The following is a 57,671-nucleotide window of genomic DNA, read 5'->3' on the forward strand; positions in this document are numbered from 1 at the left end:
CCCTCAAGATGAGATTTCCCAACTAGTAAGACCCCTTGAAGACGACGAGGTTGATAGGTTCGGGGTGGAAGCACAGCAATGTGTGGAGCTGACGAATACTAATCGGTCGAGGGCTTATCCTAAAACACCCCCAAAAAGTGAAGTTAAGCGTTGCTGCTTATTCCGATTACTTTTCGGGGACCCCGCAAGAAACTTAAGGAGAACATTATTTCGCATCCAGTTTTCAAGGCACAAGCTTTGAATGTATTCCCTGATAGCTCAGTTGGTAGAGCACTCGACTGTTAATCGAGTTGTCACAGGTTCGAGTCCTGTTCGGGGAGCCATTTGCTCTCATAGCTCAGTAGGTAGAGTGCATCCATGGTAAGGATGAGGTCACCGGTTCGATCCCGGTTGAGAGCTCCAGAAGAATTTTGCAAGGCCCGTTGGTCAAGGGGTTAAGACACCTCCCTTTCACGGAGGTAACAGGGGTTCGAATCCCCTACGGGTCACCATTATCTTTCTTATGTTGGTGGAAACAAATTGCCTGTGGAGGCTTAGCTCAGCTGGGAGAGCATCTGCCTTACAAGCAGAGGGTCGGGGGTTCGATCCCCTCAGCCTCCACCATTACAGCTTTGGGGATTAGCCAAGCGGTAAGGCAACGGACTTTGACTCCGTCATTCCAAGGTTCGAATCCTTGATCCCCAGCCATTTTAATAAGAGCCATTAGCTCAGTTGGTAGAGCACCTGACTTTTAATCAGGGTGTCGAAGGTTCGAGTCCTTCATGGCTCACTTTTCCTTAATAAGTTTCACCCATGCGCGTATGGCGGAATTGGCAGACGCACCAGACTTAGGATCTGGCGGGCGACCGTGGGGGTTCAAGTCCCTCTACGCGCACCATACTTAAATCCAAACCTTCAGGAGATGTCCTGAAGGTTTTTTTATGCTACATTGTAGCCATATAACTTTATTTTATAAGCAAAGGAGAAGTCATAATGAATGAGACAATAACCTTGTTGAAGCAGCATAGCTCAATTCGTAAATTCACGAAGGATCCGGTTACGGGAGAACAACTGGAGGCGATATTAACAGCGGCTCAACAAGCTTCTACTTCAAGCAACATGCAGGCTTATTCCGTTATTGGTATTACGGACAAGGAATTGCGGAGCGAACTGGCCAAGCTGGCTGGCAACCAGGCATATGTCGAGGAGAGCCCCGTATTCCTCGTCTGGTGTGCGGATCTGTACCGCTGGGAGCAAGCCGCCAAACGGCATTATGATGGAGAGATGCCAAGCAGCACGGAAAACTTCATTATTGCTACCGTAGATGCGACATTAGCGGCTCAGAATGCGGCTGTCGCCGCGGAGTCTCTTGGACTTGGTATCGTGTATATCGGCGGCATACGCAATCATCCGGATAGGGTAGCGGAGCTCCTGGGGCTTCCTCAGTATGTATACCCCGTGTTTGGGATGTGCATTGGCGTTCCGGATCAGTCGCCGCTTGACCGGCCGCGCTTGCCTCTGCGCGCAGTCTATTTCGAGAATAGTTACAAACCCGATACCATAGACTCTGCTATTGATGATTATGATGAAACATTGAGCACATATATGAAGGCTAGATCGAACGGAAAAGTAAGTACGACTTGGTCGCTTGCTATGGCGGGCAAGGCTGGTCCAGTACGCATGCATATGAGATCCTTTCTACAGAAGCAGGGGTTTAAGCTCGAATAATACGGATTGTCGGATCGGGTCGCAGCGTGGGTTTATATGTCATGTGGGCAAGTATCACATTTCTGTCATTGACATCGAACCTGAGAACGATTATCATTATACCTAGTTAATTGATAATTGTTATCACGGAACGCGCTGCAGGCGCATAATTTGAAAACGATCTGCCTTACGGCATCGGAAGGAGCGTGCAGGTCAAATGATTCGTCTTGCGACTTTGAATCTGGACATTGCTTATGATGATCGACTCATCGTTCAAAATTTAAATATTGCCATCCCTCAAGGTGAAATTACAGCCCTTGTCGGCTCTAACGGATCTGGTAAATCGACCATCCTGAAGACAATGGCACGGTTAATGCATCCATCTGGAGGCAGTGTACTCTTGGACGGCAGATCGATTCACAAGCAGTCTACGAAAGAAGTGGCAAAACAGCTTGCGATTTTGCCGCAGAATCCGACAGCTCCGGACGGCCTTACGGTTGCCGAGCTTGTATCGTATGGCCGTTTCCCTTATCAGAAGGGCTTTGGTTCTTTGACGAAGGAAGACCGTCGTATTATCCAATGGGCGATTGAAGCGACTGGCATGGGTGAATTCACAGAGCGGCCTGTGGATCAATTGTCGGGTGGCCAACGCCAGCGTGCATGGATTGCAATGGCACTTGCTCAAGAGACGGATATTTTGTTCCTAGACGAACCAACAACCTTCCTGGACATGGCCCATCAGCTGGAAGTTCTTCATTTGCTGCAGAAGCTTAATGAGCTGAACAATCGTACAGTCGTGATGGTCGTCCATGATTTGAACCATGCTTCCCGCTACGCGCATCATATGGTAGCGATTAAGAAGGGTACGGTTGTAGGGGAAGGAACTCCGGCTGAAGTCATGACACCGGATATTCTGCGTGAAGTATTTAATATCGAAGCAGATATCGTTCCAGATCCTCGTACAGGAGTACCGCTTTGCCTTCCTTACGCTTTGGCTGGCGAAGCGGCTGCGGTTAAAGTGTTGCCTGACTCGAAACCTGAACGTATTTTGACTGCTGCAGGAGCATAATCATACCGAAAAGCCGTGCTGAATAGCGCGGCTTTTCCTTTCAAAAAAATTCTTTAAAAAACTTTTATAAAAGAGTTGCATTTTGTTTTCGAAGGTGATATATTATTACTTGTCGCCGCGATGATAAACAACGCAAGCGACATCGAAAGTAACATGCGGAAGTGGCTCAGCGGTAGAGCATCGCCTTGCCAAGGCGAGGGTCGCGGGTTCGATTCCCGTCTTCCGCTCCATAATGTGCGGCCTTAGCTCAGCTGGATAGAGCGTTTGACTACGAATCAAAAGGTCAGGAGTTCGAATCTCTTAGGCCGCGCCATTTCTTACTAATACTTACTTCATACTTGTCGGGATGTAGCTCAGCTTGGTAGAGCACCTGGTTTGGGACCAGGGGGTCGCATGTTCAAATCGTGTCATCCCGACCATTTAATACGCGGGTGTAGTTCAATGGTAGAACTTTAGCCTTCCAAGCTAATAGCGTGGGTTCGATTCCCATCACCCGCTCCACTTCTCAAACAATCTCCTTCTCCGGAAGGAGTTTTTATATTTTATGCCCTTATATTGGCAGCCCCCTTGGGGACTGCCTTTCGTGCGTTCTGCAAAAGAAAGTGGGGGCTTCGGGCTTCAACCGAGCGTCATTTTGTAGTATGATGATAGGAAGTTGAAAATGCGTTAAAGTACAGGAGGATCAGTATGTCGGACCAAGTAACATCGACTTTATCGGCACAACACCGGCCGCAGGCTAACAATTTGCTGCGCAGAGACGTCCGTTTCCTAGGCAACATACTTGGGGAAGTGCTCGTCCATCAAGGCGGCCGCGAACTGCTGGATATCGTCGAGCAAATTCGTGAAACAAGTAAAGCGTTACGCGCAGAATTTGTGCCCGAGCTTTTTGAACAGTTTAAGACGACAATTGCATCATTAAGCCCCGAAATTCGCCATCAAGTGATTCGTGCATTTGCGATCTACTTCCAATTGGTCAACATTGCAGAGCAAAACCATCGTATTCGCCGTAAACGCGACTACGAGCGTTCGGCCGGGGAAAGTGTACAACGAGGTTCCATTGAGAGCGCGATTTCCGATCTGAAAGAGCGCAATATAGACATTGAAGGCGTTCAAGAAATCTTGAGCAATATTTCTCTTGAGCTCGTGATGACTGCGCATCCAACGGAAGCGACTCGTCGTGCCGTACTTGATATTCATAAGCGGATTGCCGAAGATGTAATGGAGCTTGATAATCCGACTCTGACTTACCGTGAACGCGAGATCCTTCGGGACAAGCTGCTCAACGAAGTGCTTATTCTGTGGCAGACTGATGAGCTTCGCGACCGTAAGCCAACTGTTATTGATGAAGTGCGCAACGGGTTGTATTATTTCGACGAGACCTTGTTTGAAGTGCTTCCTAACGTATATGAAGAATTAGAACGGAATCTTACTAAATATTATCCGGGCGAGTCCTGGCATGTACCAAGTTATCTGCGCTTTGGCTCATGGATCGGCGGAGACCGCGACGGCAACCCGTCGGTAACCGCGAAGATAACATGGGAGACGCTGACGCTTAACCGCCAGCTTGCTATTAAGAAATATGAAGAGAAGTTAAATGAGCTTGTTGGTATTTTGAGCTTCAGCACGAACTTGGTTGAAGTATCGGAAGAGCTGATTAACTCCATTAAGAAAGACCGTGAGCATGTTGAGCTGAAGTGCATCGACTTGTGGCGCAATGCGAAGGAGCCTTACCGCATTAAGCTCGGCTTTATGCTTGAGAAGCTGGCTAATACTCGCGACGAGTCGATGAAAGGCTCGCCAATGCGTTATAACAGCGCAAGCGAGCTGCTCGAAGATCTGCATATTATCGACCGCAGCTTGCGTGGGCATTTTGCAGATTATGTAGCGGATACGCATATCGGCAAGCTGGTTCGTCAAGTTGAGCTGTTTGGCTTCCATATGCTTGCGCTTGATATCCGTCAGCACAGCCAAGAGCATGAGAATGCGATGGCTGAAGTATTGGCGAAAATGAATGTCGTGTCCGACTACGCTTCCCTGTCGGAAGAAGAGAAGATTGAATTGCTCGGCAAATTGCTGGAGGATCCTCGTCCGCTTACTTCTTCGCACCTCGATTATTCGCCGTCGACACGCGAATGTCTGGACGTATATCATACGGTATACAAAGCCCAGCAGGAGTTTGGACCGGATTGTATTTCGACTTATCTGATTAGTATGACGCAAGGCGCAAGCGACATGCTGGAGGTTATGGTATTCGCGAAAGAGGTTGGCCTGTTCCGCAAGGAAGCGGACGGAAGCGTTCGTTGCACGCTTCAATCGGTGCCTCTCTTCGAAACCATTGACGACCTTCATGCTGCTCCTGGCATCATGAAGCTGCTCTTCGAACTGCCGATTTATCGTCAGGCTGTAGCAGCAAGAGGCGACCTGCATGAGATCATGCTTGGTTACTCGGATAGCAATAAAGACGGCGGCGCGGTAACAGCAAACTGGGAGCTGCGCGTAGCTCTTAACGATATTACGGCAACTGCCGGCGAACACGGCGTGAAGCTGAAGTTTTTCCATGGACGCGGCGGTGCGCTTGGCCGTGGCGGCATGCCGCTTAACCGCAGTATCCTGGCTCAACCGCCTCATACGGTTGGCGGCGGAATTAAGATTACCGAGCAAGGCGAAGTATTGTCCTCGCGTTACTCGATGCAAGGCATTGCTTATCGCAGCCTTGAGCAAGCAACATGGGCGCTTATAACGGCTGCGCGTCTAGCTAAATATCCGCAGGCTCAGGATGATGCAGTGCTGAAAGAGTGGGAAGAGATTTCCCGTTCCATCTCGGAAACGGCTCTGAACAAATACCAGGATTTAATCTTCCGTGATCCGGACTTCCTGACTTACTTCAAAGAGTCGACTCCGCTTCCCGAGGTTGGCGAGCTGAACATCGGTTCCCGTCCATCGAAACGGAAAAACAGCGACCGCTTTGAAGATCTGCGCGCGATTCCTTGGGTATTCGCATGGACGCAAAGCCGTTACTTGCTGCCTGCATGGTATGCGGCAGGTACAGCGCTTAAGCAATACACGGGCGATGATGAGCAGCGTCTTGAAACACTGAAGACAATGTACGAGAAATTCCCGTTCTTCCGCTCGCTTATCGACAATCTGCAGATGGCACTGGCTAAAGCAGATCTGACGATTGCGAAGGAGTATGCGGATATGATCGCCGACAGCACGATTCGCGACCGCATCTTTACGCAGATCGAGAACGAATATAAGCTGACTTCGAACATGATTCTAAGAATTACGGGTCAGGATGAGATCCTGGATAACGTACCAGTTATCCAAGAGTCGATTCGTCTGCGTAACCCGTACGTGGATCCGCTCAGCTACATGCAGGTTCAATTGCTGACAGAGCTGAGAGAACTGCGCGCGAAGGAAGAAGACGATCCTGAGCTGCTACGCGAAGTACTTCTTACCATTAACGGCATTGCGGCTGGTCTGAGAAACACGGGCTAACAGCAAGGGCAATCCATAAAACCGGGCAATTCGACTTTTAACAAGTTGGATTGCCCGTTTTTTTGTTTATATATGAGAAAGATTGCTTTTCGCCTATTATTTATCCTCCTTTTAAATACGCTTAAGTTTGATTTAAGGTACAACCTTCATGATAGTAATCAAGCAAGCGACATCAATTGAAAAAACAATTGCATGAACAAAGGAGCGATAATAATGAATAATAACGAATTTGAAAATAACCATGTTGATGTAAACGATACAGATAAGACGGAATCCAAAGCAGAACATAAGCCATACACCTATACTTATGGTCCTAACCGTTCTGCAGTTGGCCTTCGTGAAGCCTACGAGCATCAATTGCAGCTGATGGAAGGCACAGATGGTTCGAATGGCGGATCCGGGCGCGGCGGCAAGAAGCAGGGTAAAAAATCGCAGGCTAAAGCGATGGTAGCGGCTTTTCTTGTTGGTGCAGTCGTAATCAGCGGCTTCATGTATGCTTCGGACCGGACGAATCTGTTTACCGCCAATCAACAGCCTTCCATAGCAACAACATTGGCAAGTAATACGGCGCAGCAGAATGCAGGTGTCAAAACCGCCTCGGCAAGCGTAGATGCTTCTATCGCGGATGTATACAAAGCAGCCTCCCCTGCGGTCGTGAAGATTGAGAACTATGCAGAACCGGTTCAAAGCAGCGGAAGAGGCTTCGGCGGAAGAGGCGGCTGGCAGGGATTTGGTGAAGTGCCGCAGGCAAGCGGAAAATCCGGTTCGCTGGACAGCTCGCAGCTGCAGTTAAGCGGTACGGGGACAGGGTTCTTTTTTGAATCGTCCGGCTACATTCTGACCAATGACCATGTTGTTGCGGGTGCAGCGCAGGTGAAGGTGCAAGTTGAAGGCTACGATGAGCCGTTTGTTGCCGAGGTTGTAGGGGAGAATGCGGATCAGGACTTGGCCGTACTTAAAATTACCGGAACAAAAGCATTCCCGACCCTAGCGATTGGCGATTCGGATCAAACGGCTATCGGGGACTGGGTGATTGCCATCGGCAACCCGTACGGCTTTGACCATACGATGACAGTTGGGGTTCTTAGCGCGAAGGAACGTCCCATTACAATCAGCGAAGAGGATGGCAGCGAGCATCAATATGAACATCTGCTGCAGACGGATGCTTCCATTAACCCCGGCAACTCCGGCGGACCGCTCTTGAATGCCAAAGGTGAAGTAATCGGAATCAACACAGCCGTAAATGCGGAGGCGCAAGGCATTGGCTTCGCTATACCGACAAGCACCATCCAGGAAACACTAAAACAACTGCTTGGTCGTACGGTTTAATGGACTTGTATTAATTATAGAAGGTTTGTGAGCGAAGAGGCAGGCATGCTTCTTCGCTTTTGCTATTAATGGGGAGACGAATAAAGGCGGAAAACTCGCCAAATTCATTTTGCTTTTGTAGTAAAAGAACCGATATAATAGACCAGATGCGAATGGAGGATTTTTGTACAATGAAAACTTCATCTGGCTATTGGACAGGCGTAATCATGGTTATTATCGCTGCGGCATGCTACGGAATGATGTCGCCGGTTCTAAAGCTTGCTTATAAGCAGGAGTATACCTTTCAACAAATTACCGTGCATCAGGTCGGCTTGGGGGCTGCGCTCCTATGGATTCTGATTCTGCTTCGGCCGGGTACCTGGAGCAAGCTGGCCTTCAGCTTCAAGCATTGGGGGGCATTAGCGTTTACCGGCATTTTTGGCCTTAGCATGACGACGGTATTTTATAATCAAACGCTGGAGAAGCTGGATGCTTCTTTCTCAATTGTCTTGCTTTTTCAGTTCATGTGGATTACGATTTTTCTAGAAAGTTTGCGGAACCGGAAATGGCCGACCAGATGGCAATGGGCAGCTATTGTCATAAGCATGGCAGGAACGGTATTGGCTGCCGGATTGCTTCAAAATAAGCTTATGGATATGGACTGGGCAGGCGTAGGATTTGGACTAGCCTCGGCGTTGTCTTACAGCCTGTTTCTGTTTTTGGCCGGAAGAGTGGCACCTGGTTATGATCCCGTATATAAATCGGCTATTATGATGTCATGTGGATTTATCGTTATTCTAGCCTTGTATGGCTATAAGGCATTTGAGGGCGGACAGGATCAGCAATGGGGACTTCTGGGATGGGGGTTCGCGCTTGGGCTGATCGGACAAGTTATGCCGACTGTCTTCTTTAATGCCGGTATTCCGCGGGTCGGAAGCGGGTTGGCTTCCATGCTTGGAGCGATGGAGCTGCCCTTTGCGGTTGTCAGCGCCTGGCTTATTCTCGGAGAGTCGATATCGCTTAGCGATATAATCGGCATCGTGCTCATTCTTGGGGGAGTTGTGCTGGCTGAATACGGCTCCCGACGAAGACAGCAAACGGTTCAAACGTGAGAGGACGCTTACGAAGTAAGAATTATCACGAAGAGCACGTGATTGGAGCATGCTTACGAAGTAAGAATTATCACGAAAGGCATGTGATTGGAGCATGCTTACGAAGTAAGAATTATCACGAAAGAGCACGTGATTGGACCATGCTTACGAAGTAAGAATTATCACGAAAGGCATGTGATAATTCTTTGTAGGAGGATGAATAGTGAATGTATTGGAAGCCCGCCTCGCCCGGTTAGCGTTGAAAGGCGACCAGCGGGCATTTGCTGAGCTTGTAGGGCTGTATCAGGACAAGCTGTTCCATATGGCCTACCGAATGTTATATAACCGCCAGGAGGCGGAGGACGTCGTTCAGGAAACCTTTCTGCGTGTCTATAAAAATCTGGAGCGATATGATGAGTCGCTTAAATTTTCGACGTGGATCTACCGGATCGCGACTAATCTGTGCATCGACCGGCTGAGGAAGCGCAAGCCCTCCTACTCGCTGGACGCCGAGTCCACGGATCATGAAGGACTGGACGGCTATTCCATGATCCCAAGCGATGACCGTACGCCAGAGTCGGAGCTGCTGCTGTCGGAGACCCAGCGCATTATTCATGATTCCATTGATTCGCTGCCTCCGAAGTACAAGACGATTATGATGCTCCGCTATATTCAGGAGATGTCTCTGCAAGAAATCAGCGATGTGCTCGATATGCCGGTGACGACGATCAAGACACGCGTCCACCGCGGCAGGGAGTTTCTGCGGAAAAAACTGGAGCACAAGCTATAACGCAAAAAAAGTGAAACATCTGATGCGAGCTGTACGTACTTTATAAATGTGAAGAGCTTATGCGCGAGCAAACGAATGAAAGGACTGGCTGCTATGAACTGCAACGTCGCGGTTGTATGGATGCATGACTATTTGGACGGCGATCTGCCGCGCGAAGATGCGCGAGAATTACAAACTCATCTGCACTCATGTCCCGCTTGCCTAGCCCGCTTTGAACAGCTGGAGAAGACGGAAGCGATGATGCTGGGTACAATTGAGCACACCGTTTCTATTCCGGATTATGATAAATCAGCTTTAACTGACCGTATTATGGCGCAGCTGCCGAAACCGGCAATAACCAAAGAGCGTCGCGGCTTGCTTCGGTACATTTACAAGTATCCGGGCCTTACTGCTGCCGCGTTGTTCGTTCTTGTTATGCTTGGCAGCTTCACTTCGATATGGGAGCAGGATTCCAAGCTGATTGTATCCGGTGAAGATCTGCAGCAGGTAGTCATTAATGGAAACACGGTTACGGTTCCCGAAGGTGCCCACGTGAAGGGTAATTTGGTTGTCGAGAATGGAACGGCTGATGTGAAGGGTGAAGTGGATGGCAATGTTACGGTCATCGACGGAAGCCTGAATCTGGCATCAACCGGGTACATTACCGGACAAAGCCGAACCATTGATCAGGCGCTTGACTGGTTCTGGTACAAAGTGACGGAAACGTTCAGCGGATTGGCTTCTTAGGACGAACTGCCTCTCTTGCAGAGAGGCAGTTATTTTTTTTCTAAAAAAAAGGGTTTCCAAGAGCAATTCTAGAAAATAATAAAGTTGAATCCAAATAAACGTAAACGTTTTGCGGGTGAAATATAAGCGCAGTATAGAGAAGTTATATACAATCTTATATTTTAAAGATGAGTGTCGTCGGCAGTTTGGGGGTTGATCTATGAATTACTTCAACGATTTGACTTGGAATGGCTGGATTAAGGACATCATTGATGTCGGCATTGTTAGTTATATCATCTATAAATTGATTTTGCTTGTGAGGGGTACAAGAGCCGTCCAGCTACTGAAAGGGATACTGGTACTGGTCGGTACCTGGGCAATCAGCACCTGGTTTAACTTGTATACGCTGAAATGGCTGATGAACCAGATGTTTACGTTTGGCGTCGTGTCCGTACTTATTATTTTTCAACCGGAGCTTCGGCGCGCGCTCGAGCAATTGGGGCGCGGCAAGCTGTTTGCTCGTACATCATCGCTGGAGAAGGATATTGTGGCTGAACAGGTCGAGAGCGTCATGAAAGCCGTTCAGCATATGTCTCAGCGAAGCGTCGGGGCACTGATCGTCTTTGAACGTAATACAGGAGTCAGCGAGCTCATTGAATCCGGGATCCAGATGGAGTCGCGGATTACATCCGAGCTGCTCATAAATATTTTCACGCCGAATACGCCGCTCCATGACGGAGCCGTAATAATCCGGGGCAATCAGATAATGGCTGCCGGCTGTTATCTGCCGCTCTCTGAAAATCCGTTTATCAGCAAGGAGCTTGGGACTCGTCACCGTGCCGCTATCGGGGTGAGCGAGGTCAGCGACGCCGTTGCGGTTATCGTATCGGAAGAGACGGGACAAGTCTCCCTCGCGATTAACGGAATGATCGTTCGCGATATTAAGGAAGAATCGCTTATTTCCAAGCTGTTCGAGGAGCTGACGCCAAAGCAGACGAGCAGCAAGGAGCGGGCAACCGTGTCTTCGTTCTCGTTCTCGTTCTGGAAGCGGAAAGGGGGCCGCGATGGATAAGTGGTTAAGTCATCCGACGATGCTCAGAATTCTCTCTGTCGCCATTGCTTTGCTTCTGTGGGCGGTTGTCCATTTCGATCCGGAATCGACGCCGGCCACCGTTACTTCTAATTTGGATACCAAAGTCATTGAGGCCGCATCGGTTATCCCGACGGGACTTGATGAAACGAAATATGCACTCGTAAATGTCGAACCTACCGTAGTCCGGCTTGTCGTGGAAGGGCGCCGTGCCAGTCTGCTGACCTTGAAGGACGAAGATTATGTTGTACATCTGGATCTAAGCCATGTGACCGCAGGCGAGCATGTGGTGCCGTTGACCTATGATTTGCCCAAGGGCATTAGTCTGATTGAAATGTCTCCCCGTTCCGCTACTGTAGATGTAGTGGAGATCGAGACGAAGACCTTCGATCTTGGGGTCGCAACGGAAGGGACGCCAGCGAATGGTTATATCGCAGGTGCGCCAACGGTGAAATCCGGCACAATCGTGAACATCACGCTGCCGAAGGACGAGATGGCTCTTGTCGGAGCGGTGCGAACAACCGTCGATATTGAAGGCGCGGAGAAGACCGTCGTCAATAAAAAAGCGCAGGTTGTCGTTTACGATACGGAAGGCGAAGCAATGGAGCATGCCATCATCCGGCCTTCTACAGTAGAAGTCGAGGTTCCGGTTACGCCGCCGATGAAGACGATGCCGCTGCAGATCAGCTTCACGGGAAGTCTGCCGGATGGTCTCAGCATAAGCTCGGTGAAGGCGGATATTGATAAGGTCGCCGTATACGGCGACCAGAAGCTGCTGGATTCCATGGAAACCTATACTGGCGGCGTTACGGTTGATTTATCGAAGATTAAGGAAACGGGTACGGTAAAAGCCAAAGTATCGGCAGTAGGCGATGTGAAGATGGTCGAGCCGTCAGAAATCGATGTAGCCGTTACGGTAGTTCCTTCCCAGACGTTAACGCTGGACCGAAGCGTGATCTTGAATGACCTGCCGGAAGGCTTGAAGGCTGCCTTCAAGGATCCTGCGGATGGTCATATCTCGGTTACCGTCCATGGATCGTCCAATATGCTGGCGGCGCTTCAGGACGAAGATGTGCGCCTGATCGCGGACTTGAGCGAAGCGAAGATTGGTCAGACAACGTTTCCGATTCTTGTGAAGCTCCCAAGGTTTATCGACCTGGCCGATAAGTCGCAGAAGTTCACGGTTACGCTGGATATTACGGATAAAAATGCAACAGGCGGCGGGAACAACACGGATGAAGGCAGCGGGAACGGGGATGTTCCCGCTGGCGGTCAGCCGGAGGGCTCGCCTAGTCATTCGCCGCCGCCGGCAACGTCGGATCCGGGCTCAAATACCGGTGCCGGCAACGGTAACGGCTCCGGAGACAATACGGGCACGGATAATGGTTCGAACACCGATCCCGATCCCGGTTCAGGCACAGGCAACGAGACAGAACCGGATACCAGCCCGTGAAGCTTGTATTTGGAAGCGGGAGATTGAAAAGTAGTTTAAATGAGGCCTCCGATCGAGTAGGATTAGGAATAGGCTATTGCAGCAGCAGATTTAACGACAAAAGGGGCATGAGAAAATATGGGGAAATATTTTGGTACGGACGGAGTGCGAGGAGTAGCCAATCAGGAGCTTACTCCGGAGCTTGCTTATAAAATCGGCCGCTGCGGCGGTTATGTGTTAACAGGTCAGGCGGATAAGCCTAAGGTGGTTATCGGCCTGGATACGCGGATCTCGGGTCCGATGCTGGAAGCAGCGCTTATCGCAGGTCTTTTGTCGATTGGCGCGAGCGTTATTCGTCTTGGCGTCGTATCGACTCCAGCGGTTGCGTATATCACGCGCGAGCTTAAAGCGGATGCGGGCGTCATGATCTCGGCTTCTCATAATCCGGTTCAAGATAACGGCATTAAGTTCTTTGGCGGCGACGGCTTCAAGCTGTCCGATGAGACAGAGCTTGAGATCGAGCGCCTGATTGATGCGGAAGTGGATGAGCTGCCTCGTCCAATCGGCGGCGAGATTGGAACGGTAACGAATGACGACAACGCGAAATATCGTTTCCTCGATTATTTGAAAACAACGATTAAAGGCGATTTCGCAGGCTTGAAGATCGTTCTTGACTGTGCGCATGGCTCGGCTTACGAGCTGGCGCCCAAAGTATTCCGCGAGCTTGGAGCGGAGATTATTACCGTTGGCGCGGAGCCGGACGGCCGCAACATTAATGCGGGCGTTGGTTCAACGCATCCGGAATATTTGCGCGAGCAGGTATTGGCGCACGGCGCGGATTTGGGACTTTCGTTCGACGGCGATGCTGACCGTCTGATCGCTATTGACGATAAGGGCGAGGAAGTCGACGGCGACTATATCCTGTGCATTTGCGGCGATGCGATGAAGCGGGCCGGCAAGCTGAAGAACGACACCATCGTTACGACGGTCATGGCGAATATTGGCTTCTTCAAAGCGACGCAGCGTCTTGGTCTGCAAACCGCGCAAACAGCGGTAGGCGACCGCTACGTGATGGAAGAAATGCGCCGCGGCGGCTATAACCTGGGCGGCGAGCAGTCCGGCCATGTTATTTTCCTCGATTACAATACAACCGGCGACGGCATCCTGACGGCTCTGCAGCTGGTAGACACGCTTGTGGCATCAGGCCAGAAGCTGAGCGAGCTGAAGAACCTGATGAGCAAATATCCGCAGGTGCTGGTCAACGTTCGCGTAGAGGACAAGGGCCTGTACGCAGGAAACGCTGCAATCGCAAGTGCCGTTGAGCAAGTCGAGCAGGAGCTTGGCGATAACGGCCGCGTGCTTGTTCGTCCTTCCGGCACGGAATCGCTTATCCGCGTAATGGCCGAAGGCCCGGAAAAGGACCAGATCGAAAATTATGTGGCTCGAATCGTTGACGTGGTGAAAAAGCAATTAGGCTAAGCGTTAGCAGCCTTAAGCAGGCATAGGTCTAGTGTTGCCGACAAGTATAAAGTCTCCACGATTCCGTGGAGACTTTACATTTGCGGCTAGGCTAATGAATATATAGGTAATGTAAGGGAATTCATTTATTTGTAAATATGGGGCAAATGTAAGGCAGGGCTTGGGCAATTCGGACGAGAAGGCGTATATTAATAGGAGAAAATGCGGGCGTTGTTCGTCCTGCGCCTAAAGTTCAGGTTGCGAAACCAGTCGAAAGTGAATATGATAGGAAGTATGATTCCAGCAGGAAAGCGAGGATAGAGGTTACATTCATGTTTTATAAGCGCCAGAGCTTCAAGGGGATGACGTTCTTCCAATCAGGGTTGCGATGATGGAAGGAGCATACATGAAGCTGACGAGGTGGGGGTGTTCGAAATGTTCGGCGGGGACCTCCCGGTTACTGTAAGCCAACCGAAAGCCGTAACGCAAAAAGATTGGGTGACTGATCTCACAAACGTTCGGCAGGCTGCAATTATTGATATTATCATTTCGAGTTAGTAAACATGCTCCCGTATGTCTATGGTGCCGCCTGAGAGGTCGGCACGGGCAATAGGGGAAATAACGCCTGTGCCGCATATAGGCTGGCAGCCGTAGTCATAGTTGGGAGACAACTATCGATTATCGGAGGTTTTTATATATGTGTGGTATTGTTGGATATATTGGTAAACGCGATTCTCAGGATATTTTGATCGAAGGGTTGAAGAAGCTGGAATACCGGGGTTATGACTCCGCTGGTATTGCAGTATTCACAACGAACGGACTGGAGATCAAGAAATCCAAAGGCCGTCTGGCTGTGCTGGAGGATAAACTGCGCGATGAGCCGCTGGCCGGATCGGTTGGTATCGGTCATACGCGTTGGGCTACTCATGGCAAGCCATCGGACGTTAACTCGCATCCTCATACAGATAACTCGGCGAAGTTCTCGGTCGTGCATAACGGCATTGTCGAAAACTACCTGGATCTGAAAGATGAGCTGATTGCGAAGGGCCATCGTTTTGTGTCGGAGACTGACACGGAGGTTATCTCGCACCTGGTTGCTGACGAATACGACGGCAACGTTGTCGAAGCGGTACAACGTGCTGTAAAACGCATGCGCGGCGCATTTGCGCTTGGCGTGCTGACTGAATTCGAACCAGAGCGTCTGGTTGCGGTTCGTTTTGCAAGCCCGCTTGTAATCGGTATCGGCGAAGGCGAGAACTTTATCGGGTCGGATATTCCGGCAATTTTGGAGCATACTCGAAATGTATATATCTTGAACGACGGCGAAATGGCTGTATTGACACGCGATGGTGTCGAACTCATGACGACTGAGGGCGAATTTATTTCCAAGGAAATATACCATGTCGATTGGGATCTCGTCACAGCAGAGAAAGCCGGATTTGATCATTTTATGCTGAAAGAAATTTATGAGCAGCCAAAGGCTTACCGAGACACCATGCTGGGCCGCATCGCGGAAGATGGCAAGTCCGTAAACCTGCAAGAGCTGACCATGACAGCGGATTACGTGAAGTCGATCCGTAAAGTGCACATCGTTGCTTGCGGTACCGCTTATCATGCCGGCATGGTTGGCAAAACGGTTATTGAATCGCTCGCGCGCATTCCGGTTGAGACGGATGTAGCTTCCGAATACCGTTACCGTTCGCCAATCATTACGCCTGACACGCTCGTGATCGTTGTAAGCCAATCCGGCGAAACAGCGGATACGCTGGCAGCGCTTCGTGAAGCAAAACGTAACGGTGCGCGCGTTCTGGCGATTACTAACGTTGTGGGGAGCTCGGTTGCCCGCGAAGCGGATGACGTGCTCGTTACTTTGGCGGGTCCCGAGATTGCGGTAGCATCGACAAAGGCTTACACGTCGCAGCTGGTTGTATTCTATCTGTTTGGCTTGCACTTGGCAGGCATCCTGGGCACGAAAGACGAAGCAACGGTTGCTGGCCTGATCACCGCGATGAACGAGCTTCCTGAGCAAGTAGAGAGCATCCTCGATAATGCTCCCGTGCTGAAGCAAGTAGCGGAGTCGATCTCGCATCATAAGAGCCTGTTCTTCATCGGCCGCGGAGTGGACTATGCAGTTGCGCAAGAAGGATCGCTGAAGCTGAAAGAAATCTCGTACATTCACTCCGAAGCTTATGCTGCAGGCGAGCTGAAGCACGGTACGCTGGCGCTGATCGAAGAAGGCATTCCGGTTATCGCATTGGTAACCCAAGAAGAGCTGTACGAGAAAACGCTGAGCAATATCAAGGAAGTAAAAGCGCGCGGCGCTCATGTACTGGGCCTCGCTAATGCCGGCAACGAAGTTGAGGTTGGCAAATCGGTTGACGAATTGTTCGCGATTCCGAAGACCTTGCCGCTTCTGACGCCAGCTCTGTCCGTTGTACCGCTTCAACTGATCTCCTATTACGCATCTCTGGCCCTTGGCCATGACGTTGATAAGCCGCGTAACCTGGCTAAATCCGTAACGGTCGAGTAAGGGATTCATTCTAGTCGTATTAAGTAAGATATTAAATAAAAGAACAACTCCCTAGTACATAGTACTAGGGAGTTGTTCTTTATCATCTGTTTTATCAGTCCAAGCAAGCTGCGGATTGGCATAGCGGGAATTACTCTGATATAGCAGACAGCTCGTGATTAATATACAAGCTTAAATGCTTCTTCACCGTTAAAACATGGGACTCCTCGGCGAATATTTGTCTCAACAGGATACCGCCCTCAATAGAAGACATGATAAACGTTGCTGCTTCATGAGGCTCTGCCTCGGCGCGAAATTCTTTGTTTTCGATTCCGCGTTTAACGATGTCTTCAAGCTGCAGAAGCAGAATGCGCATTTGCTGCTGTACTTGCTCTAGCAGCCTGGGAGATTGACCGTCATCGGCTTCGACGCCCGCGTTCATAATCGTACATCCTCCAGCCAGGGGAGAATTATCGCCAAACGAGAAATAGGCTTCGATAAAGGCGAGTAATCGATCCTTTTCGGAGGTTTTTGATTGAAGCTCGCTTTCAATTCGCTCCCACATGATCTTGCAGCATTGATCAAAAGCCAGCAGGATGATTTCTTCCTTATCTTTGAAGTGGTTATAGATCCCGCCCTTTTGCAATCCGCTTACTTCGACGATTTCGGCAAGCGAAGTGGATGTAAACCCTCGTTGGTTCATCAGCTTTGCGACCTGTTCAATAATATGTTTTTTGGTAACTTCACCTTTTTTCATCTGTGTCTCCTCTTAGCATCCATGCGATTGTCTATTTTTATTATACATCTAATAAAATAAAATGCCGCATGTAACAAAGAAGCACTTTCCAAGGGAAAAGTGCTTCTTTGTTACATGGTTGCATGCGATTGGCGCCTAATCAATTAAGGGGGAGATACATCCTTATTTTAGATTAATCTCGCTCATGTCGATGGAAACGAGCAGCGGTTCCGGTACCTTTTGTCCATCCGGACCCACTGGATATACCCGGCGTTTTGTCGGCACAATAATGCCATTCACCTCTTGATAGTCGGAGGCGTAATTGGCGCCTGTCGCACCAGCGCTTACATCGACCGTGTAATCGTGCCGGCGCAGCAAGCCGTCTTCTCCGAAATAAGAAATCTGTTCGCGACTGTGAGTGGCGATGTTCTCAGGGAACGTTACTTTGAGGCGGCGCCAGGTTTCGCCATTTTCCTGAACAGGGGACAGCTCTTCAGTCACGAAGCCAGGCTGCGTATACAAGAAAGGCTGATTAAGATACAGCCACATCGCATAGCTCGCGAAGTACACCAGATGGAGCTGATCCCATTGCGTCTCTAATACATGACCATCAAAAGCGGCGCGCGGATTGTCGCGGCTTTGCAGCGTTTCGTCAGTGCTTACGCTCTCGATCGAAACCCGATTCGGCGTGTAGAAGCTGCGTTGATCTGGAGCAGCGAAACGATTGAAAATAACGGATTGATCGCGCGTGCTCAGCTCCAGATTATAATCATCCAAGAGACCGGGAACTCCTTTGAGTGGCCAAAGCACCCCTCCGGCGTTTACGCGGGCCGTCAATTTCGTAAATGTCTTCCAGCGCTCCAAGCCGCCGTGGGCATCTACCGCAAGCTTTAATAATTCGTTCATCTATCTATCGTCTCCTTATCGTTTTTATTTTGAGGAATTAAAAACCGACCGTTCGGTTTTATTATAACCGAGAAAAAAGCATTGTCAATTTATTTTTTGTTTCCTGCCGGCGCTGCCAAGCGGATGACGAGCTTTAACCCTGAAGAGCAGAGCGTTCTTGAACGCCTTGTCCTCAAGGTTAAGAATGGCTTATTCGTCAGTCATGATTGCGGCTGTGCAAATCCAATACGCGTTGCTTCGTTTTTAAGGATCTAAATTCATTTGGCGTAAGTCCCGTCGTGTTCTTGAAGACGCGGAAGAAATATTTCTCGTCGGAGATACCGGCTTTTTCGGCGACTTCGTAAATTTTCGGCTGATGGTTAAGGAGAAGCTTCTTGGATTCTTCCACGCGAATCTTTTGAAGGTATTGAATGAAGCTGACACCGGTCATCTTTTTGAACAGGCTGCTGAAATAGGCGGGATTCATGAAGACGAGACTAGCGGCCTTGTTGAGATCGATATCCTCGGCATAATGCTCCTCCAGATAACGCGTGACAAAGCCTACGTCATGCTCGTACTGCGGACTATTCAATGCCTGTTTGAGATGAGTATCATCCTTGGGCAGCTCTTGAATCGCCTTGTTATGACTTGATATAATTTATTCTTCTTCACGGGCTTAAATAAATAAGCGCTGACGCCGTAGGCGATCGCTTCCTGCGCGTAGCTGACTCGTCGAGTCCGCTAATGATAATGGTTCGGGAGGAGCTCCCACTCTCGAATTTGCTTAAGCAGCTTGAGTCCGTCAAGAAAAGGCATCATGATATCCGTAATGATGAGATCGGAAGAGATCGGCAGGTCCATTTTGGATACAATTTTTAACGATACCTCTTCTAATATTGTCATCATCTTCAATGATTAGCAGGCTGAACACGAGAATTTCCTCCTATAATATCGGGAAAACGGATGGAAACAACCGTACCTGATAATCCGCTATCGATTTCAAGCCCGTAATTCTTGCCGTAATTGAACCGAATTCTCTGTTGGATGTTCAAGAGTCCAACGCCTCCGCTTTCCGAGGGCCGGAATATCGATACCTCATCCACGTCTTCTTTCAGTCTTCGTTGAACAATGGCAAGCCGCTCCTTGTCCATCCCCGTTCCATTATCCGCTATTTGGCACACGTAAACGCCATCGCTCTCCGAAATGGTAATAGAGAAAGCCGTCAATTAGATAACCATGTGTACGGGAAAATAATCGAGATACTTGGAGCAAGGCTGTAATATAACGTTTGGGAATATTTCATGGTGTAATAAATAGGAAGGCGGCAGGGGATTTGTTAATCCCTTGCCGCCTTTCTATTTATGCCCCCGAAATGCGAGGCATCGGCATTGGTTCTTTCCCAAGCTCCGCCCAGATGTACTTGAGCAGCAGCTCCGACTTGAGCCCCGCATAGTCGGGATTGTCCCACAGGTTGCTCAGCTCGCTTGGGTCTTCCTGCAAATCGAAGATTTCGCCGTAGGTTTGGTTGTAATACACGGTGATTTTGTAACGTTGATCCACATACGTCTTCTGGTGAATGGTCGTTGGCTCATGACGGAATTCGCAGATGGCATGATCTCTGGCGGAAGAAGCCGCGCCTTTCCAGACCTGGCTTTGATCTACGCCGGTCATCGCAGGCGGGACGGGAATCCCGCTAAGCGACAGGAACGTTGGCGCCAGGTCAACAAGCGACTGGATGGCATCGGACGTGACTCCTGCAGGCACATGTCCCGGATAGCTCACGATGAATGGCAGACGAATCAGGTCCTCGTAATGGAAGCCGCCTTTGGCCTGCAGACCGTGCTGGCCGAAGAAGTGGCCATGATCCGTTGTAAAGACGACAACGGTATTGTCCGCGATTCCAAGATCGCCCAGATTATCCAGAATTTTGCCGATATATTTATCCATCAGGCTGATCATGCCGTAATAGACGGCAACCAGCTTCTTCTTGTCGTCATCGGCAAGCTTCTTCCTCTCGCCATATTCGTAGTAATGGTGCGAGCGGTAGCCATGAATGCCTTTGCCGGTTTCGCTCCAAGGAGAGAAGTCCGGGTTATCCTCCTGCGTCAAGCCAAAATGAGGCGGGTTCTGGTCATGCTCGCCCGGTACAAGAGACGGAATCGTGAGAGTGTCGGGATCGTACATCGTATCCCATGGCTCCGGCGCCAAATACTCCGGGTGAGGATCGAAGAAGCTCGACCAGAGGAAGAACGGCTTGTCGTCTTCGCTGTACTGCTCCATAAGGGCGTTCGTGCGCTCCGCAATCCAGGTGTTGTAATGGTATTCCTCGGGAATGGGCCATTTGTAGGTGATGGAGGGATCCATATGGCCGGTAGGCGGAAGGAAGTAGTCCCGCCAATTCATGCAGCCCTTTTCCTCCATCCATAGGGCATAATGCTGGCCGACATGAGCTTCGTTCGCGTGGTTGCGCGTGAGCTCCACATGCTCGAAACCGTAGAAGGGACCATGGAAGTGCTTCCATTTCTCCAAATCCTGAAGAATCGGATACGCCTCCACAGACGGGTATTGCTCCGTTGTAGCAAGCGGCTGAAAATGAGCTTTGCCCACAAGCGCCGTTTTATAGCCGGCAGCACTAAAGTCTTCCCCCACGCAGTGACGGTCTTCGAGGAGCTTGGTTCCGAGCGTCCAGGCGCCATGCTGGCTCGGATATTGTCCCGTAATGATCGAAGCGCGGCTAGGCGTGCAGGTCGGGTTCGGGCAATAGGCTCTCGTAAAGGTTGTGCCTGAGCGGACGAGCCGATCCAGATTAGGCGTGCTTAATTCATTATTGAAATAACCCAGCGTGTTCCAGTGCTGCTGATCACTCGTAATTAACAATATGTTTGGTTTTTTCAAGGGGTAATCGCCTCCATGTCAATCATTGTAATAGATAAGAGGCGGTCGTAAAATAGCATCATGTATGGTCGATTTACCAATTTGTCGGGTTGAGGGGCGGATGGAGATGAATACGTATGCTTCGGGCGGCAGCGAGACCGCCGAGTATTTGTATTACGCGTTGAATGAGCTGGATAAGCAGTGCTCCATTTGGCCCGTGCGCGGGGGCTCGACGGTCACGAAGCGGGGCTACTATGCAGGACCAAAGCGGATCGAGAGCTATAGCCTGCACATCGTGAAGGAAGGCACGGTCCGGGTGGAGTGGGATGGCGCGAATAGCGTGACATTATCGGGAGGGGATATGTTCTGCTTATTTCCCAAACGTACTTATACGTACTACGCGATTGAAGGAGCGGCTCCGCCCAAGATGAACTGGATTGTTATTGACGGTCCTTGCGCAGCGGAGATGTTGAATCTAACCGGAATAAGCGGCGAGAAACCGTTCCTGGAGGGCATATGGACGCAGGAAGCGGAGCGCGTGCTGGAAGGCCTGCTTGGTCTAATGCGCGGCGGAGAGACGGGGAATGCCAACATACGGTCCCTGGAAATGCAAAGTCATCTCTATCGCCTCTTAGCGGCGTTATGCCGTACTGCTCCGCAGACGCATGCCATGGACACGGCGGACTGGGTGAAGCAAAGCATGTCCTATATCCGGCAGCACGCTTCGGAGGGCATTACGGTTCAGCAAGCGGCCAGGGCAGCGGGGATGAACCGGACGTATTATTCCGTTGCCTTCGCGGAGAAGGCGGGAATGCCGCCAAGCGAATTCATCACGGGGGTACGGATGGACGCCGCCAAGCGGCTTCTGGAAGAGACGGATGCCTCCATTACGGAGGTGGCCTATACGACGGGTTATTCGTCCTTATATGCCTTTACAAGAACCTTTAAGAATCGGTTTTCCCTGACGCCAACGGCCTATCGGGAAGCGGTCTGGAAGGGGATTTAGCCGAAGCTGCCCTCTTTGCTCTACTTATTCACAGGGTTATGCACATATCAAGCGTACTTTCTGTCCGATATTTATTTATTTTCGGAGTGTTATCCACTTATCCACAGGACTTGTTATCCACATGAACAGGGGAGAACGGAATCTCCGGATGACGGCAAGCAGCCCTACCATTGCCGCGGACATCGCGATGGAAAGCAGGCAAACCGCTGCAAAATGGGGGAGGCTGCTCGTAATAAACAAGCGTTCAAGATGCGTTGCTTTGGCTGCTCCGCGGACAAGCACAATGGCTATAGGATGCAGAATATAGACCCAAGCTCTCCACTCACGGAACGTTTTATTTGCTCCAAGCTTCCACTGCATGGACCATTGGAACAAGAAATAAGTGGCCGGCAGCGCGAACACGTACATGCTGTCATGTCTTGGGGTTCCCGCCGAATGAAGGAGCATGCCTTCCGCGAACATCAACCCGAGCGACACGGCAAATAAGGACGCATTGGCGAAGGGCGTTCTGGCCGAAGGCGGCCGCTTGGCTGCCCAGGCTCCAACCGCCAAATAAATGGGGGCATAGAACAAGCCGTTGCGGGTGTAATCAAACACGTTAAACATGCTCTCATAGATAGGGAATAGTGCATGGCTGCTTTGAGTGATGCCATAGTAGCTGTCTCCGAGCAGACCTATCAGATATAATAAGCCAGCCAAAGCGAGCATCGCTTTCATCGGCATTACACGATTCATGCGATAAACCATATATAGGCCAATGATTAACGCCGGCAAATACCATAGATGATAAAAGGTTCCGTCAAACACGATGTCCTTAAGCAAGGAATAAACCGTAAAAGAATCGGAAAAATAACCTGTGTATACATTAAGCGGAATATACAGCAGGATGGCAATCGCATAGAGCTTCGCTATTTTCAGCATATAGCTTCGAAGGGCGATCCGGTCCGATAATTCGTTGCCCGTCAGCTTGCGGAAAAATAAATATCCGGCCGTCATAAAAAAGACGGGAACGGCAATGCGGGTAAGCAAATTGCTAACAAGAAAATCGGCAGTAGCGCTGTAAGATAGAAGCGGGCTGGTATGGTTGGCTACGACCATGATGGCGGCCATGAATTTGAGCCAATCGAGCCCGCCGAAATTCGGTTTAGACATGAGCGCGCCTGCTTTTATCCCAATAAGCCGTAACAATAAAGCCGTCTTTGTTATTGCCAGATAAGATGTACCGGTCGCATAAGACAAGGGGAATCGTTGTAGAAGCTCCTGCCTCCGCTGCCACATAGTATACTTCAACAAATGATCGATCATCCTCGAATAAGAGATGGTCGTTATCATGCGTGTAGCTTTTGAGCGCGTCGATATACTCCTCCAGGCACCAATCGTTCCGCTCCATAATATCGGCGTGCGGATAGCCGACATAACGGAAATGCCACGGCTCGCAAGAGATTTGAGTGATCGCTTCCTTGCCTTCCTTATAGCGCTGAATGAACCCAAAGCTTGCGGCAAGCTGCTTGAACGCTTTGTAGGTCTCGGTATCCGGGAATGCGGGCGCGATATAATCCACGTCCTTGCTCAGCTTGCCGACGTCGATGGCCAGTCCGCTCTGATGCTCGCTCCGATCGGGCAATGCCACATAACACGCGGTATATTCGGCGCCTCTCTCGGCTAATGTAGAAGCGTAAATATGCTCCTGCTCCTGCTTGGTTCGATAGCCGCTCACAGCGACGATATCATTGATCCCTTGACTTGCCTCAAGCAGCTCGGCCAACTGCCGCAAACAGGTACGCTCCAAGAGCATGCCGTCCCTCAAGGTATGGATAGCCGGAATCGAGCTGAGCGGCATTAAGCTGCCGGGCGAAAGGGCCTGTCGAATAGGATTTTCGGGATTAATCAAGACCAGCTGCCCCTGATAGATCTCCGAATTAGCGAGTTTAATCGTTTTAAAGGTTATATGACGGCCCGATTGATTTCGTTTGGCCAGATTTGTTTGTCCCATGTTCTGTATTCCTCCTCCATATCGATATAGGTTCTTGCTATTCTAACGCCAAGCGAAGTGGATACTTCCTGCGACACGCTTCCGATATGGGCGGCAAGCTCCGCAAACGTAATACGCTGCGAACCTTGAGCACCTATCAAGGTGACTAGGGTGCCTTCCGCCAACGGCCCCGGAAGCTTGATCATCAGCTGGTCCATGCAGATTTTGCCCACAATGGGGGCTCGCTGCCCTTCGACCAGCACCTCCGTACCTTGCATCCGCTGCGACCAGCCATCGGCATAACCGATAGGCACCGTTCCGATCCATTCATCCTCCTCGGCCCGGTAGGAATTGTCGTAGCCGAGATATTCCCCTTTAGCGAGCTTCTTCACCTGGATCAGACGGCTATGGAGACTTAATGCCGGCTCCAGCTTTATGGAATGTACGAGCTTTTCCGGATAAAAGCCGTACATCGCGGCTCCGATGCGAACCATATCCATCGCCAAATGAGGAAACCTCAAGGCTGCAGCGCTTCCTGCACAATGATAATGCCGGATGACAAGGCCGGATGCGCGTCCCCATTCCTTCATCTGGGCGAAGCGAGCGGCTTGCTGCTCCAGAAAGGCGGTATCGGCTTGCCCGGCCGTCGCGAAATGCGTATAAAAGCCGTCGACCTCAACATCCTCTGCGTGCAGCCACAAAGCGAGCTCATCCCATTCTTCTTTCTTCCGTATACCGATCCGTCCGAGTCCCGTATCCATCTTGACATGAACCCGAAGCTTTCCCCCGGAGGCGTAAGGCTTGTAGTCGCGCATCTCGGCAAACCATTTGGCGCTTGTGACGGTTAAGGTCAGGCCGTACTTCAGCGCGAGTGGCACCTGGTCCGGCCGAATCGGCGTCAACAGGAGAATGGGCAGCTTCATTCCGGCATCGCGGAGTCTCAGCGCTTCTTCAAGATAAGCGACTGCCAAATAATCCGCTCCGGCCAACACGGCAGCCTTGGCCGATTCCAAGTCGCCATGCCCGTAGCCGTTTGCTTTCACGACGGCCATTAACTTGACCGAATACGGCAGCGATCTTCGAATGCTCAGCATATTCTCGCGAATGCGGTTCAAACTAATTTCAGCCCATGTATCTCTTAACATGACGATCACCTCATTATCTTGTATAGCGAATCGTTTGTTTGTTATCGTGACGCGCGAAGGCGTAAGCAATCAGTTTTTCGATAAGCTCTGAATAGGACGTTCCGTCGGTACGCTCCCACATAACGGGATACATGCTGAAATTCGTAAATCCGGGCAAAGCATTGATTTCGTTCAGGTACAGCCTGCCATCTTCGCCGAGGAAGAAGTCGACGCGGGCAAGACCCTCGCAGCCATGAGCTTGATAAGCCCGGATCGCCAGCTCGCGAATTCGCTGGGTCGTGCCGTCCGCCACTTTGGCGGGAATCGACATCGTAAGGCGCTTGTCCATGTATTTGGATTCGTAATCGAAGAAAGTATGCTCATGAATGAATTCGCCGGGCAACGAAGCTAGAGGTCTTTCGTTACCCAGTACGGCAACTTGAATTTCCCTGCCGTCCACCTCGCGCTCGATGACGAGCTTCCTGTCGTAGGAGAAAGCTTCACGAATGCCGATCAGGAACTCTCCCCGGTTTGTGCATCTGCTGATGCCGATACTGGAGCCGAGGGAGGCAGGCTTTACATAACACGGATACCCGATGTTGTCCTCCACTTCACGCAGAACGGCGGTCTCATCCGTTTTCCAATCCTCATGGCCGCACACCAGATAGCTCGTTTGAGGAATGCCGGCCTCGGCCGCAAGATGCTTCGACATCGCCTTGTCCAAGGTTAAGGCGGAAGACAGAACGCCGTTTCCGACATAAGGAATGTTCAGCAGCTCCAGCAAGCCTTGGATCGTGCCGTCTTCTCCGTTAGAGCCATGCAATAGCGGCAGGGCAACCTTCGGGCCGGGCAAAGCCATAACGCCGGATAAGATGTGTCCGATCGTCCTGGCTGGGTCGCGGAACGCGGGCTGCGCGATCAAGCGCTCGACCGTCAACCCTTCCTTCGCAAGAGGCCCGGGCGTGCACCACAAGCCTTCACGCGTGATATAAACGGGATAAACCTCAAACCGGCTTTCATTAATGGAAAGAAGAACGGTAAGGGCGGTTTTCAAAGACACTTCGTGTTCGACGGATTTGCCTCCGTATAGGACGTACAGCTTTGTTCTCATATGGGAATACCTCCAGGTAGAATTCTTGTCCGTTGCTCTATATCCAAGATAACTCCTCAAGCTGGTGAGGTTCGTAAGACATCCTGAAGGAAACCTTAAGATTTTCTTATTTGTGATAAACAGCAGGTGGTTATGTTGAAGTTTTCTGATACACTAGGGCACAAATACGGTTTAGATGGAGAGATTTCATGAATGATATTCAAATTCTGATCGCGGATGACGACCCGGAAATCGCTCAGCTGATCAAAATCTACCTGACAAACGAAGGATACCAAGTGCTGACCGCAAGCAACGGCCGGGAGGCAATGGATTTGATCGCCAAGGAATCCATTCAATTGATTGTCCTCGACGTCATGATGCCGGAGATGGACGGGCTGGAGGTGGTTCGCGCCGTACGCGCGGAGTACGGAATTCCGATCCTGATGCTGAGCGCCAAGGCCGAGGACATGGACAAGATCATGGGGCTTACGACAGGTGCGGACGATTATATGGTCAAGCCGTTTAACGCTCTTGAATTGATCGCGAGGGTGAAGTCGCTGCTCCGCAGGTCCATTTATTTGAATGCCCAGATTCAAGCGGCACAGGAGCAAGACCTCATCTCGATCCATGGTCTGAAAATAAGCAAGAAATCGCATACCGTTACGGTGGAGGAACGCAATATCAATTTGACGTCGACGGAGTTCGATATCTTGTATTTGCTGGCAAGCCACTCCGGGCAGGTGTTCAGTGCGGAGGCGATCTTCGAAGCGGTATGGAAGGACAGGTTCCTGGAGTCGAACAATACCGTCATGGTTCATATAAGCAAGCTTCGCGACAAATTGGAGAGCGAGCTGGGCGGCGTTAAGCTGATTCAGACCGTATGGGGAGTAGGGTATAAAATTGATCCGTAAACCGTGGAAAAGCCTTCGTTTCAAAATGCTGTATTTGTTTGGCCTAAGCGCGGGGGCGTCCGTACTGACGGTCGGCGTGCTCTATTTGATTGCCGTTGTCGCGTACAGTACCGATTATTTTCACCTCCCCTATCCAGTAAGGGACTTGCTTGATAAATTCGGCCTTCTGACTATATTTATTTCCGCCTGCATTTTTCTTTTTTTCATCTTTTTTTTCGTTCTCAGCCGCTCGACTATTCGCTATTTATTGCGAATCTCGCAAGGAATCGAACAGATTGCGGGCGGGGATTTTGATTCCCCGCTACCAGTCCGGGGGGATGACGAGCTTGGAGCCTTGGCGGAGAATATTAATAAAATGACAGTCCAGCTCAAGTTGTCCATCGAGGAGGAACGGCGAGCCGAGCGGACGAAAGCCGAGCTTGTCACGAACGTTTCCCATGATTTGCGCACGCCTTTAACGTCTATCGTCGGGTATTTGGGACTGATCGAAGAGGACCGTTACCGCGATGAGGTGGAGCTGAGACATTACGTTCAAATTGCCCATGAGAAATCGATACGTCTGAAGACGATGATTGACGATTTATTCGAATATACAAGGACGAGCGGCGGCATGGTTCTTCGGCTGTCCTCGATCAATCTCGTCGAGATGCTAGGTCAATTGGCAGGACAATTCCGATTGCAATTCGAACAGGCGGGGATGGAATGCCGCATGGATCTTCCGGATCAGCCAATCCTCATCAACGCGGATGGGGACAAGCTTGTCCGGGTGTTCGAGAATCTGATCGTTAACGCGATTCAGTACGGAAAGGAAGGCAGGCCGATCGAAATCGCCGTTTGGAGCGACAACGGGCGAGCTGCCGTCGAGATCGCCAATTACGGCGAGCCTTTGCCGGCATCGGTGATACCGTTGTTGTTTGAACGGTTTTATCGCGGCGAGAAGTCCCGTTCGCAGAATACGGGAGGCTCGGGACTTGGCCTTGCGATCGCCAAGAACATCGTGGAGCTGCATCATGGCTCGATTGCCGCGGCGAGCGCGGAAGGGAAAACCTCCTTTCAGGTGAGACTTCCGCTCGGCGGCAAAGATCCACTTGACATCAAGCAAAATTAAGGTAAACAATGGGGGGAGGGCTAGACTGGCTGAAAGAGCTTTCAGGCCCGGATGTATCGTTAGTTTATGAACAGGTTATAAAAACTACGGACGTAAGGTGGGAATGAAAGTGACTCTTCGGATTGGTATAGCGGGAACGGGTTGGTTTGGACGGATGCATGCCGAGAAGCTTGCGGCAATCGAGAATGTCAGCGTCAGCGCCTTCTGCGGGACAAGCCTTGAGAAGGCGGAGACAGCGGCAAGACCGTACAGCGATGCACGCGGTTATGAATCTATTGAGGCGATGCTGGATGCCCGCAAGCTGGATGCCGTGTATATTTGTACGCCTCCGTTTGCGCATGGCGAGATTGAATTGGCGCTTGTGGAGCGGGGAATACCATTCCTGGTTGAGAAACCAATAGGGGTGGATGAAGAGACGCCGTCCCGGATCCGGCAGGCGATTGCCGATAAAGGGCTAATCACATCGGTTGGCTACCATTTCCGTTACATGGACAGCACGAGCCGCGCGAAAGAACTGCTTGCCGGCAGCAAACCGCTGATGGCCCTCGGGCAATGGATGGGCTCGATGCCAGGCGTATATTGGTGGCGCAAGATGGAGACCTCCGGTGGACAGTTTGTTGAACAAACCACTCATATCGTGGACCTGATGCGTTATCTGCTCGGGGACGTAAACGAGGTCTATGCGGCGTATGGCAACATGCATATGGCGAGCGTAGAAGAGGGAGTTACGGTGCCGGATGTAGGTACGGTAACCTTGAAGCTGGCTAGCGGAGCGGTTGCTACGATCAGCAATACATGCGCAATTCCGGCCGGCGGCCATGCCGGCTTGCAGATCTATACCAGCACCGGCTTGCTGCAAGTTACGGGCGAGGCTCTGGTTAATATCGAAGCGGATAAGAGAACCGAGTACAAATCCTCCGCCAATCCATACGTACGGGAAAATGAAGCCTTTCTGCATGCGGTTAGAACAGGAGACAGCAGCAGAATTCTTTCCACCTACGAGGATGCATGGGAGACTCATCGCGTCACCATGGCTGCGAATGAATCCGCAAGAACAGGCCTGCCTGTGAAGCTAAGATAACTATCCGTAATCATCCATTACAGTTAACATAAGGTGCCTATTGTTATTTGACGATAGGTACCTTTTTTTGCGTTACCTATTTATGCGGTTAACTCTTCATCTGCCGAAACATAGTCGATTCTTTCCTTAATATACTGAACTGGGGTGATAATAATGGACGAAAATAATAATATCGGAATTCTAGCTCCTATGAGCGAAGACGATTTGGAATGGCTGAAAGAGCAGTGGTTACAGTGGGGTGACGAAACCATGATAACCAAAGGTAATCGAATTATTGCCGTATATCCCGGTGCAATTGATGAGGCTAGGACGCTGCTGAAGCCCACAATCCCAGCGGTGGGCTTTTACGATATCCCGATTCATGACGAAATTGAACTCGAAAAAATACTATGACTTTAAATATTTATAAGAAGGTTTCTATTAAAACTAACTTGTTAGTAAGAGGAGGTTAAAATACGTCCAGCATTATCTTTCGAACCTTTTTCTCTCTATTCCTCGGTGTGTGGGGTTTTGTATTAACCAATAGGCAACATTTTCGCAATGTAACAAATTTTACTCACGGGGATGGCCCGTATACTTATCTTGAGATTTTTATGGACAGTTACGAAAATGAAGTCTCCATGGCTATGCGGATATTCTTTGGAGTCATAATAGGATTATTAGTAGGCCAGGTAACATATGGGGTTTACTGCTGCTTTGCCTTGATTATATTTCCATAAGTTTCTGCATGGTTTTGCTAACCTATACGAGCTTCTAGCCGGATGGGTTTATTTATACCATAAGCTTAGTTTTAATAATCTTTCTTGTTAGAATGCTACAAGAGTGGCATCGACGAAGGACTTTTGCGAGACCCTAGCAGAACTTAAAAAGTACTTTTACTTCTTGAACGAATGGGAAACAATAGTTGATCAAGGGAGCAGATCGCCGCGGCTTTTGCTCCCTGTTTTATTAAACGGGCAGGTTAGTTACATGAACCTCCCTATCATTAACCCATCTTCTTAAAAATAGTTTCTAGTCTAGCCAATAGTTAACTATTAGTCCATGCTGAAGAAAAACAACTCACGTACACTGTACAATCTTTATAGGAGGTGTCATGGTTGAGTTGTCCCGATACAAAAAAACGGTGCAAAAGGAAATCCATTATTGTATGCCATCCAAAAAGAAATAAAAAGAAACGTCATCCACGATTTAAGAAGAAAGTTTGTATAAAGTGTCCCCCGCTTAAAGGACAGCAATTATTAAGTGGAATTGCTGGGGCAATTGTAGAGGCTGGACCTCAAGGAGTTGCGGGAGCACTTGGACCCCAAGGATTAACAGGACTTGTGGGTGCAATCGGCGCACTTGGACCTGAAGGACTTGCAGGAGCACTTGGACCCCAAGGAGCAGCGGGTCTTGCAGGAGCACTTGGCGCACTTGGACCCCAAGGACTTGCAGGAGCACTTGGACCTCAAGGAGCAGCAGGTCTTGCAGGAGCGATTGGTTCACTTGGACCTGAAGGACTTGCAGGAGCACTTGGACCTCAAGGAGCAGCAGGCCTTGCAGGAGCGATCGGCGCGCTTGGACCTGAAGGACTTGCAGGAGCACTTGGACCTCAAGGAGCAGCAGGCCTTGCAGGAGCGATTGGCGCGCTTGGACCGCAAGGATTAGAGGGTCTTGCAGGAGCACTTGGCGCAACTGGATTGACAGGTCCACCGGGAGAAGCGGGACCAGCGGGACCAGCGGGACCTGCGGGACCTGCGGGGCCAGCAGGACCAGCGGGTCTAACAGGAGCCACAGGTGCAACCGGAGCCACAGGTGCAACCGGAGCAGTTGCAACAACACAAAACGGGCTTTTTCTTGTTAGTGTATCACCTATTGCAAATGGTACAGATATTTCATATGTAACCTCATTTATTAATGGCCCTAATATTTCACATCCAACAGCCACAACCTTTTTATTAGCAACAGGGCACATTTATTTGGTTTCCTATACTTTCAGGGCAACTAGTTCAGTAGCTGGAAACATTACTGTTACACCAAGGCTTAATTTAGTATTTAAAAGTGATTTTTCAGGTAAAGCAAATACTGGTACTTTAGATGCTAATGCAAGTGTTTCTGGTACGTTCTTAGTTGACGCTACCGCAGGTGCTGTAACAATGGATTTTCTTTATAATGGCTCGGCCCCAGCTAATCCGACTGATGGTTCTGTTTCGATTATACAGATTCAGTAAAATATGAGAGGCTAATATTTACCTTCCCTCTAATTAAAACTAATTGGAAACTTACGACTTACACGATAGCATTGTAGAGCAAATTGAATACTTGGTCGATGAGAAAAAGGTTCAATTAAAGCTGGAATTATGTCAGTGGAGACAAAAACATCATGATACTTCCGAGCCCGAAATGCAGGAAGGAATAATGACATTTATTGTTGTAGAATCACTTCAAATGAACCACCATCGTTTTTGATTAACAGTAATGAATTTCTTGAGGTAAGTTTAAATGCTGAAAATGGGAGCATCGAGTTTACACTTATGGGTTCTGTTGATGTGGGAATGGTAAATATTCTATCATAAGATATTTTTTGGGAAGAGCACTGAATGCTAAGCACATATATTTAGCTGAGGAGTTTAAGCTAAACGGAGAACTATAGTTCAATCAATAAAGCTGCAGCAGATCCTCCCATCTGTTGCAGCTTTTGTTGAAGGGCAGGTTAGTTTAATGAATTGGTGAAATATATTAAAGGTGAGCTACTTGCAAAGTTGCAAGGAGTATGACACCTATTATTGATAGGTCATTGTTTTGAGGAGTGAAGTGAACTATGTATCATACTTCGCCGGATAAAACGGCGCTAAAAATGAAAGGGTGGCCAAAGAATACCATAGCGGCGGGGCATCGGCATTCCGTTGGTCTCCTTTCGGACGGAACGGTAATAGCTGTGGGGGATAATAAATTTAGCCAATGCAATGTAAGCGGCTGGCGAGATATGGAATCGGTAGCGGCTGGCAATGTTCATAGGGCGACGAATACAGGGAACTCGCATACAATCGGACTTGCATCTGACGGCACGGTATCAGCAGTAGGTTGGAATAAGCATAACCAATGCGATGTAAACGTTTGGCACGGTATTGTATCGATAACGGCCGGTTGGCGTCGTACCGTCGGACTGAGATCGGATGGCACTGTGGTGGCTGCAGGTAGAACTCATGAAGGGCAATGTGATGTAGGCCGTTGGCATGACATTGTGGCGATAACGGCGGGTGATTGGCACACCGTCGGGCTTCAATCGGATGGTACGGTGACAGGTGTTGGTAATAATCGGTATGGCCAATGTAATGTGAGCAACTGGTACGACATAGTGGCTATAGCAGCGGGCTACCTACATACCGGCGGTCTAATATCGGACGGTACGGTGACGGCAGCGGGATGGAATAAGCATCAGCAATGCGATGTAAGCAACTGGCGAGGTATAACGGCAATTGCGGCGGGTAGTTATCATACCATTGGTCTAAAATCGGACGGCACGGTGACGGCGGCGGGTTCGAATGAGCATGGCCAATGCAATGTATGCAGCTGGCGTGATATTGTGGCAGTAGCGGCGGGAAGCGCACATACTCTCGGCCTTAAATCGGATGGCACAATGATTGCTGTCGGTGACAATGCATATGGCCAATGCGATATAAACGGTTGGAGTGGCATCCAACTGCCCTTTGATGGGAGATATAATTCATTCAGCGAGGAACTTTAGTTCAATCATAAAAGCTGCAGCAGACCGTAGGATCAGCTGCAGCTTTATTACGTTAACGGGCAGCATTCATATAATGAAGAAATACGAGGTTTGAGAAACAAAAAGACTCCTTGGTATGATGTATGAGGGTCCCAGATGCTCGCCAGCGACCAGATCCAAATACAAACCAAGGAGACTACAAAATGAATTCTACTCAAAATGAACGCATTAATCAAATTACTTCTTCTACCTTAATTGTCGGTGTAGACATAGCTAAATTCAAACATGTCGCTCGAGCACAAGACTACCGCGGAGTCGAGTTCGGGAAGTCAATTACATTTGAGAACGACCGTGAAGGCTTCGAAATGTTCGTTAGCTGGTTCAGAAAGCTTGCGACGGAGAAAGGGTTCCAAGACGTCATCGTTGGCATGGAACCGACCGGTCACTACTGGCTGAACCTGGCCCATTTTTTAAGAGAACAGCATGTTACGTGCGCTGTGGTTAATCCGCTCCACGTGAAGAAAAGCAAAGAATTGGATGACAATTCACCAACCAAGAACGACATCAAAGATGCTAAAGTCATTGCACAGCTCGTCAAAGATGGAAGATATGCCGTACCTAACTTTCCCCAAGGCATCTATGCCGAACTAAGGGAAGCGATGAAAATTCGCGATCATCTGTCAACTGACCTGCGCGTGGTGCAAGGCCGCGTCCATAACTGGTTGGATCGGTACTTTCCAGAGTTCCTCACGGTATTTAAGGACTGGGAATGCAAGTCAGCACGCCAAATGCTCAGTCTTTGTTTGTTGCCGCATGAGCTGGTTTCTGAGTCTGAGGAAGCCTTGCTGAGTCACCTCAAAAAGGTTGCCAAGCGAGGTCTCGACATCGAGCGTATGAGAAGTCTGAAAGCAGCGGCAAGCCGTTCTCTATCGTCAATATTTCCTTTTTATACTCGTAGACATGATGTGTCTATTTGTTTATTATAGACTAATAGACGATTTAAGATAATTGTCTAACCAATTAAGGAGGAAATATCATGTCACAGACCACACAACAGTTCGCTGGAAAGACTGCTCTCATCACTGGTGGAGGCACCGTTATCGGTCGAGCTGCTACAATCGCACTGGCTGCCGAAGGATGCGCGATAACCGTCGCAGGTCGCACTGCTGCGACTCTGGAATGAGGCAGCCGGTGGTATCTCCAGGTACGCATCGCTGACGTACGCGACGAGGATGTGGTACATCGTGCGGTAGAGGTTGCTGCCGACGACACCGGACGTATCGACTTTGCTGTCAATAGTGCAGGCGTCCGACGGCGGCGATTACGCTCGTCCACTCATCGACTATGCTAATGATACCCTTGACTTGATGCTCGCGACCAAAGTACGCGGGATGTTGAAGTACGAACTTGAACTTATGAATGCTCAGGGTCCTAAGGCGCTTCACACTCAGGGAAGGATACTAGCATGCGGCAAACCAGCAATGTGGAACACTTCCAATCGGATGTTTCAACGGCGCATAGGCGCAGAAGTGCTGCGAGCTAGAGGATCTTGGAAGGGATACCGGTGTCCGTCTGGGTTAGATACAGATACGCGGTTGTTCTAACCCTCTTCCATAAGGAGCGATTCTAGTGACGCTCGACCCGCAGCAGTGGCCTGGCGAGGTGTTACAATTACTTGGCACTTATCTTTGGTTAAAGAAATTGTGGAGGAGATTGAATTGTCATCAATGCAAAATCTAATCGTTAAAAACTTAATTCGCGCTTATGAAAGACTAGGTGAACTCAGCCAGTTACTCACCTTTATTAAAACGGATCGCACACAACGCTTTGAATCCGATGTTCCCTTTGAATTATTTAATAGTGTAGTTAACTATGAACATTCTGAAGGGATTGACCCCATAGAAGAAATCAAAACCATTAAGTCATTGTACCATAATCGCGGCCAGAAATTGCGTTGGTTGACTTACTCTCACAAGCCTGATGAAGTCGTCAATCAAGCACTTGCAGCTAATGATTTGAAGCAGAGCGATGTGCTTTTCGGCTTGGGACTTGATCTGGATGGATGGCGGTTGGATTTACCGGAAATACCGGGTCTGGAGGTTCGACCTGTACGGGAACCGCAAGAGTTGGAGGACTATAGAAAGACCATCCTGGCTGGATTTAGCATTCCAGAGTCGATGGCAGACATTTATTGCAAAGTGTTTGTAGATGGCCCCAATCAGGATTCGTCCGGGATTCAACATTATATTGCTTACTTGAACGGTGTGCCTGTGACTACGCTGGGTACCTTTATCGAGGGCGATGTCGCAGGAATCTATAGCATCACAACGGTAGAATCCTACCGCTCTAGAGGACTGGCTCAAACGGTGCTAGCACATGCATTAGGTGTCGTACAACAAAAAGGCGCAAAGCTGGCGGTTATCCATGCAACCCCGATGGGACGAAAGGTTTATCAAAAGGTTGGGTTCAAAGAAGAACTGACGATCACAATTCATTCCAGCTAGCAATGGGAAACCCCCAACGATCACACAAAAGCGCCTTGCAAAATTTTGAACACGAAATGGATTTAAGGAGAATGATAGATGAAACAGATAAATGAAACCGTAACTGGAGCAGCCGTTACTTATGCCAAGGATCTCAAATGGTTTGATACGATGCCCGGAGAGCAAATGACCATCCGTATCCACAGCAATCAAGTAGGCGGAAAGATGAGTCAGTAAGTTTTAATATATCCTTCAAAAAATAAAACTTCGCACTTTTTTTCAATAAAAAATGGTTGGGATTATACAAAAGAAAGAGAGTAATGAAAATTGAGCAAGGCGATTTTCTTATTAATGAATTAAGATTGAATTATAATTGATTAAACTAAACAATCCTGTAGAGCTTAAGAAATGAGCTTTGTAAAAAAAGGAGCGCCTCGGTATGATGGGTTTGTCGATAACACATCAGGGAGGCGCTCTTACTATGAAGTTTAAGGAAATAGATGCACAAAATCAACGGGTCGAATAAATTACTACCTCGCATCTTGTAATAGGGATCGATATGGTGAAAGAAATACATGTCGCACAAGTTACAAATTTCCGCGGAATTGTGGTTTCGAAACGCCATCTCTGATTTTCCAATAGTATTGAAGGGTTTGAAAAACTGAGCCGATGGATGAGTGAATTACAGCAGAAACATCGATTGAATAGGCTCATTATTGGCATGGAACCAACCGGGCATTACTGGTTTAACCTGGCCAACTGGTTATCAGATAAAAGCGTGCATGTGGTCATGGTTAATCCAGCCACGACGAAGAGGAATAAAGAAAACCGGGATAATAGCCCGTCAAAGAATGACCCAAAAGATGCACTGACCATCGCAGATTCCGTCAGCCGAGGTTTCTACTACGAGTACACGCGTCAGTCACATGAGTTTCAGCGTTTGAAGATCTTGATGAGTGACCGAGAATTTTGGGTGACGAATAGTGTGCGGCTGCAGAATCGAATCGTACGCTGGCTGGACATTCGTTTCCCGGAATATCCTTCGGTGTTCAAAGACTGGACCTGTAAGCGTTCATTGGCGACTCTCAAAACCTTTCCTTGTCCACAGGATCTTGAGAAGTATACTGTATCGGATGTCCTTAGTGCATGGCGAGTCCATATGCAGCGTGCCGGAGGCACTACGGGAACCGAGAAGGCCGCGCAACTGATTGCACAAGCTAAACGAAGTGTTGGAGAACGGGTTGCTGTTGACGAAGCGAAAGCAGATTTAAAACGGCTCATTGAAGAGTTTGAACGTATAACATCCATGCTAGAACAGATTGAAAAGGACATCGAAGCGTTGCTTTTGGAGATCCCAATGGCGCAGCAGCTTCGCACCATAAAAGGGCTCGGGAAGATTTTCACCGCGGCCATATTAGCAGGTACAGGGGATCTAAGGCAATACGCGCACGGTCGCCAGGTTTTACGGAAGGCTTACCTAAATCTGGCCCAAAGCACGTCCGGAAAGCGCAAAGGACAGATTGTTCTTTCGAAACGAGGAGACTCTGCTTTGCGAAAATATCTCTATCTCGCTACCGTTCAGCTTGTTTGGAATAACCCTGTTTTCCGCCATTTGCATGAACATAATGTGCAGGAAAAGAAGATGAAAAAGCAGCAGTCCATCTTTAAATTAATTGGGAAACTAGCGCGAATCTTGGTTGGTATTGTTCAACGAGGAGAAAAGTTTACGCGAGAGGAAATGGTTCTGAACTGGCCTGAAGCTGCTTAAGTTTTTGAAGATACATCACGTATATTGACTCGTTCGCGGGATTTCACAAAGAAAGCACGGAGAACCGAGTTCGTTTCCCATAAGGGCTAAGACCCATCCGCTAAACGCGATCGGTCTCCACACCTTGGACAAGTATAACGAAGGATTGTAAGGGCAATGACCCGTTGAGTTATGGGAGGGTGAACGCCAAGGGATCAGTGGAGTATGTGTGCAGTAGAAACGAATTGGGGAATATTTCCTGATAGTCCTCTATTTCCGCATGCCCAGCCCGCCACCTCAACCAGGTTCATCTGTCCTCTATCCTAAGATTGATCTAATCTAAGGTGTTGAAATCCTGCGAATGAGTGAGTATATGTGAGATAAACCCTTAAAACCGAGGGACGGGAGACGTTAGTTCAGCCTTTATAGAGCAGTTCGTCACAACGGCAGCTGCTCTTTTTTATTGAAGCAAAGGACAGGATAGCGTGGAAACTATATTGAATAAATGATTAATAAATAGTCGATACGTTACTACATGTTACCGGAGGTGAATTTGATGGGATTAGGGGATTATCAGTTTATTTTGTATCCTAAAGGTAATTCAGCTATGCTAACGGAAGAAGGAATGGAGTTTGTTGGACCGTATTTTTTTAACTTTGTCCAAGCAGTAAATGAGCTCAAAAAAATAGATAATATTAAAAATGACCCAACATTGAAAAGTTGGAACTCATTCGATGATGCGTGTTATTTTCAATATAACGATGAGCAGTACAAAGTTGAAATTGAACTAAACGTTGGTACTGTATCTGAACAAGCTGAGATGATTTCTGTCAGAACTAATTATTATAAAAAAGAAGGAAGTATATCTGAAGTGTTACATATTTGCAGGGAACTATGTAACTCCTTGAACTTAAGTTGCTGGAGTATGAAACTTCGCAAGATTGTTTATTTGAACGATGCACAAGATGTAGAAACTATAATTAGCAACTTCAACAAGCTAAGAAATAAGTCATAATTCAGATATCATTGCACTCCCTCGGAGAACGTTAGTTGAATGGAGAAGTAACGGGCAAGTTCTTTCTGTTTGTCTTATAGTGTTTAATAATAAGGGGTTACCGCGAAAGGGTTAAATGGTAGTGCTATAGCACTTTTATGCCACCGAGGAAAAAAAGCAGCCGCCCTTATTTATTGGAACATGACACCAATGAACATGAAGTCTCCGTATAAAATCCAAAACGCGCCATTTGTGGTTTAGCGCGTTTTGGAGACGAAGTATGGTGTCAGGACGGAATGTTCATAGCGGTCTGAATGTTTTTCAGATCGATTTGAATTTGCTCTGGAATATGGTAGGGATGGTATAGGTCTCTCTGCGTCATGTAGTTTGCTATCTTTTCATAGGAGTCTATGGCTTCGTCGAGCTGTTTCATTAACATTTGCTTGATTTCGGGAGTGGCACATTCGGTTACGGCCATGGCGTAATTTCTAACACCGCTCTTGGCATTCATCAAAAAATCCATTGCGATCACGTCATCGGTCAGCGTATGAAGCCCTGTCATGTGTTCAAATATTGTATTCATGTTTTTATCTCCTATTGGGTCACTTTAGACAGCACTATACCGAGCTCCTGAAGATGCTGCTGTGATAATTGCACATCTTGCTGCAAAATTTGCACGAGTTCTGGGTCGCTTACCAGAGCTTGCATGGTTTTGGATTTAGTTAAGCAAACCGACTTAAACGCAGCTATTTCACGAACCTCCAGCATCTCATGTAAAGCATAATTGGAATTCATTCGGATTGTCCTCCTGTGTATCTAAACATATTTAAGGCTTTAAGATGACTTTGATGCAATCATCCGTTTTCGTATCAAATACTTCATAGCCGCGCTTGGCTTCGCTGAGCGGAATGACGTGCGTAACAATATCTCCAGGGTCCACTTTACCTGACGTAACCAACTCGTACATATACGGCATGTAGTGAATGACCGGGGCTTGTCCGGAACGGATATTAACGTTGCGCTGCATGATGTCGCCGAGCGGGAATCCGTTATAGCGTCCGCCGTATACCCCAGTGACTTGGATGGTACCGCCTTTGCGGACAGCCTGAGACGCAATGATAAATGCGCTCATGGTTCCGCCTTGCAGTTTCAGACCGCTGGCTAGAAATTCGAGATCGCTCATCTTGCCGTCCATTCCTACCGCATCAATCACGACATCGGCGCCGCCTTTGGTCATTTCTTTGAGATTATTGCCGATATTCTTATCCTGTTCGAAGTTTACGATCTCCACCTTGTTCGTTCGCTTCGCATGCTGTAAGCGATAGTCGACATAGTCGACAGCTATGACCCGCTTTGCTCCTTTCAGCCAACAGAATTTCTGAGCTAAAAGTCCGACCGGACCGCATCCGAGCACGATGACCGTATCTCCATTCTTGACACCTGCGTTATCTACGCTCCAGAAAGCCGTCGTCATCGCATCCGCAATTAAACTTAGCTTTTCATCCGGTTGTTCGCAGTTTTCGGGAATCTTGAAGTGGGTAAAATTTGCGAACGGGACTCGTAAATACTCGGCTTGCCCTCCAGGATATCCACCAGTCGTTCCGGAGTAGCCGAAGTATGCGCCCATATCCCCGTGTTCGTTTGAATTGTCACATTGGCTTTCCAGCTGATTTTTGCAAAAAAAGCATTCTCCGCATGCGATGTTAAACGGGATGATCACACGGTCGCCTTTCTTTACTTTTGTCACACCGGGGCCAACTTCTTCTACAATCCCCATAGGTTCATGCCCGATGACATAGTTCTCCTGAAGGTTAGGGATCATCCCATGAATAAGATGAAGGTCGGAACCGCAAATGGCGGTACTGGTGATCTTTATGATCATATCGTCCGCCTTCTCAATCTTCGGATCCGGTACCTCTTTGACAACCACATTTTTAATCCCTTGATACGTTACCGCCTTCATGCTTTATGTCCTCCGATATGTTCATCTGGGGTCCGATCAAACATCCCTTTACGCGACGTATCATCCGGAAACAAATTCATCTTCCCGATCATCACCGTATTTTTCGCCGAGAGCTGGTCAAGTTGGTACTGTTCATTCAGCTCGTAAGGATGGAACCATTTTTTGCGAATCATGAGCTCCGTAATTTCTTCGTGCAAAGCGATCCCCTGATTAAGATGGTTGCGCAACAGCGTTCTTACATCCGGAGAAGCCGCTTCCGTCAGAGCGATGGACGAATTTCGCACACCTTCCTTGGCGCGAAGAAGGAAGTCCATTGCAAAAGTCATATCTGCCATTTCCGGCATATTTAATGCGTTAATGGGGTCTAAATAATCGGTATTCATTTGCTTTACGTTCCCCTCAATGTGTTATAGGTGTTGGGCTATTCGGAACAGGCGCTTGGAAAGGTACTCTTGCGTAAATGGCTTGCAGCTCGGCGATCTGTTGTGTGGATTGTATGACGTCTTTCTGCATCAGCGCTTTCAACTCTTGATCAAATACTAAGCCTTGCATAAGTTTTGACTTAGCGAGGCAAAGCGTTTTAAAGTTTAACGCTTCATGCAGTTCCAACGATTCGTGCGGCGCTAGCGTTGGCGTATTCATTAAAATATTCCCACCTCCTTATTTCATCAACGTTAGATTCCTCCTACGTATCTAATCTTATACTGTGGGATCGAGATACTCCCATGTAGTCGCAGGAATATAAACAAAAGCTCAACCGCATACTTATTTTGTTTAAATTAATGATTATTGCTCAAGGGAGGAGGACTCGTTTTGCCCAATGAAGACAAAATTGATTTAGCCACTGAAAATGCAAAAAAACCAGCAGAAGGTACACTTAACTCGAGCGGCAATGCGCTGGAGCAGCATGCATCTAATGCGGTTTCTGAGGCGCAAACCGCTTTAAATCAGGCGATAAGCTCGATAAGTGAATATAATGCAGCAAATAATTCACAAGCTTTGGAGACGGCTCGGCAGCAATTGACCCAAGCAGAGGAATTTTTAGATCAGGCACAAACCTCAGCAAATGCATTACGTCTGCCGGACCAACAGTAGAATGGTTTTGGCGCTGATAAGCTTTGCAAAAATTCTCCTTCTTTACCATACATGTAAAGTCAGGTTGATTAGACGTTAACGGATATGTTTTCCGAACTTGCGCCAATACTCTCCGCAAGGGCAATTGTCCCGCAGGACATTCGTTGGAACAAACAATACGGAGATTAATCTCAGAAGGCTTCGGTTTGTGCCGAAGCTTTTTGTTTTTGCGATTTTTTGAACATTTTTTAAAAGCCGATAGTTATAACACAACACATTACTGAATCAAATGATAATGATGGTGTTGCTGTTGCTCTTGAGAAATTGGTACTGTGAACAAGCTAATAGTGATCCAACTAAACGAGGAACTTTAGTTTAACAAACAGAGGAGTAGTCTGCCGGCGGCAGCTACTCCTTTTTTTTATGTTAAAGGGAGATTAACGCAGCAAATGAGCTGGCTGTTTCAAGGTGAACGGATGGCTAAAGGGCTATAACAATAGTAAACGACATTACGTAATTGGGCTGCTGGGTTCACGTAGGCGGAAATTTCAAGAGGCGCTCAAGAGGTGATTGTCAAATAGCAAACATAAATTGCGCAAGACAATAAAAGTCCACCCAGTTCATCAGTAACCGGGTGGACTTTTATTTTAATCAGAACCTTCTCTTTGTGTTACCTCGCGCGCGATCTGACGTATTTCTTGCAAAATCGGTAGTTTTTTTTCCTCCTTCCATAGCACTGCCGCCTCCGAGATCAGCGGGGGATCGATAAGTCGTCGATAGGCAACTTCGTCCGGTCGAACTCTGCTAATGCTGCTCGCTACTAGAGACACCCCAACTCCGGCTGCCACAAGACTAATGATAGCAGACTCGGTTGCCGCCTCTTGATTAATGACGGGGCTAAATCCAGCCAAATGGCATAACGAAATGAAATCGTCGAAGATCATGCGATTTGCGCTGCGTGAGTACATTACGAACTTCTCGTTTTCTAGTTCCCGGAGCGAAAGTGATTGTCGCTCGGCTAGGGGATGATTCTTGGGGAGCGCGATTGCGGCTGGCTCCTGATAGATCGTTTCATACGCCAATCCAGACATTTTGGCGCCGGGGAACATCAAGAAGCCAATGTCCACTTCTTCGTTTAGAACCTTAAGCTCCAATTCAGGAGAAACCAACTCGAGAAGCACGATCTCAAAATCCGGGAACCGTTCTCGAAACAGGCGCACAATGGGTGGCAGAACGCTATATAAACTGTAACTCGAATAACCAATAATCAACTTGCCGCCTTCACCGCGCGCGATTTGTTGCGCTATTTCCACCCCTCGGTCAATTCGCCCAAGACCGGCCTGAACATCGGCCAGCAGCGCCTCGCCAGCGGCCGTTAGCGCGACCGTACGGGTCGTTCGCTTCAACAGTTCAACGCCTATCTCATCCTCAAGCCGCTTTATTTGATAACTGAGCGGTTGTTGGGCCATATGCAATTGCTCGGCCGCGCGTCCGAAGTGTAAGGTCTCGGCTACCTTCATAAAATAGCGCAATTGTCGCAGTTCCATGAAAACCCTCCATGTTTGATCAAGCTTCAGCGACTATTATATATAGATTTAGTGTTAATGTACATTGATATAGTGCTTATCATGCGGTAATTATCGATGTAAAGTAGTAATTGTACCGGGGCGGAACAATTTATTCTAAGCATGATTTATACGTATTTTGTCAGTCACAACGTATCGAAAGCCGGCATCATAGTAGGGCAGCTTATAATATTCGTGCGTTCCGATAAGCCTCGGGAGCTTAGATAAGTAAACCCCGATTTTTTCAATAATCTAGAAATTAAGGAGGGAGGAATTTACATGGATAGATTATCTCTTCAGGTCAAAGTAGCGTTGGTGACCGGAAGGGACACGTGGATATCGTGGTGCTGAACGCTGCGAATGTGAAACACGGCACCATTGTCGGCACGACGGATGAACAGTTCGATGAAATGTACCCTTACGCCGGCTCTGATCGCTGCCGGACAAGCGGTTATCGACGGAGAGATTGCCCAAACACCTCTGGCACGCGTCGGTACGCCGGAAGACATCGCTGACATTGTCGGCTTCTTGGTATCAGATCAAGCCCGATGGATCACCGGTCAAACAATCGGCGCCGGCGGGGGGATGTTCTGAACGCATGACCTTACTTGGATAGTAACCCCTTCGAGTAGAGAAGTGCTAAGAGTCTCTTTAAGCCGATTACCTTAAAGACTTAACTAAATGATGCTAAGGGAGAGATAATTTGCGATGAAGAAATTCCATAATAAATTAAAGGTATTAAGTCTTGCTCTAACGATGACACTTGGTATAGTCGGAACAGTATCGTTCTCGAATAGTTCGCATTCTTACGCCGCTGCTGTTGTAGGAGCGAACAAAGTTGAAAAATCCAACCAGGGTGCATCGACTAGTCATCAACTGAAGCCAAAACAGGTGGCCGCGGCGTTCTACGCCAGCTACAACGGGGATCTCGCCGCTGGCTTCGAGAAATATATTTCAAAGAAATTGGTGCTTCACGGGTTCGACGGTCCGATGGACCGCGGAGTTTGGCTCGCTAGCGACCTCGAGCTAAAAGGGGCGCTCAAAGGTTATAAACTGCAAGTTCTCGATCAAATAGCGGAAGGCAACAAAGTCGTTACGCGTTGGACCCTGGGAGGCGTCCATACCGGCACGATTCTGGGAATTCCAGCGTCCGGCCGCGAAGTCCACCTCAGCGGTATTTCCATCGACCGCATTGAGAACGGCAAATCCGTCGAGCACTGGTCGGAAGGGAACTTCGGACGATTCTTGCAGGAGCTCCAGGCTCCCCCAACCAATCAAGTAACTCAAAACATTAAAAACAATAAAGTCCAGGTATCAAGCGAAGTCTCGGCCAATCATCTACTGAAGCCAAAACAGGTAGCCGCGGCGTTCTACGCCAGCTACAACGGGGATCTCGCCGCCGGCTTCGAGAAATATATTTCAAAGAAATTGGTGCTTCACGGATTCGACGGTCCCATGGACCGCGGAGTTTGGCTCGCTAGCGACCTCGAGCTAAAAGCGGCGCTCAAAGGCTATAAATTGGAAGTGCTCGATCAAATCGTAGAGGGCAACAAAGTCGTTACGCGTTGGACCCTGGGAGGCGTCCATACCGGCACGATTTTAGGAATCCCAGCATCCGGCCGTGAAGTCCACCTCAGCGGCATTTCCATCGACCGCATTGTGAACGGCAAATCCGTCGAGCACTGGTCGGAAGGAAACTTCGGTCGTTTCCTGCAGGAAATCTCGACTCCTCTAAACAACCAACAGGATCCAAAACAAGTAGCCGCGGCGTTCTACGCTAGCTACAACGGGGATCTCGCTGCCGGCTTCGATAAGTATATCTCGAAGGACCTGGTGCTTCACGGATTCGACGGCCCCATGGACCGCGGAGTTTGGCTCGCTAGCGACCTCGAGCTAAAAGGGGCGCTCAAAGGTTATAAATTGGAAGTGCTCGATCAAATCGTAGAGGGCAACAAAGTGGTTACGCGTTGGACCCTGGGAGGCGTCCATACTGGCACGATTCTAGGAATCCCAGCATCCGGCCGTGAAGTCCACCTCAGCGGCATTTCCATCGACCGCATTGTGAACGGCAAATCCGTCGAGCACTGGTCGGAAGGGAACTTCGGCCGTTTCCTACAAGAAATCGCGACACCTCTAAACGGCAAGTAATGCTGCACTGTTGAACCATAGGTACTCGGCGGCGGGATGTTTTGAACGCAGGACCTCGGAGTAATATTCATAGGATTTTTTTGGGATAGACTATTAGGGAAAAAACTTAATATGGAGGATAATAAGATGTCTAAATTAAATATCGGGATCATTTTGGGCAGCACACGAGAGGGTCGGGTAAGCCCACAAGTCGGGGAATGGATCAAAAGCGTAGCTGATAAGCGTGGGGACGCTAACTATGAAATCGTAGATATCGCCGACTTCAAACTCCCACTTTTAGGAGAGGTAGATGCTACGGATCAAGCTACGGCTTGGAACGTTAAACTCGCGAGTTTGGACGGATTCGTATTTATTGTATCTGAATACAACCACAGCATCTCTGCGGCATTGAAAAACGCATTAGATTATGCACGTGAAGCTTGGAATAACAAAGCTGCCGGAATTGTGAGCTACGGTTCAGTAGGCGGTGCCCGCGCGGCTGAGCATCTCAGAGGAATTTTGGGGGAATTATCAGTAGCCGACGTCCGTATTCATCCTGCATTGTCGTTGTTCACCGATTTTGAGAATTTTTCGGTATTCAAGCCGGCGGATCTGCATCTTACGAATGTAAATGGTATGTTGGATCAGGTGCTTTCTTGGAGCGCAGCATTAAAATCAATTCGTCATTAAATAAAGATGATATTGCGTATAGAAACCGAGTTACTAATGGACGAAATACGATAGCTTAATAACCACATCAAGCAGGTTGCCTTGGCAGCTTGCTTTTTATTAAAGGCAAAATATTTGCTTGAATCAAATGGAAGTAAATAATTACTAAATTCAGATGACAATTTGAATACCAGGAGGAAAAATCATGAGATTTCTTGATAATAAAGTTGTACTTATAACGGGAACCGCCGGAGGACTGGGTCGCGTCGCGGCATTGACCTTCGCCCGCGAAGGAGCTAAAGTAGTCGGCAGCGATATAAACGTAGAGGCAAATAACGAGACGGTCGAACTCGTGCGAAGCGCCGGAGGCGAAATGACAGGCATCGCACCGATCGACCTCACCGATCACGAACAAGTAAAGAAGCTGGTAGAGGAAGCCGCTCAAGCATACGGCGGACTTGATGTGGTTTACAATAATGCGGCCATACAGAAATTCGGACCGATGCCGGACTTCTCGATCGAGGATTGGCGGAGGACGATTGCCGGAGAACTCGACATTCCCTTTTTCGTATCGAAATACGCCTGGCCGCACTTGGTGAAAAGAGGCGGTGGCGTCATAATAAACGTCGCTTCCATCTCCGGTATTATCGCCGGCGATGTTCCTCCGATGGTGGGGCATGCGGCGGCGAAAGGAGGCGTTATCTCCATGACCCGGCAGCTAGCTTTGGAAGGTGCACGGCATGGAATCCGCGCGGTGGCTATCAGTCCTGGACCGTTTCTCACTCCGGCTAGCGATCGCGATTTAGGAGACAATCAGGAGGCGCGGGACGCCGTTACGAAGAAGACGCTTCTTAAGCGGTTCGGACAACCCGAGGAGCTTGTAGAACTCGCTGCATTCCTCGCTTCTGATCGAGCCGCGTACATCACGGGAGTTAACTACGCCGTCGACGGCGGTGCGACTGCTTGGTAAATCATTCGAACTGAAAAATCGGCAAGCAATTGATTCGGAAAAGAAGTGGAAACGTATCTAATTGGAGGGTGATTATAAAATGGTCTCATTCCCGGCAGGTACGGACTCGCATCACATATTAATAGCCGGTGGAGATGATCAAGCCCGACTGGGGACGAAGAAAGTATTCAAGGTGTAGAGGGAATTAAAAACCGCCTAGGAATAGCATGCAGCAGCCGATATCGGCTGCTGTTTTTGTTACGCTTCCTCGAAATGATTCAATTTTCTCATTCAGACTCATGTATTAAGAATAGAGCAAATATATATAATATTTATTGGTATTTTCAAAGTACTTAACTTAGGGATTACAGGTATTATTGTAGGTGCTATTATTGGTTATGTTATAAGTTGTTTTTTGCCTCTCCTCGTGCTCTCCCACGGCGTGGAGCTGAGTCCCCGTCGGTGGAATCCGGATCGAGGGCAAACGGGAAGACGGCCGGCTGCTGCTGACGAACATCCGGCGACGCCTAGATTCGTCAGCAACGCGCCCATCGAACTACACGACGTGCAGCGCGAACTTGATGTCATTCCCGACGGATTATTTATTTATGTCACGAAGAGTATATGCAGTAAATGAAAATATAACAAGACAATCGAATTAACTGTTACAGATCCAGAAGTATACGATAATATAAATGTCCGTACTTATGGTACTGCAACTTACACAGGTAGGGTTTTAAAAGAATTTAAAGCAAGGGATATATAATCTCCTTTCAAAGTGGTGTGGCTCTCCAACCATATAATAATTGAAACATTCATTAAGCTAATGGCGATCGATAAAGACGGGACGGCAGCTCACACATGATGAGCTGCCGTTTTCTCAGTAGAGGGAGTTACGTGCAACATTTTGGATTATAAAACGTATAAGTGTTAATTCCAAAATTAGGGATTTAAAAGGAGATGAAAAATATTGAAAATTAAATCTATGTTAGGATTAATCATTTTAATATATATAACCGTCTTAGTTGGTTGCACAAATGATGATAAAGGGGCAAAGGAAAAGGAATATAGTTATCAAGATGTTATTGATGTTTTTGAATCGCAGAATCTAAAATTAGCACCATATGGGATGACTGGAAATATACAAACATTGAATGATGTTGTTCCAGAAATGAATTCAATTGAGAGTGAAGCGACTATATATGACTCAAGTCTTGAATATGTTTATTTTTATATTTTCCAAACAGAAACTGCCCGAGAAGCTGGTGTTAAGGAATTTAATGAAAAAATGAAATATGCCAAGTTTACAACAAATCCATTTTTATATGAGAAAGGAAATGTTCTCACTATATACTGGGCTAGTTCAAAGGAAAAGCCACTCTTTAATGAATTAATCAAATCAGCGATTGAGAACCTGTAAAGATAAAAGCATTCAACTACCATGAAAGAACGTATTAACTTTAATGCTCTGTGGTGCAGAAACAGATGCATGGAAGGCTAACGGGAAACTTTAGTATAACTTCTGGAAAGCAAGGTGAGCGGTGAGATGATGGAGGATACATTTGTCTGGGGAATATTCGTAGCAGAAAGTTCTACCTCAAAGCCATTTCCGAATTTCTTTCCGGTTGGAATATATACAACACGCGAATTAGCTATTAAACAAATTGAAACAATGCCCTGGGAAAATAATTACCAACTTCTTAAAATGCCAATTAATAAAGATTTTTCGTATTACCATAAAAAGAATGGAAAATTAGTTGGAATGGATGCCATCCATCATGAACATTTTCATTTTAAAGACGAGTCTCATTAACTAACCATTAAGCTATCGAGGGTATCCCGAAACCATCCCGCCAACACACCTGCATGCGTCATATCTGACAGGGTATGAGGTATGAAGTACGGGTGGATTCGGCAGAATGGAGGCTGCAGCCACCCTTACGGGAAGGTATGTCAACAGATATGCCGCGCGGCTGAAAAACAGGATACGATGAGAATGTTCAAAGATTTTTTTTTGGAACTGACAAACTTCCGAATGTACGTGTTTAAAGTTAAAACGTATGGAAAATGAAATCATTACTTCCAGAGAAAACATCTTACTGGCTTATCGAACGATGAAATCGAATAGAGGATCACGGACACCTGGACAAACCATCATGGACATCCAGAAACTGTATGAAGATGAATCATCAAGTAGTTATGGAACATTGGCATTCAAGACAGACGCGTTTTACTTAAGAGGATAAGTGGGACAATTCGCGAATAAGGTTAATCCATCGAGAGGTTCTGATTAAGTGCCCCTTGACCAATTATTCTTGAGTCCGTTGCTTATTGTGGGCGGCGCCATACGTCTTTGAAGTCAACTTTTCCCCAAACATTCATGGTGATTCCTCTTAGTGAATTTTGATGGCCGATCACTCGCATATGTTGATGAAGAAATAGCAGACAAAAGCTTTTCTTAAGTTCATGCTGAAGATTTCGAAGAACTGCAAGACGTCCCGATTGCTCAGGTACACGCAAACAATACGATATCCGAGCATCTATTGTTTTTTTCCATTCGGATGGGAGCAAATTCCGGATTAAGCTATTGCCAGCACGGTACGTTTCAATCAGTGTAATATCCGGTTGCTCACCAAGTACTTCACCAACCGATATCATATCTGCTTGTGTCATGACAGCTGTATCCACTAGTTGTTCAACCTGTAGAACCTTAATCTGGACTTGAATACCCAGTTTTTCACAGGCGATTTGTATCCAAGCGGCGTTTTCTCTATTGGAGGGATTGTCATATGTATAGAGCTGCAAAATTTCGCCCTTATAAGAAGATGCCGCTAGAAGCTCTTTTGCTTTTGTGATATTGTAATGTGCTTGTTTGCTTTCGCTCTCTTCTGTAAAGATAAATCCGCTAGCAGGCATTACCCGGCTTCCATTTAACCCGCCAATTATTTCCCAACGATCAAGCCCGAAATGAATTGCCTGTCTCAGCCGAATATCCTGAAGAGGTCCTGGCTTGATTTGATTGAAGATAACGTAGTTACTTCCATGCTCAAGTTCCTGTAGGGTAGTACGTTCATGGTTACCTGCTTCTTGATTCAAATAGGCTTCGTTGTAAAGCAATTGTACATTCTGCTCCGAAGTAGTTTCAGTAGGTAAACCCTCGTAATTTGGCCATACCCACATTTCAATGCGATCTAGATGCGGCCGTCCCTCGAAATAGTGCTCATGGGCTTCAAGGACAAGTATTGAGGAATTGTTTTTCACGATGCGGAACGGACCTGTTCCAACTGGCATGCTGGGATGTTCTCCTTCCCAACCTTTTGGAACGATATAGCAGCGATCGGTGCATATCATATTTGGAAATGCAACAATAGATTCGGTTAGTTCAAAAGTAACGCTATGCTTGCTAGATGCATATATATCCGCAATGACCAAGCTAAGCCAATCAGAAGGAGACTTTGTTAATATGCGCTTAAACGTATGGACGATATCGTGGGGAGAAAGGATATGACCGTCATGAAAGCGAACGCCTTTTCGCAGATAGAAGGTCCATTTTTTGCAGTTAGCATCAGACTCCCAATGATGAGCGAGCTTCGGAAGCAATTTTTTCTCCTTGGTTGAATACTCCACAAGTTTGTTCATCAATTGCCTGAGCCAATTTAAATCTGAACTTCGTAAAACAGTAGCAGGATCCAGAAGGCTGACCTCCCGATAGTAGGGAAACCTTAATATATCGAGTTCATCTTCATCTGTTTGAATGCCAAATTGCATGTTAATCCATCTCATAAATTCATGTTTTTGCATTTCATCTAGTGAGGCTATTAACTGCCAGGCTTCCTTTATGCTTTCCTTTCCAATCAATTCATGAACTTTTCGTTGCAACAACTCCTGTCTTGTTACGAGAAATTTGATCTCCGATTGGTTCCCCCGGCCTCTGCCTGGTTTCCATTGAATAAAAAGTTCGGCAGACAGACGTTGTAGCACGAGTTGAGTATTTCGACGGGTGCAATCCAACACTTCTGCAATCTCATCAATTGGTACAGAGAAAGCTTGAAAATCGGCATTAGCTGCATAGCGGTTATGCAGTTTTTCATAATAGTCGAGTATCTTCATAACTAACTGTCATCTCCTGCATAGTAAAAATTCCAAGACCTAACTTTCTTCAAACTAGTAAATATAATAGGATAGCAACATGAGCAAGATAAACGGTTGTTGTTCTCATTATAGTAGCGAGTATAAACTCAGACTCCTCCAAAAAAAAAGAGAAATTTATTGAGCATATTATTCACTTTTAGTCTTTTCTTATACCCGCATAATGTTAATAAATAAGGCTTTCTGTTTGGGGCAAATACCGAAGAGATTCTAAGGAACTATATCCGGGATTCTTTCTGGGTCGCAGAGATTGACACTGTAGTAGTAGGATATATAACAGAAACAGTCCATGAAAGGGACGGTTAGGCTGTCATAGAAAAAGGCGAGTGTTACCTTGAGGTCGATGAGGTTTACGTTCATCAGATTATCGGAGCGATAATATCGGGCATGCGATTTACAATCTGCCGGCTGGTCTAGTGTACAGCTTGAAATCAATAATCAAGAACTTTTTATTGATCCAAGTTACCTGTTGCTACTTTTGGTTGCCGCATTTTCTTGTGGATTTATAGCTTGTCTACAAATGTACAAGAAAAGGTTCGCTGTGTTGATTCGTACAGTCGGGACGATAGTACTGTTGGCAGCTGTTGGCTTTGGATGTTTTTGGGGGTGGTTCATTTCACTATTTTATACTGCAAGTATCGAGGAGCAGATGGTTGAGCAAGATGGCACAAAAATGCTTGCCGAAGTAAGTGCGTTTTTGGATGTGGATGTGTATTACTACGACTATAAAAACTGGTTTGTTCGAAGTGAAAAATACAGGATTCATGAGTGGTACGGAGACGGTGGATATAACCCACTTAAAAATGAATTAATGCCAGAACCGATAACAATAACGTACTACGATGAAAATGGAAATCGCATAGGCGGGAAAGACAACTAAAAAGACAGCAGGAGCGTGAAATGATTAATAAATACCATAAAATGGTAATTGAGAAGTTCTTCTTGCTAAGATGAAACTGGGACGATTAACTGAGGATGAAATCAAAGATAATAAGCGCCTTTTAAATAAGTAACCAAAGGAGAAAAAATGCTAACGCCACAACAATTAATAGATATAGAACATCTGCAAAAAGAGTGCGAGAATCATGATCCTATACAACTAAAACTTAATTGGGAAATGCTTAGAAACCGCGGATCGGATCAGTTGGATTTTTTTCATTATGAAAATGACGAGCTTGTAGCGTTTTTGGGTTTGTACGCTTTTGGTTCTACAGTCGAAGTATGCGGGATGGTTCATCCAAGGGAACGGCTAAAGGGACATTTCCATCAATTGTTCCTGCTAGGAATGGAAAAGATTAAACAAAACGGATACAAGAAAATATTATTGAACGCGCCTGCGGGATCCAGTTCAGCAAAAGCTTTCTTGAGTAATCAAGGTGCTGAGTATGAATTTTCGGAGCATCAAATGGAATGGAAAGGTAGTTCTATCGAGGAAACCGATGGTGTGCGGCTCAGGCAAGCAACATCAGAAGATTACGAAATGTGCGTGCGAATATCCGTTACGGCATTCGCAGAGAACGAAGAAGATGCGAGAGTAATGGAGAGCAAGACACTGAGGGATATCTTAATGGTTGATGTGAACGAAGGAACGGTAGGGAAAGTTAGAGTGATTCGAGACGAGGGGCAGGCGTGGATTTATGGATTTGCCATTTTACCAGAATATCAAGGCAAAGGGATAGGCAGAAAAGTGTTGCGCCAAATCATTAAAGAACAAAGCTCGGCCGGATACTCCGTACACTTGGAAGTCGAAACAAAAAACGAGCATGCTCTTGGGCTATATGAATCGGTTGGATTCAAAGTGGTACATTCACAAGATTACTATGGATATAAACCACAATGAATGTTAGGTTGACGGGAGAACGGCAGCTTAACCACGCGGTTTGTGGAGGTAATTACATGTCTAAAAAATGGTTTAAATTAGTTGCAGAAATTATTACACTCTGCTCAATTGGATATGTCGTATATATAGGCTATTTTGTTTTTTTCAATAAACCAGTTACACCGGAAGACATAATTAAACTTTATTTAAAAATGGGATATGCATATGTAACACTTGCCGTTGTTTTAATATTAAGAGCTATTCTTAGGAAAAGTAGAATTCTATAATCTATAGGTTGTTGAACAATACATAGAGTGATATTTATTTGGAGGTTAAAAGTGAAAAGAGAGAATATATTGCTGCCAATTTCAATTATCCTCCTCGGAGGATGCCTAGTTCTATCCGCTTGGATTATAACCAATGGGCTACAGTCGCCTAATCAATCCATTCATACCACTACTCAGACAAAAGCATTGATGACTTCGGATGAGGCAGCCCAATACATGGGAATTTCAAAAGAGGATTTTGATTGGCTTATTAAGAATCAAATCGAACAGAAGAAGGGGCTTCAAGTTTACGACACCTATAGGTATATTCCATATATTAGTGTTGGGAATCAAAAGTTTTATAATGAAACGGAAATAAATAAGTGGATTGATTACAATATGCTTAATCAATAGTTATCTCATTCTATGCCAGATCAGAAGCAGGCATCACCTTGTCTTCCATCGTCTGCCGGTCAGCTGCCAGATACTCCGGGTCGGAGACCAAGACGGCCGACACAACCCCCTGCCTGCTTAGAACACGAACATTATAATTAATGAGCTTGGCCTCGGTGGCATCATGCGCAAGCAGCGACCATGCCAGGCTGTGCATCTTGTCGTCGTAGAAAGGCGCAACGTCCCAGTCTTCGACGTAGAGACGATTCGACTCGTCGAGCTCTTCGTTCATTTGCTCCGTGCCGTCCTATCCTTACAAAAAAATAGGATTCTAGATACAGACGGAGATAGGCTTCTATTTTTCGCTAATCCATTACATCGGCGTTGCGCTTTTCTTCGCATAAGGGCTATTATTCTTATGAGTTATGTTACGCGAAAATAAGAAAGTATTAAGGGAGATGTCGGCTTTTGAGAGGATTAGCAATATTGCTTGGGTATACTTTGTTGGGGAATGCCATTCACAGCCTGCTGTCCGTACCGATCTCGGGGAATGTGATAGGGATGGTACTGCTGGTTGTGAGTTTATTTGCAGGATGGGTGAAGCTGGCCTGGATCGAGGAGACGGCTCAATTTTTTTTGAAGCATATGATGATTTTCTTTGCGCCTATCATCGTGGGTACCATGATGTTCTTTGGAGTTATCGGAGACCAATGGTTTGCGGCAGCCGTTACTTTGGTCGCCGCAACGATGATAGTTCTGCTCGTTACCGCAGGGGTTATGGCCTGGCAATCCGGAAAAGCGAAGGAACGGACCTATGAATGATGCCTGGTTTCAACAGCCGTTGTTTGGCATTGCGATTACCGTATTGTTCTATGTGGGAGCCCAGCTCCTTAATAGCCGCTATAGATGGTTAAACCCTTTGTTCTTGACATCGGGAGGCCTTATTTTATTGCTGCTGCTTTGCGATATTCCTTATGAAGCTTACAGTGCGGGAGGGGATATAATTACCTTTTTCCTCGGGCCAGCTACGGTTGCTCTTGCCGTACCGTTTTACAAAAACTTTCAAAAGCTAAGAGATCAGCTTGTGCCTATTGTTATAGCCGTCAGTGCCGGATTATTATGCGGATTGCTCGCGGTATGGGGGATTAGCGGTCTTCTGCATGCTTCGGAACAAATGATGCTCACCATGATGCCCAAATCGGTAACAACGCCGATTGCCATTGAAATTGCGGATTTGTTAGGCGGAACACCCGAGCTCGCTGGCGTATTCGCCGTATTGACGGGCCTCCTTGGCAGCATGATGGGACCTATCCTGCTTCGCTTGTGCAGGTTTCGCAGCGATCTCGCGATTGGAGCCGCAATGGGGACGGCAGCGCATGGCATTGGTACGGCGCGCATCATGCGGGATTCCGAGATCCAAGGCGGGATCAGCGCATTCGCCATGGGACTGTCGAGCATTCTGACACCGTTATTTTGCATACCGTTAATTTGGTGGTTGTAAGAAGAGCGTAAGAAGAACCGAGAATAAGGTACCTGTCGTTATTTATCGAGGGGTACCTTTTTTCGTTACTACTTATCTATGACTTTGGCAGAAAAAACCAATAAAAGTGGAATTTTTCCCAATAATGGATTCCTTACGCCTGTAAATTTTTGGTCATATAATTATGAATGCGGTTACAAATTAAACGCACAAATACAAGGATCATTAAAAGGGAGGCAAAGTATGAAACGAATGAAACGTGCTTTAATGGGGATCTCCACGCTGCTTGTGATGACAACAGCTCTCGCAGCCTGTGGCGGAAACTCAAACTCGAATTCGAATTCAGATTCAAACTCATCTAGCCCTAGCCCGACAGCATCTGCGGCTGCTTCCGAGGAACCGGCAAAAAGCGATGGCAAGAAAGTCACCATCAATCTCTGGAGCTTCACGGATGAAATACCGAACATGACGAAAAAGTACATCGAGACTCATCCAGACGCAAACGTAGAGTTCAAAACAACCGTAATCGCAACGACCGACGGTGCTTATCAGCCCGCGCTTGACCAGGCTTTGGCTGGTGGCGGCAGCGACGCCCCGGACATCTTCGCGGCTGAAGCGGCGTTTGTTCTCAAGTATACGCAAGGTGACGCGTCCAGCTATTCCGCTAACTATGCGGACTTGGGCCTTACCGATCAAATGGTGAAAGACGCGGGCATAGCCCAATATTCCGTTGATATCGGCAGCAAGGACGGAGAGCTGAAGGGTCTTGGTTATCAAGCAACCGGCGGCGGCTTCATCTATCGCCGTTCGATCGCCAAGGATGTATTCGGCACGGACGATCCGGCAGCCATCAAGAACGAAGTTGGCCCAGGCTGGGATAAATACTTTGCTGCAGCTGACAAGCTGAAGGCAAAAGGCTATGCGATCGTGTCCGGTGACGGCGACATCTGGCATCCGATCGAGAACAGCTCCGACAAGGGCTGGATCGTTGACGGCAAGCTTCACGTCGATCCGAAACGCGAGCAATTCCTTGATTATTCCAAGTCGCTGACAGACAACGGCTACAGCAACGGAACGCAGGACTGGCAGGAAGCTTGGTACGCGGACATGTCCGGCACCGGCGCGAAACCGGTATTTGGTTTCTTTGGTCCAGCATGGCTTATTAACTACGTTATGAACGGGCAAGTCAAAGATACAAACGGCGATTGGGCGGTTACCGAGCCAACGACAGGCTTCTTCTGGGGCGGCACTTGGCTCCTCGCGAACAAAGACGTAACGAAGGACGATGCGAAGAAACAAGCGGTTGCGGACTTCATCAAGTGGGTTACGCTTGATACTTCCGAAACAGGCCTTCAGTACTTCTGGGCTAACGGCACGATGAAGGCGGGCGAGCAAGGTACGAAGGACAGCGTTGCTTCCTCTGTTGTAATGGGCAAATCGAACGGCGAGGTTCCATTGCTCGGCGGACAAAACATGTTCGAAGCCTTTGTTCCGGCTAACGCTAACGCAACGGGCAAAAACCTGACGCAATACGATGAATCGATCAACCTGATCTGGCGCGATCAAGTGCGCGCATACGCTTCCGGCAGCAAGAGCCGCGAGGATGCGCTAAAAGACTTCAAGCAAACGGTTAAAGACCAGCTCGGTATCGAAAGCGAATAAGAGGGCGCCAAAGGGGCGGGAGCATGATCCCGCCCCTTTATATCAATTGATGGGGTGAGAGCATGCGCCGCAAGGGAGTCAACTACTCGAAATACGGCTATATTTTCAGTATTCCTTTTATACTAGCGTTTCTTATTTTCTCTTTGTATCCTACGCTTTACACCGCCTTTATCGGCTTCACGGATATGAAAGGGGTTATACCCAAACCGGTTCATATTCTGGATAATCCGTTTCAGAACTTTAAAGATCTGATCCTCGAGAACGTATCGTTCAGACAATCTCTTGTGAACACGTTTGTACTTTGGATTGCCAACTTCATCCCGCAGATCGGCCTTGCGCTCTTCCTTACGGCGTGGTTCACCAATAAACGCCTCAATATCAAGGGACAAGGCGCATTTAAGGTTCTGCTCTACATGCCGAATATTATCACGGCGAGTACAATCGCCGTGCTTTTCAGCACCTTGTTCGCTTATCCGATGGGGCCAGTGAACAGCCTGCTCCAAGCGCTCGGCTGGATCGACGCTCCCATTCAATTCCTGCAGGATAAGAACACGGCGAGGGGCATTGTTTCGTTTATTCAATTCTGGATGTGGTACGGCAACACCATGATCATTCTGATCGCGGGGGTTATGGGAATCAATCCGGCACTCTTTGAGGCTGCGGCTATTGATGGGGCAAGCGGAACCCAAACCTTCTTCCGGGTTACGCTGCCAAGTCTTCGAACGATCCTGCTGTATTCGCTTGTTACCTCCATGATCGGCGGTCTGCAGATGTTCGATATCCCGCAGCTGTTTATTACTCCGGCGGGCGGTCCGGACAATGCCACCTTAACGACCTCGGTATTTATATACGGGCAAGCGTTCAAGGGAAGCTACATGTATAACAAGGCTGCCGCAGCAAGCATGATCATGTTCCTCATTGCGGCTGTGCTGTCTGCGCTCTTGTTCTATCTGATGCGCGATCGCGGCGAGGCGAAGCTTAGAAAGCAAATGAAGCTGCAAGAGAAAGCTGCAAAAGCAGCGGCAAAGGGGGTGTGAGGGATGGCGAAAATAGAAAGTACGGCATCGGTATCCCGAGGCATTAACAAGACGATCATTTATGTCGTCTGCATCGGCCTTGCGCTGCTTAGCATCCTTCCATTCTGGGTGATGTTCGTCAATGCTACTCGTTCTACGGCGGAAATTCAAAGCGGTCTGTCGCTG

At 47.9% G+C, this 57,671-nt stretch carries 55 protein-coding genes, 11 tRNA genes, 1 rRNA gene and 2 pseudogenes (1 of these 69 running past the window's edge); 51 read left to right on the plus strand and 18 right to left on the minus strand.

The window, feature by feature from the left end:
- The 23 genes from M3194_RS27330 to glmS form a co-directional block, all read left to right on the plus strand.
- Positions 1-122: ribosomal RNA gene (locus tag M3194_RS27330) — 23S ribosomal RNA — on the plus strand; the annotation flags it as partial.
- 125 nt (positions 123-247) lie between these two features.
- Positions 248-323 (plus strand) — tRNA-Asn (locus M3194_RS27335).
- Between the two features lie 3 nt (positions 324-326).
- A tRNA-Thr gene (locus M3194_RS27340) sits at positions 327-402 on the plus strand.
- Positions 403-416: 14 nt separating this feature from the next.
- Positions 417-491 (plus strand) — tRNA-Glu (locus M3194_RS27345).
- A gap of 36 nt (positions 492-527) precedes the next feature.
- Positions 528-603: transfer RNA gene (locus M3194_RS27350), tRNA-Val, on the plus strand.
- A gap of 9 nt (positions 604-612) precedes the next feature.
- Positions 613-687, plus strand: a tRNA-Gln gene (locus tag M3194_RS27355).
- Between the two features lie 9 nt (positions 688-696).
- Positions 697-769, plus strand: a tRNA-Lys gene (locus tag M3194_RS27360).
- Between the two features lie 25 nt (positions 770-794).
- Positions 795-877, plus strand: a tRNA-Leu gene (locus M3194_RS27365).
- Between the two features lie 95 nt (positions 878-972).
- Positions 973-1,707, plus strand: coding sequence for an oxygen-insensitive NADPH nitroreductase (gene nfsA / locus M3194_RS27370; RefSeq protein WP_251657304.1), 735 nt, complete (start codon positions 973-975; stop codon positions 1,705-1,707).
- A gap of 196 nt (positions 1,708-1,903) precedes the next feature.
- On the plus strand, positions 1,904-2,755 hold the full coding sequence (locus tag M3194_RS27375) for an ABC transporter ATP-binding protein (RefSeq protein WP_251657305.1): 852 nt from the start codon (positions 1,904-1,906) through the stop codon (positions 2,753-2,755).
- 155 nt (positions 2,756-2,910) lie between these two features.
- Positions 2,911-2,985 (plus strand) — tRNA-Gly (locus M3194_RS27380).
- A gap of 6 nt (positions 2,986-2,991) precedes the next feature.
- Positions 2,992-3,068, plus strand: a tRNA-Arg gene (locus tag M3194_RS27385).
- Positions 3,069-3,097: 29 nt separating this feature from the next.
- A tRNA-Pro gene (locus tag M3194_RS27390) sits at positions 3,098-3,174 on the plus strand.
- A gap of 8 nt (positions 3,175-3,182) precedes the next feature.
- Positions 3,183-3,256: transfer RNA gene (locus M3194_RS27395), tRNA-Gly, on the plus strand.
- Between the two features lie 186 nt (positions 3,257-3,442).
- Complete coding sequence (ppc, locus tag M3194_RS27400) at positions 3,443-6,253, plus strand: phosphoenolpyruvate carboxylase (RefSeq protein WP_251657306.1); 2,811 nt, start codon at positions 3,443-3,445, stop codon at positions 6,251-6,253.
- 213 nt (positions 6,254-6,466) lie between these two features.
- The gene (locus M3194_RS27405) at positions 6,467-7,582 is read left to right on the plus strand and encodes a S1C family serine protease (protein ID WP_251657307.1); all 1,116 of its coding nucleotides are present in this window, start codon (positions 6,467-6,469) and stop codon (positions 7,580-7,582) included.
- 170 nt (positions 7,583-7,752) lie between these two features.
- Positions 7,753-8,673 carry an EamA family transporter gene (locus M3194_RS27410; RefSeq protein WP_251657308.1) on the plus strand — a complete coding sequence of 307 codons (921 nt, stop codon included), beginning with the start codon at positions 7,753-7,755 and terminating at the stop codon, positions 8,671-8,673.
- 202 nt (positions 8,674-8,875) lie between these two features.
- Positions 8,876-9,442: an RNA polymerase sigma factor SigW gene (gene sigW / locus M3194_RS27415; RefSeq protein WP_091183636.1), complete on the plus strand. Its 567-nt coding sequence runs from the start codon at positions 8,876-8,878 to the stop codon at positions 9,440-9,442.
- Between the two features lie 75 nt (positions 9,443-9,517).
- Positions 9,518-10,168 carry a zf-HC2 domain-containing protein gene (locus M3194_RS27420; RefSeq protein ID WP_311292242.1) on the plus strand — a complete coding sequence of 217 codons (651 nt, stop codon included), beginning with the start codon at positions 9,518-9,520 and terminating at the stop codon, positions 10,166-10,168.
- Between the two features lie 199 nt (positions 10,169-10,367).
- Positions 10,368-11,219, plus strand: coding sequence for a diadenylate cyclase CdaA (cdaA, locus tag M3194_RS27425; RefSeq protein WP_251657309.1), 852 nt, complete (start codon positions 10,368-10,370; stop codon positions 11,217-11,219).
- Positions 11,212-12,690, plus strand: a complete 1,479-nt coding sequence (locus M3194_RS27430) for a CdaR family protein (RefSeq protein WP_251657310.1) — start codon at positions 11,212-11,214, stop codon at positions 12,688-12,690. The genes cdaA and M3194_RS27430 overlap by 8 nt, the downstream gene beginning before the upstream one ends.
- Positions 12,691-12,807: 117 nt before the next feature.
- A complete protein-coding gene (gene glmM / locus M3194_RS27435; RefSeq protein WP_251657311.1) occupies positions 12,808-14,148 on the plus strand; it encodes a phosphoglucosamine mutase in 1,341 nt (446 codons plus the stop codon).
- Positions 14,149-14,824: 676 nt separating this feature from the next.
- A complete protein-coding gene (gene glmS, locus M3194_RS27440) occupies positions 14,825-16,657 on the plus strand; it encodes a glutamine--fructose-6-phosphate transaminase (isomerizing) (protein ID WP_251657312.1) in 1,833 nt (610 codons plus the stop codon).
- Between the two features lie 130 nt (positions 16,658-16,787).
- Here glmS and M3194_RS27445 read toward each other — a convergent pair whose 3' ends face one another.
- The 6 genes from M3194_RS27445 to M3194_RS27470 all read right to left on the minus strand — a co-directional run bounded on the left by M3194_RS27445 (position 16,788) and on the right by M3194_RS27470 (position 21,152).
- Positions 16,788-17,393 (minus strand): TetR/AcrR family transcriptional regulator, encoded by a 606-nt coding sequence (locus tag M3194_RS27445; RefSeq protein WP_251657313.1) that lies wholly within the window; start codon positions 17,391-17,393, stop codon positions 16,788-16,790.
- A gap of 162 nt (positions 17,394-17,555) precedes the next feature.
- Complete coding sequence (locus M3194_RS27450; RefSeq protein WP_251657314.1) at positions 17,556-18,278, minus strand: hypothetical protein; 723 nt, start codon at positions 18,276-18,278, stop codon at positions 17,556-17,558.
- Positions 18,279-18,474: 196 nt separating this feature from the next.
- Positions 18,475-18,849: a helix-turn-helix transcriptional regulator gene (locus M3194_RS27455; protein WP_251657315.1), complete on the minus strand. Its 375-nt coding sequence runs from the start codon at positions 18,847-18,849 to the stop codon at positions 18,475-18,477.
- A gap of 149 nt (positions 18,850-18,998) precedes the next feature.
- Positions 18,999-19,163 carry a hypothetical protein gene (locus M3194_RS27460; RefSeq protein WP_251657316.1) on the minus strand — a complete coding sequence of 55 codons (165 nt, stop codon included), beginning with the start codon at positions 19,161-19,163 and terminating at the stop codon, positions 18,999-19,001.
- Between the two features lie 2 nt (positions 19,164-19,165).
- Positions 19,166-19,438 carry a sensor histidine kinase gene (locus M3194_RS27465; RefSeq protein WP_251657317.1) on the minus strand — a complete coding sequence of 91 codons (273 nt, stop codon included), beginning with the start codon at positions 19,436-19,438 and terminating at the stop codon, positions 19,166-19,168.
- A gap of 178 nt (positions 19,439-19,616) precedes the next feature.
- On the minus strand, positions 19,617-21,152 hold the full coding sequence (locus M3194_RS27470; protein WP_251657318.1) for a sulfatase family protein: 1,536 nt from the start codon (positions 21,150-21,152) through the stop codon (positions 19,617-19,619).
- 106 nt (positions 21,153-21,258) lie between these two features.
- Between M3194_RS27470 and M3194_RS27475 the strand changes: the two genes are divergently transcribed.
- Positions 21,259-22,137, plus strand: a complete 879-nt coding sequence (locus M3194_RS27475; RefSeq protein WP_251657319.1) for an AraC family transcriptional regulator — start codon at positions 21,259-21,261, stop codon at positions 22,135-22,137.
- A 75-nt stretch (positions 22,138-22,212) separates the two neighbouring features.
- Here M3194_RS27475 and M3194_RS27480 read toward each other — a convergent pair whose 3' ends face one another.
- Genes M3194_RS27480 through M3194_RS27495 form a run of 4 tightly spaced genes read right to left on the minus strand, consistent with a single transcriptional unit; the run spans position 22,213 to position 26,344 of the window.
- A complete protein-coding gene (locus tag M3194_RS27480) occupies positions 22,213-23,289 on the minus strand; it encodes an acyltransferase family protein (RefSeq protein ID WP_251657320.1) in 1,077 nt (358 codons plus the stop codon).
- The gene (locus M3194_RS27485; RefSeq protein ID WP_251657321.1) at positions 23,282-24,130 is read right to left on the minus strand and encodes a D-alanyl-D-alanine carboxypeptidase family protein; all 849 of its coding nucleotides are present in this window, start codon (positions 24,128-24,130) and stop codon (positions 23,282-23,284) included. The genes M3194_RS27480 and M3194_RS27485 overlap by 8 nt, the downstream gene beginning before the upstream one ends.
- Positions 24,082-25,254, minus strand: coding sequence for an alanine racemase (alr, locus tag M3194_RS27490; protein ID WP_251657322.1), 1,173 nt, complete (start codon positions 25,252-25,254; stop codon positions 24,082-24,084). The genes M3194_RS27485 and alr overlap by 49 nt, the downstream gene beginning before the upstream one ends.
- 13 nt (positions 25,255-25,267) lie before the next feature.
- On the minus strand, positions 25,268-26,344 hold the full coding sequence (locus M3194_RS27495; protein ID WP_251657323.1) for a D-alanine--D-alanine ligase family protein: 1,077 nt from the start codon (positions 26,342-26,344) through the stop codon (positions 25,268-25,270).
- A 188-nt stretch (positions 26,345-26,532) separates the two neighbouring features.
- Here M3194_RS27495 and M3194_RS27500 point away from each other — a divergent pair, with 188 nt between their 5' ends.
- The 11 genes and pseudogenes from M3194_RS27500 to M3194_RS27550 all read left to right on the plus strand — a co-directional run bounded on the left by M3194_RS27500 (position 26,533) and on the right by M3194_RS27550 (position 38,374).
- A complete protein-coding gene (locus M3194_RS27500) occupies positions 26,533-27,234 on the plus strand; it encodes a response regulator transcription factor (RefSeq protein WP_251657324.1) in 702 nt (233 codons plus the stop codon).
- The gene (locus tag M3194_RS27505; protein WP_251657325.1) at positions 27,224-28,342 is read left to right on the plus strand and encodes a sensor histidine kinase; all 1,119 of its coding nucleotides are present in this window, start codon (positions 27,224-27,226) and stop codon (positions 28,340-28,342) included. The genes M3194_RS27500 and M3194_RS27505 overlap by 11 nt, the downstream gene beginning before the upstream one ends.
- A 109-nt stretch (positions 28,343-28,451) precedes the next feature.
- Positions 28,452-29,423 (plus strand): Gfo/Idh/MocA family protein, encoded by a 972-nt coding sequence (locus tag M3194_RS27510; protein WP_251657326.1) that lies wholly within the window; start codon positions 28,452-28,454, stop codon positions 29,421-29,423.
- Between the two features lie 153 nt (positions 29,424-29,576).
- Positions 29,577-29,816: a hypothetical protein gene (locus tag M3194_RS27515; protein WP_251657327.1), complete on the plus strand. Its 240-nt coding sequence runs from the start codon at positions 29,577-29,579 to the stop codon at positions 29,814-29,816.
- A 704-nt stretch (positions 29,817-30,520) separates the two neighbouring features.
- A complete protein-coding gene (locus M3194_RS31360) occupies positions 30,521-31,633 on the plus strand; it encodes a collagen-like protein (RefSeq protein WP_285889601.1) in 1,113 nt (370 codons plus the stop codon).
- A 590-nt stretch (positions 31,634-32,223) separates the two neighbouring features.
- A complete protein-coding gene (locus M3194_RS27525; protein WP_251657328.1) occupies positions 32,224-33,150 on the plus strand; it encodes an RCC1 domain-containing protein in 927 nt (308 codons plus the stop codon).
- Positions 33,151-33,332: 182 nt separating this feature from the next.
- A pseudogene (locus M3194_RS27530) lies at positions 33,333-34,058 on the plus strand (IS110 family transposase); the annotation flags it as partial.
- A 798-nt stretch (positions 34,059-34,856) separates the two neighbouring features.
- Entirely contained in the window at positions 34,857-35,633 is a 777-nt protein-coding gene (locus tag M3194_RS27535) for a GNAT family N-acetyltransferase (RefSeq protein WP_251657400.1), read from the plus strand.
- 78 nt (positions 35,634-35,711) lie between these two features.
- The gene (locus tag M3194_RS27540) at positions 35,712-35,849 is read left to right on the plus strand and encodes a hypothetical protein (RefSeq protein ID WP_251657329.1); all 138 of its coding nucleotides are present in this window, start codon (positions 35,712-35,714) and stop codon (positions 35,847-35,849) included.
- A gap of 289 nt (positions 35,850-36,138) precedes the next feature.
- A pseudogene (locus tag M3194_RS27545) lies at positions 36,139-37,380 on the plus strand (IS110 family RNA-guided transposase).
- A gap of 535 nt (positions 37,381-37,915) precedes the next feature.
- Positions 37,916-38,374, plus strand: coding sequence for a hypothetical protein (locus M3194_RS27550; RefSeq protein ID WP_251657331.1), 459 nt, complete (start codon positions 37,916-37,918; stop codon positions 38,372-38,374).
- A 265-nt stretch (positions 38,375-38,639) separates the two neighbouring features.
- Here the strand turns inward: M3194_RS27550 and M3194_RS27555 are convergent, their stop codons facing one another.
- Genes M3194_RS27555 through M3194_RS27575 form a run of 5 tightly spaced genes read right to left on the minus strand, consistent with a single transcriptional unit; the run spans position 38,640 to position 40,958 of the window.
- A complete protein-coding gene (locus M3194_RS27555; protein WP_251657332.1) occupies positions 38,640-38,936 on the minus strand; it encodes a spore coat protein in 297 nt (98 codons plus the stop codon).
- Between the two features lie 11 nt (positions 38,937-38,947).
- Complete coding sequence (locus M3194_RS27560; RefSeq protein WP_251657333.1) at positions 38,948-39,148, minus strand: hypothetical protein; 201 nt, start codon at positions 39,146-39,148, stop codon at positions 38,948-38,950.
- Between the two features lie 31 nt (positions 39,149-39,179).
- Positions 39,180-40,316: a zinc-dependent alcohol dehydrogenase gene (locus M3194_RS27565; RefSeq protein WP_251657334.1), complete on the minus strand. Its 1,137-nt coding sequence runs from the start codon at positions 40,314-40,316 to the stop codon at positions 39,180-39,182.
- Complete coding sequence (locus M3194_RS27570; RefSeq protein WP_251657335.1) at positions 40,313-40,699, minus strand: spore coat protein; 387 nt, start codon at positions 40,697-40,699, stop codon at positions 40,313-40,315. Before M3194_RS27570 ends, M3194_RS27565 begins: the two co-directional genes overlap by 4 nt.
- 16 nt (positions 40,700-40,715) lie before the next feature.
- On the minus strand, positions 40,716-40,958 hold the full coding sequence (locus M3194_RS27575) for a spore gernimation protein GerQ (protein ID WP_251657336.1): 243 nt from the start codon (positions 40,956-40,958) through the stop codon (positions 40,716-40,718).
- A gap of 171 nt (positions 40,959-41,129) precedes the next feature.
- Here M3194_RS27575 and M3194_RS27580 point away from each other — a divergent pair, with 171 nt between their 5' ends.
- The gene (locus M3194_RS27580) at positions 41,130-41,411 is read left to right on the plus strand and encodes a hypothetical protein (protein ID WP_251657337.1); all 282 of its coding nucleotides are present in this window, start codon (positions 41,130-41,132) and stop codon (positions 41,409-41,411) included.
- Between the two features lie 626 nt (positions 41,412-42,037).
- Here M3194_RS27580 and M3194_RS27585 read toward each other — a convergent pair.
- Entirely contained in the window at positions 42,038-42,937 is a 900-nt protein-coding gene (locus tag M3194_RS27585; RefSeq protein ID WP_251657338.1) for a LysR family transcriptional regulator, read from the minus strand.
- A 423-nt stretch (positions 42,938-43,360) separates the two neighbouring features.
- On the opposite strand from M3194_RS27585, the gene M3194_RS31365 reads away from it, so the two are divergent.
- From M3194_RS31365 to M3194_RS27615, 6 genes are all read left to right on the plus strand, one after another.
- Complete coding sequence (locus M3194_RS31365) at positions 43,361-43,549, plus strand: SDR family oxidoreductase (protein ID WP_285889602.1); 189 nt, start codon at positions 43,361-43,363, stop codon at positions 43,547-43,549.
- Positions 43,550-43,663: 114 nt separating this feature from the next.
- Positions 43,664-45,103 carry an ester cyclase gene (locus M3194_RS27595; RefSeq protein ID WP_251657339.1) on the plus strand — a complete coding sequence of 480 codons (1,440 nt, stop codon included), beginning with the start codon at positions 43,664-43,666 and terminating at the stop codon, positions 45,101-45,103.
- 126 nt (positions 45,104-45,229) lie between these two features.
- Positions 45,230-45,772 (plus strand): NADPH-dependent FMN reductase, encoded by a 543-nt coding sequence (locus M3194_RS27600; RefSeq protein WP_251657340.1) that lies wholly within the window; start codon positions 45,230-45,232, stop codon positions 45,770-45,772.
- Positions 45,773-45,956: 184 nt separating this feature from the next.
- The gene (locus M3194_RS27605) at positions 45,957-46,721 is read left to right on the plus strand and encodes an SDR family NAD(P)-dependent oxidoreductase (RefSeq protein WP_251657341.1); all 765 of its coding nucleotides are present in this window, start codon (positions 45,957-45,959) and stop codon (positions 46,719-46,721) included.
- A 949-nt stretch (positions 46,722-47,670) separates the two neighbouring features.
- Positions 47,671-48,120, plus strand: a complete 450-nt coding sequence (locus M3194_RS27610; RefSeq protein WP_251657342.1) for a hypothetical protein — start codon at positions 47,671-47,673, stop codon at positions 48,118-48,120.
- A 126-nt stretch (positions 48,121-48,246) separates the two neighbouring features.
- Positions 48,247-48,513, plus strand: a complete 267-nt coding sequence (locus M3194_RS27615) for a hypothetical protein (RefSeq protein WP_251657343.1) — start codon at positions 48,247-48,249, stop codon at positions 48,511-48,513.
- 515 nt (positions 48,514-49,028) lie between these two features.
- Here the strand turns inward: M3194_RS27615 and M3194_RS27625 are convergent.
- The gene (locus M3194_RS27625) at positions 49,029-50,810 is read right to left on the minus strand and encodes an ABC transporter substrate-binding protein (RefSeq protein WP_251657344.1); all 1,782 of its coding nucleotides are present in this window, start codon (positions 50,808-50,810) and stop codon (positions 49,029-49,031) included.
- Between the two features lie 583 nt (positions 50,811-51,393).
- On the opposite strand from M3194_RS27625, the gene M3194_RS27630 reads away from it, so the two are divergent.
- The 4 genes from M3194_RS27630 to M3194_RS27645 all read left to right on the plus strand — a co-directional run bounded on the left by M3194_RS27630 (position 51,394) and on the right by M3194_RS27645 (position 53,348).
- The gene (locus tag M3194_RS27630) at positions 51,394-51,729 is read left to right on the plus strand and encodes a hypothetical protein (protein ID WP_251657345.1); all 336 of its coding nucleotides are present in this window, start codon (positions 51,394-51,396) and stop codon (positions 51,727-51,729) included.
- Positions 51,730-51,876: 147 nt separating this feature from the next.
- A complete protein-coding gene (locus M3194_RS27635) occupies positions 51,877-52,689 on the plus strand; it encodes a GNAT family N-acetyltransferase (protein WP_251657346.1) in 813 nt (270 codons plus the stop codon).
- Positions 52,690-52,745: 56 nt separating this feature from the next.
- Entirely contained in the window at positions 52,746-52,955 is a 210-nt protein-coding gene (locus M3194_RS27640; RefSeq protein ID WP_251657347.1) for a hypothetical protein, read from the plus strand.
- A 51-nt stretch (positions 52,956-53,006) separates the two neighbouring features.
- Positions 53,007-53,348, plus strand: a complete 342-nt coding sequence (locus M3194_RS27645) for a helix-turn-helix domain-containing protein (RefSeq protein ID WP_251657348.1) — start codon at positions 53,007-53,009, stop codon at positions 53,346-53,348.
- A gap of 10 nt (positions 53,349-53,358) precedes the next feature.
- Here M3194_RS27645 and M3194_RS27650 read toward each other — a convergent pair whose 3' ends face one another.
- Complete coding sequence (locus M3194_RS27650; protein WP_251657349.1) at positions 53,359-53,619, minus strand: DUF2167 domain-containing protein; 261 nt, start codon at positions 53,617-53,619, stop codon at positions 53,359-53,361.
- A 176-nt stretch (positions 53,620-53,795) separates the two neighbouring features.
- Between M3194_RS27650 and M3194_RS27655 the strand changes: the two genes are divergently transcribed.
- The 5 genes from M3194_RS27655 to M3194_RS27675 form a co-directional block, all read left to right on the plus strand.
- Positions 53,796-54,149, plus strand: a complete 354-nt coding sequence (locus M3194_RS27655; RefSeq protein WP_251657350.1) for a CidA/LrgA family protein — start codon at positions 53,796-53,798, stop codon at positions 54,147-54,149.
- On the plus strand, positions 54,142-54,828 hold the full coding sequence (locus M3194_RS27660) for an LrgB family protein (protein WP_251657351.1): 687 nt from the start codon (positions 54,142-54,144) through the stop codon (positions 54,826-54,828). Before M3194_RS27655 ends, M3194_RS27660 begins: the two co-directional genes overlap by 8 nt.
- A gap of 222 nt (positions 54,829-55,050) precedes the next feature.
- The gene (locus M3194_RS27665) at positions 55,051-56,469 is read left to right on the plus strand and encodes an ABC transporter substrate-binding protein (protein ID WP_251657352.1); all 1,419 of its coding nucleotides are present in this window, start codon (positions 55,051-55,053) and stop codon (positions 56,467-56,469) included.
- 62 nt (positions 56,470-56,531) lie between these two features.
- Complete coding sequence (locus M3194_RS27670; RefSeq protein WP_251657353.1) at positions 56,532-57,506, plus strand: carbohydrate ABC transporter permease; 975 nt, start codon at positions 56,532-56,534, stop codon at positions 57,504-57,506.
- A 3-nt stretch (positions 57,507-57,509) separates the two neighbouring features.
- On the plus strand, positions 57,510-57,671 hold the start of the coding sequence (locus tag M3194_RS27675) for a carbohydrate ABC transporter permease (protein ID WP_251657354.1). 693 nt of this gene lie beyond the right edge of the window; the window shows 162 of its 855 coding nt (coding positions 1-162); the start codon lies at positions 57,510-57,512; its stop codon lies beyond the right edge, outside the window.

This window comes from Paenibacillus glycanilyticus, assembly GCF_023715145.1.
GTDB lineage: Bacteria > Bacillota > Bacilli > Paenibacillales > Paenibacillaceae > Pristimantibacillus > Pristimantibacillus glycanilyticus_A.

Bases quoted from the DNA above. Each gene is read 5' to 3' on its own strand.
- nfsA (WP_251657304.1), top strand. From the start codon at position 973: ATGAATGAGACAATAACCTTGTTGAAGCAGCATAGCTCAATTCGTAAA.
- M3194_RS27375 (WP_251657305.1), top strand. From the start codon at position 1,904: ATGATTCGTCTTGCGACTTTGAATCTGGACATTGCTTATGATGATCGA.
- ppc (WP_251657306.1), top strand. From the start codon at position 3,443: ATGTCGGACCAAGTAACATCGACTTTATCGGCACAACACCGGCCGCAG.
- M3194_RS27405 (WP_251657307.1), top strand. From the start codon at position 6,467: ATGAATAATAACGAATTTGAAAATAACCATGTTGATGTAAACGATACA.
- M3194_RS27410 (WP_251657308.1), top strand. From the start codon at position 7,753: ATGAAAACTTCATCTGGCTATTGGACAGGCGTAATCATGGTTATTATC.
- M3194_RS27420 (WP_311292242.1), top strand. From the start codon at position 9,518: ATGAAAGGACTGGCTGCTATGAACTGCAACGTCGCGGTTGTATGGATG.
- cdaA (WP_251657309.1), top strand. From the start codon at position 10,368: ATGAATTACTTCAACGATTTGACTTGGAATGGCTGGATTAAGGACATC.
- M3194_RS27430 (WP_251657310.1), top strand. From the start codon at position 11,212: ATGGATAAGTGGTTAAGTCATCCGACGATGCTCAGAATTCTCTCTGTC.
- glmM (WP_251657311.1), top strand. From the start codon at position 12,808: ATGGGGAAATATTTTGGTACGGACGGAGTGCGAGGAGTAGCCAATCAG.
- glmS (WP_251657312.1), top strand. From the start codon at position 14,825: ATGTGTGGTATTGTTGGATATATTGGTAAACGCGATTCTCAGGATATT.
- M3194_RS27445 (WP_251657313.1), bottom strand. From the start codon at position 17,393: ATGAAAAAAGGTGAAGTTACCAAAAAACATATTATTGAACAGGTCGCA.
- M3194_RS27450 (WP_251657314.1), bottom strand. From the start codon at position 18,278: ATGAACGAATTATTAAAGCTTGCGGTAGATGCCCACGGCGGCTTGGAG.
- M3194_RS27460 (WP_251657316.1), bottom strand. From the start codon at position 19,163: ATGATGACAATATTAGAAGAGGTATCGTTAAAAATTGTATCCAAAATG.
- M3194_RS27475 (WP_251657319.1), top strand. From the start codon at position 21,259: ATGAATACGTATGCTTCGGGCGGCAGCGAGACCGCCGAGTATTTGTAT.
- M3194_RS27480 (WP_251657320.1), bottom strand. From the start codon at position 23,289: ATGTCTAAACCGAATTTCGGCGGGCTCGATTGGCTCAAATTCATGGCC.
- M3194_RS27485 (WP_251657321.1), bottom strand. From the start codon at position 24,130: ATGGGACAAACAAATCTGGCCAAACGAAATCAATCGGGCCGTCATATA.
- alr (WP_251657322.1), bottom strand. From the start codon at position 25,254: ATGTTAAGAGATACATGGGCTGAAATTAGTTTGAACCGCATTCGCGAG.
- M3194_RS27495 (WP_251657323.1), bottom strand. From the start codon at position 26,344: ATGAGAACAAAGCTGTACGTCCTATACGGAGGCAAATCCGTCGAACAC.
- M3194_RS27500 (WP_251657324.1), top strand. From the start codon at position 26,533: ATGAATGATATTCAAATTCTGATCGCGGATGACGACCCGGAAATCGCT.
- M3194_RS27515 (WP_251657327.1), top strand. From the start codon at position 29,577: ATGGACGAAAATAATAATATCGGAATTCTAGCTCCTATGAGCGAAGAC.
- M3194_RS27525 (WP_251657328.1), top strand. From the start codon at position 32,224: ATGTATCATACTTCGCCGGATAAAACGGCGCTAAAAATGAAAGGGTGG.
- M3194_RS27535 (WP_251657400.1), top strand. From the start codon at position 34,857: ATGCAAAATCTAATCGTTAAAAACTTAATTCGCGCTTATGAAAGACTA.
- M3194_RS27540 (WP_251657329.1), top strand. From the start codon at position 35,712: ATGAAACAGATAAATGAAACCGTAACTGGAGCAGCCGTTACTTATGCC.
- M3194_RS27550 (WP_251657331.1), top strand. From the start codon at position 37,916: ATGGGATTAGGGGATTATCAGTTTATTTTGTATCCTAAAGGTAATTCA.
- M3194_RS27555 (WP_251657332.1), bottom strand. From the start codon at position 38,936: ATGAATACAATATTTGAACACATGACAGGGCTTCATACGCTGACCGAT.
- M3194_RS27560 (WP_251657333.1), bottom strand. From the start codon at position 39,148: ATGAATTCCAATTATGCTTTACATGAGATGCTGGAGGTTCGTGAAATA.
- M3194_RS27565 (WP_251657334.1), bottom strand. From the start codon at position 40,316: ATGAAGGCGGTAACGTATCAAGGGATTAAAAATGTGGTTGTCAAAGAG.
- M3194_RS27570 (WP_251657335.1), bottom strand. From the start codon at position 40,699: ATGAATACCGATTATTTAGACCCCATTAACGCATTAAATATGCCGGAA.
- M3194_RS27575 (WP_251657336.1), bottom strand. From the start codon at position 40,958: ATGAATACGCCAACGCTAGCGCCGCACGAATCGTTGGAACTGCATGAA.
- M3194_RS27585 (WP_251657338.1), bottom strand. From the start codon at position 42,937: ATGGAACTGCGACAATTGCGCTATTTTATGAAGGTAGCCGAGACCTTA.
- M3194_RS31365 (WP_285889602.1), top strand. From the start codon at position 43,361: ATGAAATGTACCCTTACGCCGGCTCTGATCGCTGCCGGACAAGCGGTT.
- M3194_RS27595 (WP_251657339.1), top strand. From the start codon at position 43,664: ATGAAGAAATTCCATAATAAATTAAAGGTATTAAGTCTTGCTCTAACG.
- M3194_RS27600 (WP_251657340.1), top strand. From the start codon at position 45,230: ATGTCTAAATTAAATATCGGGATCATTTTGGGCAGCACACGAGAGGGT.
- M3194_RS27605 (WP_251657341.1), top strand. From the start codon at position 45,957: ATGAGATTTCTTGATAATAAAGTTGTACTTATAACGGGAACCGCCGGA.
- M3194_RS27615 (WP_251657343.1), top strand. From the start codon at position 48,247: ATGATGGAGGATACATTTGTCTGGGGAATATTCGTAGCAGAAAGTTCT.
- M3194_RS27625 (WP_251657344.1), bottom strand. From the start codon at position 50,810: ATGAAGATACTCGACTATTATGAAAAACTGCATAACCGCTATGCAGCT.
- M3194_RS27635 (WP_251657346.1), top strand. From the start codon at position 51,877: ATGCTAACGCCACAACAATTAATAGATATAGAACATCTGCAAAAAGAG.
- M3194_RS27640 (WP_251657347.1), top strand. From the start codon at position 52,746: ATGTCTAAAAAATGGTTTAAATTAGTTGCAGAAATTATTACACTCTGC.
- M3194_RS27650 (WP_251657349.1), bottom strand. From the start codon at position 53,619: ATGAACGAAGAGCTCGACGAGTCGAATCGTCTCTACGTCGAAGACTGG.
- M3194_RS27660 (WP_251657351.1), top strand. From the start codon at position 54,142: ATGAATGATGCCTGGTTTCAACAGCCGTTGTTTGGCATTGCGATTACC.
- M3194_RS27665 (WP_251657352.1), top strand. From the start codon at position 55,051: ATGAAACGAATGAAACGTGCTTTAATGGGGATCTCCACGCTGCTTGTG.
- M3194_RS27670 (WP_251657353.1), top strand. From the start codon at position 56,532: ATGCGCCGCAAGGGAGTCAACTACTCGAAATACGGCTATATTTTCAGT.